This is a genomic window from Bacillus sp. (in: firmicutes) (assembly GCF_031983925.1).
GTDB classification, from domain to species: domain Bacteria; phylum Bacillota; class Bacilli; order Bacillales; family Bacillaceae_G; genus Bacillus_A; species Bacillus_A pacificus.
In genome coordinates, this window is the sequence record NZ_DALYZR010000016.1 from 1 (window position 1) to 57,671 (window position 57,671).

Sequence of the window (57,671 nt, forward strand, 5' to 3'; positions counted from 1 at the left end):
AATCTAGTAGCAGAAGCTACCCTGTGGGAATGCGACTTCTTGTCGCACCATAATTATCGTTATTGGAAGTTGGATAACTTTGCTGATTCCCTAATACAATGGAAATCGACTATTTTTATCTTTTTTATTAACTTTAAATTTATTTAAATAAATCTTTTTAAATATTCGCCAAATATTTTATTCATAACTTTGGGGGTGTTTTCTAAATAAACATTAATTTGTTCAATGTTCGATTCAAATTTATCAGAGTTACTTTCATCTGTTGGAAAATCAGATATTCCTTTTATAATAATGCACTCAACATCATTCTTCTTACAGATATAAGCAATTGCACCCGCTTCTGTATCAGCTATTATTATTTCGTTTTCTTTAAGTTCTAAATAGTCCTTCCACATAACTACTGCTTTATCAGCGGTGCCAATTGTTCCGGTGTAAAAATCATTTCCATATCTTGATAGATCGATATCGACTATGAAGGATTGTTTAATAAAAGGCTCAATTTCTTTTACTGTGCAATCATATTGAACGGCTTTATCTGGTACAAAAATATCCAAATTACTGAACCTATCATCTATTCCTGCACATGTTCCAGCAACGATTACTTTAGTTAAATTAAATTTAGAAATCATATACTGATTACCACCAACACCATTTACTTTTCTTACACCGGTACTATAAAAAACAAGTTCAGTATCATTAATTGTTCTCATGAAATACTCGCCATAAGGATAACCGAAACGTTCGTTATCTTTTATGCTAAAGTATTCCAATGTCGCTTCATATTCCCACTTAGTTGCTATACTTATTCCTATCATCGACTTACCACCCTACAATATTCTAAATTAAGCTCAATACTTTCTATAATTTACTCCCTTTTTTTCGAGGGAAAGGAAAAAGAAACCCATATAGCATCATTCTCTTTTTGATTTATAAAGTCCTTTTTTTATTGAACTATCTTGTCAGTTAGCCGAACAAGAACTATCTCATTTTCGGGTGAATATTATATACATATATAGTTCATATAACATCTCATTATCAGTAGCAAGGAAAAAGGAGAACCCTACTCTCACAAGGGAACCTTCTTTTTTATTTCTATGAATCTATACATGTTTTATACATTCCTATCCTAACGCAGTTTTAGTGTTCTTGTTTGTTACTGGATTAGCAAAAAAACTGTATAAAATCTTGCATGCTCTTAGCATAGTTTTTTTCAAACATACTGGCATTCCCGAATATTCGCTTTCTGATGGCATTTCTTAAACTTTCATTAAAACACTCTCCCCTCCTTTGTCTATCTTTGTGAGTAACTCTTCTTGTTTATTTAAAGTCCTCCCCCTCAAAGCCAAACAAATGATTCAATTTATCCAGTATGTAAATAAAAAGGAGAATCAGCCCCATAATGGACTAACTATCCTATAACTTCTTATCTAAACTTAATAAAACTAGAACTTCTTTCCCTATGTATCATTATTTCGTTATTTCACCAAACTGCGCTCTCGTTACTTTCGCCAAGTCATCCACTTTCAGCTCAATTTGTATACCAATTTTCCCGCCACTTACAATCATCGTTTCAAGTGATTGGGCACTCGCATCAATACATGTAGAAAATAACTTCTTCATTCCGACTGGTGAACAACCACCGCGAATGTATCCTGACACTTTCGTAATATCTTTTACAGGAATCATTTCAATTTTCTTTTCACTTACTGCTTTTGCGGCAGCTTTTAAATTTAGTTCCTCATCTACTGGAATAATAAACACATGATAATTTTTACTATTTCCTTGAGCGATTAACGTTTTATATACTTCTTTCACTTCTCGTCCAATTTTCTCTGCCACTGATACGCCGTCAATTTTCCCATCATCTGGATCATATGATATCATCGAATATTCAATTTTTTCTTTATCTAATATTCGCATCGCATTTGTTTTATCTTTTTTCATAACGTTCTCCTTAAAAGGTTATTTCATATTATTAAGTTTTATTATACACCCTTTTCCATTTCTCCTACATAACTTCACGTATATTTCAAAACTAAAAATATTGATAATTCAAAAATCATCTGCTATACTTTGAAAAAACCTTATGTTAAGGAGAGATTTATAATGCGAAATGTTAATACTTCTTTCCAACTTCATCATCATACGTAACGCCGTGTATCCGAAGAAAAATTTTTCTTCGTGGGTACAGGGCTTTTCCTGTTGACCCACGAAGCGTTCATAAAGCTATGTGGGTATTTTTATACCTGCATAGCTTTTTTTAATTTAAAAAGGAGTGATTATGATGGAAATGAAAAATGTAAAAGGAACGAAAGACTATTTACCAGAGGAACAAGTGCTGCGAAATAAAATTAAAAGAGCTTGTGAAGATACGTTTGAACGTTATGGCTGTAAACCGTTAGAGACACCAACGTTAAATATGTATGAGCTTATGTCATACAAGTACGGCGGTGGTGATGAAATTTTAAAAGAAATATATACGCTTCAGGATCAAGGAAAACGTAACCTTGCCTTACGCTATGATTTAACAATTCCATTCGCAAAAGTCGTTGCAATGAATCCGAACATCCGCCTCCCTTTTAAACGGTATGAAATTGGAAAAGTATTTCGAGATGGGCCAATTAAACAAGGAAGATTTCGTGAGTTTATACAATGTGACGTTGATATAGTCGGTGTAGAGTCTGTCATGGCAGAAGCGGAACTTATGAGCATGGCATTTGAACTGTTCCGAACGTTAAACTTAGAAGTAACGATCCAATATAATAACCGAAAATTGTTAAACGGTATTCTCGAATCTATTAACATCCCTACTGAACGAACGAGTGACGTCATTTTATCATTAGACAAAATCGAAAAGATTGGGATAGATGGTGTACGAAAAGATGTATTAGAGCGCGGAATTTCTGAAGAAATGGCTGATACGATATGTAATACTGTTTTATCTTGTCTAAAGCTTACAATTGCTGACTTTAAAGAAGCTTTCAATAATCCCCTCGTTGCCGATGGAGTAAACGAATTACAACAATTACAACAATATTTAATCGCTCTTGGAATAAATGAAAATGCTATATTTAATCCGTTTTTAGCGCGAGGACTGACAATGTATACAGGTACCGTGTATGAAATCTTTTTAAAAGATGGCTCAATTACATCCAGCATCGGTAGCGGAGGACGATACGATAATATTATTGGGGCATTCCGTGGTGATAATATGAATTATCCAACAGTCGGTATTTCATTCGGTTTAGACGTTATTTATACAGCACTATCACAGAAAGAAACGATATCATCTACAGCGGATGTATTTATCATCCCGCTCGGAACAGAATTACAATGCTTACAAATCGCCCAGCAATTACGTTCTACCACTTCCTTAAAAGTCGAACTCGAACTAGCAGGACGTAAATTAAAACGTGCCCTTAATTATGCCAATAAAGAGAATATCCCTTATGTGCTTATTATTGGGGAAGACGAACTTAGTACAGAAACTGTTGTGCTCCGAAATATGAAGGAAGGTAGTGAGGTGAAGGTTCCGCTTTCTTCTTTGAAAGATAATACATTTAATAATTATTGTAATATACCCATTAAGTTATAGCTGTGAATCCTTCCTAAAGCATAATCTATGTAAGCTAAAAACTCCATTTAATAATGGAGTTTTTACTGTTATTTATTAATGTTTAAATGTAAATGTCTGTTTATATTTTCTTTCCGACTCACAATCTTTTTGTCCATCTTTTAGCAACCTAGAAGGCTTTTCTTGCCAAGTTATAATAACTTCAAGTTCATCAGACTGAACCGATATAGGAAAATTCGCATGATTAAAAGCAACTTCTTTACTTAACACATGATCTTTTTTAGAAGTGAAAAGTTCATACTTCGTCTGGGAATCTGGTTCATTTCGAAATACTTCAACGATTACATGATAAGCGTCCTTCCCGATATCTTGAACCTCGAAACCATACGTATCAAAAACATCCTTTTTAGATGTAACTAAACCAGTTTTTTTCTCAGGTTGCTTAATTTCTATTTTCCATCGATCTGACGTTTGAGAAATCGGTAAATGCTTTGGAGAAAAGGCATGAACAGTGAAAGTACTTCCAATTACAAAACAAAATATGCATAAGAACGAAAAAAGCATTTTTTGCATTATGATAACCTCCATTGTTTTAAGTTTTGAATTACTGTTCCCTAAAAGCAATGGATATATTATCCCTTAAACGAAAAGCACCTTCATCCCTTTATAGAATCTCGTATACAAGTTTTTAAACAACTGAGATTAACTTAATAATCTAGTCAAATATTTTCCACCTACTGTCTGATCAATGTGGATAACGTCCCTTCCCCTTATTGAGTTGGTTTTTCTATTTTATAGATAACCAATAATTAGTTAACATAAAAAAATTATATTCTACTAAAATCTACAAATAATCAATATCCAATTACCCCCTAAAATAAGTAATATATAGATATTGATTATTTTAGGAGGATTCACTTTGAAAACCTACATCCAAGCACTAAAGTGGACTACAGGGATCTATCATCTTTTATTGATTCCTTTTTGTTTTTTATTTCTAAGTCGTGTTAACCTTTATGGGATACCTTTACTACTATTGATTGCTTTACATATCACTACTATTTTATTATTTAAAAAAGAAGGCATGAATACATACCCTCATTTGATTAATCAGGTAGTTACTATGAGATATAACACGTAAAAAATAATCCTCCTTATAAGCTGTATACGCATACTAAAGAAGTAGAATTTCATTTCTCTTATGTATGAAATTCATTTTTCATGGAAAACTATATTAGTATGTATGCAGTTTAAACGCTCTATTTATTAGAGTTGGACAGGAGGAGAATGAATATGTCTGATATTGAAGTTGGCGAAGTGTTTACTCTTAGTGATGAGAATAACGAAGAGCAAGAAGTAGAAGTACTTGGAGCGATGGATGTCGAAGGCGCAGAATATATTGCCGTTGCCTTTGTGGAGGATATCCAAACCGAAACTGAGGAAGACATTGATATTTTCTTTTTAAAAGTAGAAGAAGATAATGAATTCTCATACATTGAGAATGATGAAGAGTTTGAAAAAGTATCTGCTGCGTTTGAAAAGATTTTGGATGAGCAAGAGCAAGAAGAATAGGAATGAAACAGACGAGGGCGGATGCATATCCGCCCTCGTCTGTTTCATCACGCATTCAAAGACTTATGCAGCAATTCCAGTACATCTTTCATCACAAAAGGACCGTCTTTTTTCACATGCTCAGCGAATTCTGAAACTAGACGTAATGTTTTTACACTTTCAATCGGATGCTCGCCTGATGCACTTTCGGCAGAAAGCATAACAGCGTTCGTTCCGTCCAGTACAGCTTGAAACACATCAGTTACCTCAGCCCTCGTTGGAATAGAATGCTCTACCATAGATTGAAGCATTTGTGTCGCTGTAATAACATATGTATTCGTTCGATTACATTCCTGAATCATCATTTTCTGCAAGAGCGGAACAAATTGGAACGGCAACTCAACTCCTAAATCGCCCCTTGCAATCATAATTCCATCTGCTTCTTTACATATATCTTGAAAATTCTTGATCGCTTCCATCGTTTCTATTTTTGCAATTAAATTAGGTGAGGTTTCTTTATACTGTTGTATAAAATCTCGTATTTCTTTTATATGGCTAGGTTTTCTTACGAAAGAACATGCGATAAAATCAACACCCTCTTCTAAAAGAAACTGAATATCTTGTTTATCTTTCTCTGTAATAGCCGGTAAACGAACGATTGCGCCTGGTAAGTTCACCCCTTTATGAGATGAGATATTACCACCTGCTTTGACCTTTGTTTCTATTTTATCCTTACCTACCTTCCCTACGATTAACTCAACTTCACCATCATTCATTAAAATTCTACTTCCGACTTTCACATCATTCGCGATCCCTTCATAATCAACACTTGCTTCCGTACTACTCCCTGTAACTGGTTGTGTATGTAAAATAAAAGAATCTCCCGCCTGAAGTGTAATTTGTTCTCCTTTTACTTCACCTAACCTTATTTTAGGACCTTGTACATCGCCTAAAATTTTAATAGAATCGTCTAACGATTTCACTAAACGAATAATATCTTTATGACTTTCATGTGTGCCATGTGATAAATTTAGCCGAACAATTTTCATACCATTGCTTATTAACTGCGCTAACGTTTCTTTATTATTACTTGCTGGCCCAATTGTACAAATTCGATCGATTGTCACTCTTATCACCATCCTTTTTCATTATGATTCCCATAAACTTCCATTACACTCTCAACATAAAAAAAGCCTACTCCCACAAGTAGGCTTTTGAAACTACGAAAGTTTCGTTAATAACTGATTTAAATCTTTTTTCGTTTTCGTCGTCAATGACTTCATTTTAGTAATATCTATCTTTTCTTTCTCCGCTCCTACAATTAACGGATACATACTTTGTCCAATTGTTTTAGATTCAGCTGGGTGTGATGTTTCTAACTCTTTCTCAATTACATCCCACTTTGCATTAATTTGTTTTCCAAGTTTATTTACTGTTTCTAATTTCGGATTAGCAGCTAATTGCTTGTCTAAACTATCAATTAATGCCGCAACTTCTTTTACATTTGTTTTCACCGCTACGTTTTTCTTCGGATCTTTCGTTGTTTTTCCGTCTGAGTTTGTACTTGTACTTTGATCTGTTGTTTTCCCGCTAGTCGTTTGATCATTCGTCTTTCCTGTCGTCTCTTTTTCTTTTGTTTTTACATTCTCATTTTGAGTTGATGTTTTACCGTTACTTTCTGTTCCTGATGATTCTTTCGTATTTTTTGCATCTTTATCTGTTTTTTCATTTGAAGAAGTATTTGTTTCTTTTTCAGTATCTTTCGTTGTTTTTGACGCTTCGTCTGCACTTGTCGTTTTTGCCTCTCCTTCATTTTGCGCTGTTACTTGCTCTTTCTTTTCTGTTTCTTTATCTGCTGACGGACTACAAGCTGCCATAGTAAGCATTGTACCAATTGTTATCGATGCGATAGCGACCTTTTTCATTTTCATATAAATCCCCCTATGTTTACGTAATTTATCCTCCCCTTTACGATTCGATTTCCCCTTAAAAAATCCCTTTTCATACGAATTATCATTTTTCCGACAGTAATCTTCATAATAATACGTACAAAAACCGATAAAACAATTTAAATATTCGAGTTTCTTCTACTTCATTTTTCTTCTCCTTACTAAAAGAAAAAGAGTATATTGTCATATAAAGAATTACGATCCTCATATGAAGATATACTCTTCTATCAAATTTTTCTCTTTCTTGACATTTTATTTATACAAAAAAATAAAATTTTCTTTCGTTTTTTTGTTTCTCAACAATTGTTAACATAATATATTTATGAGTAACCACCATTCGAATGAATAATTTGCCCTGTAATCCATTTTGCTTCTTCACTGACTAAAAAAGAAATTAAGCGTGCTGCATCCACTGTTTCTCCTACTTTACCTTGTGGAAACTTCCATACTAAATGATGCTTCAACTCCTCTGTAATCCATCCTGTATTCGTTGGTCCTGGATCAACAGCATTCACTGTAATCCCCTTCTCCATCGCAACTGGTGCTACTGATTTTGTAAATGCTTCAATTGCTCCTTTCGTCGCTACGTATGCTAGTTCATCAGGCATTGGCCCGAGTGACTGCCCTGAAGTAAGATTAATAATACGGCCACTCGCCTTGCTTGCATAATGTTTTATAAATAATGAACTTAATAACATAGTAGCGCGAACATTTACTGTATAATGTTTATCTAACTGCTCTACATTTAATTCTTCGATTCTCGTATGAGTAGCATACGCTGCATTATTAATTAAAATAGATGGATCACCTAACCGTTCTGAGACCATATAAAACAAACGGTTTGGCGAATATGACTGCGATAAATTGATTTCTGCCATTTCACATCGAACACCTAAACTTTCAATCTCCTCTTTCAACAAAAAGGGCTCTTTTTCATGCATTCCCCACGGCATCGCTTTATCATACTGAGACCAGTACGTGAAAAAAATGTCTATTCCTTTTTGAGCAAGCACCTTGCATACAGCTGCACCAATTCCATTCAGACGAGTTGCCCCTGTTACAATTGCTATTTTCTTCACCTTTTCTCCTCCACCTATGGATAAATCCTCTGCACGAATACAGAGGATCTATCTTTTTATTCAATATTTGACAATATACGTTCTGCACCTAATTTTAAAATTTTAATAAAGATATAATTTACAATCGTAAACATTACAAATAAAACGATAAACATAACCCACAGTCCGACATGAAGGAAGAAGTATAATAGACTTACTCCCGCTACAATAACTAAAGCTATTAAAATATTAGCTAAAAAATTCCACAAAGTTGTATAGCGGCTCTTAAATAATTTCTGCTCTGTATCCCAATGTATATCTGCAGTTTGTGCATCCCAGCGTGTGCCGATTAAATTAATTAGTAATAAACCGTTCGCACTTAATAAGAACCAAAGAACCATAAATACTGGAGAAATTCCCGCTACAACTGCCATCGTAATACCGAACACTGCTAAAATAATTACATTAATTAACCAAGCCGTGATTGCTTTTGCAAAAAAGATATCCGAAGCTTTTACAGGTAAATATCGATTTACAAACCAAGAGCTTCCATCACGTGAGAATGAAGTTGTTGCAATAACGTTACTTCCCATTAAAAATAGCGATGCACAAAGACCAACGCCAATTGCAAGACCTGCTGATTTTGGATTATCAATATATCCCGTGATCCATTTTAAATTCCCATCTTGCACGAATAAAATGAAGAACAACATAATCGGCATAACGAAAGTTTGTACGATACAATTTAAGAAAAATTGTGGTGTACGGAATAACGTTTTAAATTCTTTTTTCACATATGCTTTCAAATGTGAACTTTGTACCGTAGATTTCTGTAAGCCTTCTGCTGAAATGACCTCTTTTTTTGCTGTACTCGTTGAAAGTCCAATAACCCCTTTTAAATATGTACGCTCTGCAATGTAATAAAACAACACAAAAAATACAAATGAAATAAGTGCAAAGATTATTACATATAAAGGACCCTTCCAATTTGCATTTTCTACTAATGCTACTGCTCCAAAATATGTAGTTGGAAAATAGTTTGTCATTTGTACTAAAAGAGAAGACTGGTTATTTGCAAGGTAATCCGCAATTGCATCTTCAGAAAACGAACTTTTATTTTTCCACTGTAAAAACACATTAATTCCTACAATAAATAGTATACTTACGATTCCAATAAATATATTTCCTCGGTCTTTATTTTTCCCTATATTTGTATACCTCATAATAACTGTCATGAGTAATGAAGCTAATACTAACGGCACAATCGGGAAGAGTATATAAATAAAAATCATGTATATGTAATATGTAATAAATGCGCCACTTTTTAAACCGTACGTAATGAAGATTGGTAGTAAAATGAATGAACTCATTACGTATTGTGTAATTAATACTGTTAAAAATTTTGCCGAAATAATTTGCGCTGGTTTTAATGGTAATGGTAATAACATTTCAATGTCATTGCTGTAGTAAAATACAGTTAAAATGTTCGTAATACTCATTAAAAATACCCATATACTCGCAATCGCAAGTCCCATTGCGATAATCATTCCTGGATCTTGCCCTAAATGTATCATTCCCTCATACATTGCATGCGTAATAGAACCAAACAGTAAAAAGCCGACAAATAAAATAGCTGCAAATGAAAATACGTACGCCGCTCGTTTCTTCTTATCTGTTAAAAAATCTGCATAATTTAATTTCAATAATACTTTCGTTAACGTCCAAATTTTACTCATTGCCCGTCATCTCCAAGAACATTTTTTCAAGTGATTCGTTGGATTTAAAATGATCTCTCATTTCATCTAAATTCCCTTTGAACTGCAAATTCCCCTTATTAATAATCGCGACGCGGTCACATAATTTTTCTGCCACTTCTAATACGTGTGTAGAGAAGAATACAATCTTTCCTTTATCTGCATGTTCTCTCATCATTTCTTTTAAAATATATGCAGATTTCGGATCGAGCCCAGTTAACGGTTCATCTAAAATCCATACATCTGGCTCATGCACGAGCACACCAATAATAACGATTTTTTGTCTCATACCGTGCGAGTAACTTTGAATTTGATCCGATAAAGCATTGTAAAGATCAAATTTCTTCGCTAAAGTCTCGATTCGTTCTTGGCGTACTTCTTTCGGCACTTCATACATATCTGCCATAAAGTTCAAATATTCAATTCCCTTTAATCGTAAAAACATATCTGGACTATCTGGAACATAACCAAACGTCCTTTTCGCCTCCATCGGATTTTTCATAATATCTATACCATTAATCGTAATCGTCCCTTTGTCCACCCCGTGAATACCAGTAATCATCTTAATTGTCGTTGATTTACCCGCACCATTCGGTCCTAAAAATCCAAAGATTTCTCCGCTAGGCACAGATAAACTTAAATCTTTTACTGCATAGGTAGACCCATTATAACTTTTTGACACATTCGTAATCTCAATCATTCCATCCAATCCTTTCCTTAATTACCAAATAACTATATTAACATTATAGCATACTTCTATTTTTAGATTTTTATATTTTTTCAGTTTTTTAACCTTTAAAATAAATATACAAACCTAATCCAACGATTAAAGCGACAGCTAGTATAATATAAATCATCGTAAGCCTTCTAATATTCCCCTTTGTCGCTTTACTATAATTTGCATCACCATTTCGCCCAATTAACACCGTTGCCACTACAGTAATGACTACAAGTAATACAACGATCATGATCCAAGTTAACATGCCTTCCTCCCCCTCCTTACAACCATTTTACAATATTATCCTCTTTGTTTCGCAGTATATTTCCTCTTTTTACTATTATTATGAAAAGAATTGGAAAACTATTATTACTATACATTTTCGTATGTGATATATTTATAACATAATATGAATTATTTCTAACATTGAAAGGAGAATCTATCGTGAAAACAACTTGGATTAAATATTTAGGGTTTCTCGGTTTCTTCGGTTTCCTCGGCTTTTTTTATGAAAAAGGATTGTTTACTATGTTTTGTTTCTTCTCCTTTTTCACAACGTATAGAACGGTTCAACACGATGAACTGTTTGAACAAATCGTCAATAAATCGTGCCGTAATGCTTTTATCGTTACATTACTAACTACTGCTATCATTTTGTTTATTGAAATGTTATTTCCAAACCCAGTACTACAAGAGATTGATATCGCCCTTATTTTCGGCACACTCATTCTTACGTTCGGGTTCTCTATGTTCTTTTACGATAAACCTGTTGATGAAATGGAAGATGCACCATGGCGTTCGTAACGAAAATAAAAGAATATCGCGCTAAATTGAACATGACACAAGAAGATTTAGCAAAGAGCGTTGGTGTACGTCGTGAAACAATTAGCCACCTTGAAAAAGGAAAATACAACCCTTCCTTGCAGCTTGCTCACGATATAGCGAAGGCACTTCAAAGTACGATTGATGAAGTTTTTATTTTTGAGGATGAATAAGAAATACCGGCATTCTTTGTGAAAAGAATGCCGGTATTTTTCATTTATACAACTATCACCCATACAAAACCGCATGAAATACGCCCAACAGTAAATATTGGTCTTCTATATAATCTTCATCGTATACATTCATCTCGATGTGATACATATCTTCCTCAAGACGAATATTCCAATCTGCAATTACATAGCCCTTTTTTAATAACTTTCCCATCCCAAAAGTAGTTTTATGAACAACATATTCTTCTCTCTTATACGTAAAGGTAAATAAGAAATTTGCATCCAATAACTTTCCGTCACATACAAGTATTTCATGCTCTGCATCATGATTATCATTGTACGTTACTAAAATCCTTCTTTGGCGCTGCCTACTTACATCCTTTGCAATAACGCGAACATTGTCCTTACTATCCTTTATTTCATAAATGATATTACTACCGACTTTCGGAATAAAGTCTAGCACTTTCATCAACATATTTTTATAATAGCCCCGTACTGCGCCTACTCTTTCGCTTTCATTATAAACCTCTATTGACGTCGTATCTGCTTTACTATCACACAGTCGTTTGTAAGAAAGCTGCATCATTTGCTCTCCTCTTAAGTACTGATCAAACGTCACAGGATATTCTATTGCGCGCAGTTCTTTATTTAACTCATATAAATAGCGTTGAACACTCTCCACTAATGTTGTAGTAGAGATACTCTCCTGAAGCTCAAATTGTTGCCAACTGGAAGAAACTCTCCACTGATTGTCCTCTTCATAAGAGAAACTAAGAATGATCTCTTCACGGTCAGGCGTTTCATAATTCATATGTACATTCTGCCCATGTTGCACTTGCTCCATCCACTGTCCTAAATAAATGCCGAGCTCTGCGACCTTCACACATGACTTTTGAAAAAATACGCTGTTACTCGCGTGAATCGTTACATCCCCTTCGATAAAGCCCTTTGAATAAGCATCATACCGCGGCTCATCTTTCTGTGGGATATTCTTGTCTAACTCAAATAAAAACTTTAACATTCTTTATTCACCTCTAGTTGTTACACAGCTCTTTCCTAAATTGACCGCAGCAATTCAAAATATATCAACGATTTTTTCGATATATCGACTTATCAACAAATATCGACACGATTAAAATGAAGCTACTTTTTCTTCCGCCACTTCTACAAGTTCTAAAATTTGCAGCAGGCTCTCCACTTCATAAGTTGGCTTAACACTTGCCTTATTCTCTTTCAAACTCGGATTATACCAACACGTATCAATGCCGTAATCTTCTCCGCCTTTCATATCAGAAGTGAGCGAATCTCCAACCATTAGTACACTTGATTTATCCGTAATCCCAAACTTTTCAAATGCATAATCAAAAATCTCACGTGCTGGTTTTTGATGACCAACCTCTTCTGAAATAATAATATGATCAAAGAAATTACATAAAGGCGAATTTCCGATTCTAGATTGTTGCACTTTCGTATATCCATTCGTAATGATACCTAACTTGCAATCTTGTAGATTCTCACATAATTGCACTACACCTTCTATAAGATGTACTTCTTTCCCTAAGTTTTCAAGGTATACATCGCTAAATTGCTGCGCATCTACTTCTATATTATGAAGGGCAAATAATTGTCTAAATCGATCTACCGCTAATTCACTTAACGTAATCATTTTATTTTCTAAATCTCTCCATAACCCATTACTAATCTCTTTATAACTCGAAAGATAATCAGTATACCCTGTAGGCATACCGAACTGTACAAACGCATTATGTAATGCGTGTCTTTCCGTTTCAGGAAAATCTAATAATGTATCGTCTACGTCGAATAATATAACTTTGTATTTCATGATGTTCTTTCTCCTCAATTCTATTTCAAAAATTTATTCTCATAGCTTATAAACTTTTATATATTTCGTGATGGATTGCTTTAACCCGCTCTTTATAGAATACACCTTTATCTTCTATTTTCAAATGTGCTATAAATAAGTTTGCAAGCATGACCGCTGTATCTAACCTATAAAATAAACTAACAATATGAGAAGTAGCGTTAAAGATACTATCATTCTTATATCCATCTTTAAATTCCTCCCAACTAACCTCATTTGTTTCAGCTATTCTCATAAGCTCCAGTAATGGATGACCAATTAAAGCGTTATCCCAATCAACTATTGCTTTAACTTCTCCATTATACCCGATTAAATTGGCTGGTCGAATGTCCATATGTAGTAAACTCTTTTCATGATCCGCTGTACTAAGAATATGTTCAATTGTTTTTGTATCTGGAAGTTTCATTCCACAGTTCGTAATTGTATTAAACCCTTCTATCCGTTTCACAATTCGTTCTGCTATATACTTACTAATGGGCTCTCTAATATTTTGTTCGTAATGCAAATCATCAATTGGCATGCTATGAAGCTTGCTCACTAACTCTCCTATTTTGTGCGCAGAAATTGGCATATGATCAGTATACACACAATCCGAAATTAAAAAATCAAGTTCGGCAGAAAGATGCAATCCATGTATCCTTGGCACCGAAATACCTTTTGAATGACAATACTTAGAAAGCTCTGCTTCCTTTTGCAATGAAATCCGACTATTAAATAAATCTTCATTTATATTTTCTACTTCTCTTTCCCATGGCACTCGAAATGCTAAAGCTCCCTTTTCTGAATCTCCTCGAAAAACAATATTTTGCACTCCCGTTCCAATCACCTTTAAATCCTGAACAGCTAATTCCTTATAATCTTGACTTAGTATTGTTGCTAGCTTTTCTCTTAACCCCTCTGCTTTTCCACGTGTATGAATCATTTTATCCCCCGATTCGTAAGTTCTTTTCATCCATTCTCTCTTCGTTGCACAACATCCTCATTAGCAAAATTATAACAACAATAGTAAAAGGAGGCTAATCCAATCAGCCTCCCAAATTCTTATTTATCCTCTAACAATAACTCTTTCATTTCCTCTAACGACTCTTTCGTAAAGCCAAGTGCTTTTTCAGCATACGCTTCAACTGAACCGTATTGCTTTTTTAATTCATCAATCGCAGCTTGTAAATACTCAGTGCGTGCTTCAAACATCGCACCCAATATCGCTCTACTCTCATCGTTTTGTAGTTTTGCACCTAAAAAGGCCATCATTTTCTCGTTTAACTTTTCACGGAAACCGTTACTTAGTAAATAATCTTCCATTACTGTTTTCTCTGGTACACCTAGTAAAAGTAATAATAATGCTGATCCAAATCCAGTACGGTCTTTCCCAGCTGTACAATGGTTTACTAACGGTAAGTTTTCCGGGTTTTGCGCTAAGTTTAAGAAGCTCACAAATGCTTCATTACCACTTACGAAGTCTTGATTCATTTTCACAAGGTATTCACCTGGTTTCCCTAACATAGAAAGGTCACCAACTTGGAAAAACTCATTTATATTTAAGTCTTTTGCTAAATCTTGCATAACTGGTAAGCACACTTGACGAGCTCCTGTAATCTCAGGGTTTGGCTTATGCTTCACTTCAAAGTCTGTACGGTAATCGCAAATTAACTTTAAGCCAGACTTTTGTAAATAGTCGATATCCCACTCTGTTAATCCTGCTAATTCTTCAGAGCGGTACAATTTGCCCCATTTTACTTTACGGCCTTCAAGCGTTTCATATCCTCCCATATCACGGAAGTTAAACGCGCCTTGTAATGGCAATCTACGCTCAGCTACTGTTACTGCTTGTCCATTACTACCTACTAGTCTAAAATATGGACGCTCATTTTCGCTCGGGTTTTCAATTGTATATGATGATTCTCCATTTACCGTTGCAAGTAATTCTCCATTTTCTTCAATATGATCTGGCGAAGTACTCCAATAAATACGAACTTCTTCTATATGATTTTCCCACTTTATTTGTAACGTATTATCTTCATTTCTTTCTACAGTTGCTTGTAACCAATTTCTTTGCTGCCCCATTCTTTCACCAACGCTTTCTCTTATAATCGAATCTTACTCTATTGTATTATAGGAATATCTACTTTGTCGTTCTCATTTTTCTTTTTATCTTACAAAGAGGCAAAAAGTTCTTTTACTTGTTCAAAATTTGTACATGGATTACCGCGAAATACGTATGCGATTTGTTCATCACCTGAACCTTCATATACAACTGTTCCGCGATTAGGGTGTGAATAAAACTCTAACCCGTTTATAATTTGTTTTGGGCCATAGTTCATTGTCCATGAAGAAATAGGATAATACGCTTTGTTTTTATGTCTACAAACCCAAAGTGCGTATAGTTTATTATCTTCGTCCCAATATACATACTGCGTTTCGTCATTTCCGAAACCGACCGATTCAAGTTTCCAATTTAGTTTTTCATGAATTAACAAATTTACATAGGATACGTCATCTGGAGCATTCCACTCTCTACATCTTCCTATCTCACCCATTTCACTTCTCTTCGCTTGAAAGCTTAATAAGTGAAATGGTGTATGTAATATCGTTTTCCCAAGCTCCATATTTACTGGTTGTAATTCAAATAGAAATCGTTCCATTTCGTCTTGGTTTACATATCCATGATCAACAGAAATTTCAACTTGTGTTTTCCATATAGATGTAACATAACTTTCTTTTCCTTTATAATTTACACCTTTCCAATACACAAGCCCTTTATATTGAAAACAATCTCCTTTTGCTTGAGAAATACAGCTATCCGGAAATACTGGTTCCATTATATCGAGAAAAAATTCCTTTACTCGAAACATTCCAGTTGGAGTAACAACCTGAAACCAAAAAGTTCCCCACTTTTCACCTTCATAACGTTCTGAAACTTTTTCAATATTCCAGCCTTCTAACAATACATTTGGATACAATAACACGAATGAATACATGGATTTCTTTAACATATATAGTCCCCTCCCGCTATACGAGTTCGAGAGTATACATCATTCATCCTCCTAAAACTTTCTCACATATCTCTCAGTTGAACTAAGCAGCTGACATCCATTCTCTTCAAAAACATCCTTCATCCACTCATTTTGTACATTTGTCTCACCGATATAATAAGATGCACCTATTTCTTTTAAAACAAACATTGCCCCTGTAAAGAATGCTGCTTCATACCCTTTATTTCTCATATTTGGAGCAACTGCGAAATACATGAGCTTTCCTTCTTCTAACGTCCCCTTTTCAATATGTGGGATTACAATTCCTATCGGCTCTTCACCTACACTCGCTGTTAAACAATGTTCTTTCCATTGCTCACCAATTTCTTGTAGCATCATATTTACAAATTGATCATAAGTGACTTGTTCTTCCGTCATCTCACTCCAAAGAGAATAAAAAGCATCTTCTCCTACTTCTTCAATCAACTTAAAATCAATTTCACTTTCTACATCTTCTACTTTATATAGATCCTTAAACACAATGATGTTTTCAGTAACATATTCAAACGAGTACGTTTCAAAACATTTTTTATACATATTATAATTGGGGCTTTTCGAAGAAATCTCAAAATGTAAGTTTTCTATTCCCTCTTCTTCAGCCTCAGCAACGCAATATTGCATGATTTCCTTTAATTGCTCTTCTGTAAAAATCTCTGCATTATTTTCTTTTATCATGATAGAAGAAGCATTTCTTCTTATTTTAAAATGTTTTTCTAACTGTTCTATAGTCGTCATATACTTCCCTCATCTATGTCATACTTGAATTTCTACTTGTTCTCCTTGCATGAGCAGGATTGTCCTTGAATATATAGAATACTAGAAAACATCGCATCTTTAAAGTGCGGAGGAGGTTCTCCATTGGATATTACAGCGCTGCAACAACAGTTAGAGCTTATACAACAAAATGACTATACGCAACTGCGACATATAGATATAAATGAATTAACGCTCCATATGCTTCAGTATATCGGAACGACTGATAGTTACGTTCGTTACCAGCTTATATATAAATGTTTTGTGCATTTTATTCATCATGAATTCCTTATGGATGATCAACTGAAATTACTGTTGCAAACTTGTTTAAGTGATGAATATTTATATTGTGACATTTACTCCCCGCATTCAGATGGGGTTTTCACACGTTCTTACACTGTTTCGTTAATTGCGTTAATACTCCAATTCGCTAATTCGCACTACTTTTGTACAGAGGAAGATATTGAAGAAATAAAAAACAAACTCATTACATACACAAACTTAGAAACAGATTTCCGAGGCTATATTGAAAATAAAGGATGGGCTCATTGTCTTGCTCACGTATCTGATGCCTTTACTGAAATTGTCCACAATTCTTATACGACCTTTGAATGGTATGAAGAATTAATTCATTGCTTATTAAATAAAATCTTCATTCCATCTGACCTTTTTCATAATAACGAAGATGAACGAATTGTTACGCCATTACTAGCAATGCTGTATCATGACTTCCCGCAAGATGAGTTAATTTCTATTATTCAAAAAAAAATAAAAAGGCTTCCCCAAATTAGAAAACGCCTTTCGTTAAATGAATATTGTATTTTATGCGCCAACATTAAAACCTTTTTACGCACATTATTTTTCAGAACGAAAGATGACCATAACTTAGCCTTTACAGCACGTAAAACAGAAAGAATGTTAAAAGAACTTCCTAATTATTATTAGCTATAAGGAGAACAACTATGGGGTATATCGAAGACATGAGAAATTTAGTAGGAAATCATCCACTAATTTTAATAGGTTCACACGCTATTATAGTAAATGAGAAAAATGAAATATTATTGCAGCTCCGTACAGACTTCAACCGCTGGGGCATCATTGGCGGCGCCTTAGAATATAACGAAACGTTAGAAGACGCTTTAAAACGAGAAGTATATGAAGAAACTGGACTTATTATTAAAAATCCAGAACTATTCCGTACATATTCAGGACCAGATTTCTTTCAAATCTACCCAAACGGCGATCAAGTACACGGTGTACTCGTTGTTTATATTTGCCGAGAATTCCATGGTGAGCTTGTATGCGACCATACGGAATCGAAAGAACTACGCTTCTTTTCACTGAATGAGTTACCAAGTAATCTTCCTCCTGTTATTGAAAGAATTATTAAGGAGTTTCAGCACTCCAATTAAAGATAAAAATAAAACAACCTCATTTCCCGTCATGATAATGCGAAATGAGGTTGTTATTGTTCACCGTAAATTCCTATTTCCCCAAAATGATATTAACGTTCTCTTTCTACAACTTTATAAAGGATAGTGATATAAGAAACAATAAATGAAAGAATCGTATACATGCCAACCCAAAAGAAAAATGCTGGATCGTGCACTGTAACATTTAACATAAGAAAAATAAGAAATGTTACTATTGGCATCACGTAAAATATACCTATTTTATATGTCACAGCTATTGAAAAAATACAAATAAGCAATGGATATATACAGAAAATCAAAATTGACTCACTCAATGTTATGTCCCCCTTTCTGCAGAAATAATAGGTTTCTTGTAAACAATTTGGGGAACAACAAAGTTTTATATTTTTATTCGTTTTTAGTAAATAAAACGTTAGATCGTTATTTCAATCTGATTTCCTTCAGGATCACTTACTACACTTTCGTAGTAACCATCCCCTGTAGTACGCGGGCCATTTAACACAGCGTATCATGCTTCTCTTAATGTATTCGTTAATTCGTTCACCTTTTCTTTACTACCTACAGAAAAAGCAATATGCGCATATCCTATTGTTTCTGTTTGTAATGCATCCTCTATCCCTACCCGCTTCATAAGTTCTAGACGCGCACCACCTTCAAAAGTTATAAAATAAGATTTAAATTGCTTTTTTGGATTATGATATAAGCTATTTTCTTCACCATTAAAATATTGTTTATAAAAATCACGCATTCCTACTAAATCATTCACCCAAATTGCTACATGTTCAATTTTCATAATCGACACCTTTTCTTTTATGTTATTCAACTGACAATTGGATGCTTCATTGCCAGGACATTTAATTTTCTTTATTTGTTCTCGTAATCATAAGATCAAGTCCTAGACTTTTTAATCCATATAAATAATCTTCTTTCCAATTGCTCACTGTTATTTTCGGAATATGTTCCGCCGGAATGTACTGCGGACAAGTTTTTACAATTTGATCTATAACAAATTGATTCACTTCATCATCACAGAAGATAAAGGCATGAGGGTTAATAATAGCTATACATGTAGCTATTAGACGAGTAATAGCATCTATATTATATTCCTCTGGATTATTCGAATCTTCACTTCTCAAAGCTTGTAAGAAATTTTTATTATCATACTGCGGTACGAAAGATATCTCTCCTGAGAAAAACGTACTCCCTCGTACGACGTCTCCATTTACCATAATCCCCGCACCTGGTCCATTTTGACCTGAATATAAATATACAAGAGAGGAATTTTCATTATTTCCAGTATTTTTATGATAACCGAGTACTGCGGCATTCATATCGTTTTCTATTACTACTGGTATAGAAAACTGTTCCTCCAAATGACTTTTCAAATTAAAATTTTGGAACTTTTCATATCCAGGAATATAAAAAATACGACCATCATCAACCGAACCAGGCACACCAATTGATATAGAGCTTATTTTCGGGAATGTAGCGATAAGACCTTCAATATGTTTAGATAATACATTTACGCCCGTATCAATTAGCATACTTGAAGTACTTCCTTGTTCTTTTACTTCCCCTAAACAGTTAAAAATTGTATAGTTCGTCTCATTTTTTTCTAAAAATATCGCTAAACCTAACATATATTCTGGATTATATTCATATCGTTTCGCTCTTCTTCCACCACTTGAATCATCTAAACCGACTAAAGTGACTTCACCATCTTGTTTCATTTTTTCTATAAATTTACTTATCGTTGGAAAACTAATTTCTAATGTATTACTAAGCTCAACTTTCGTTGCACTACCTCGCTCTAGAAGAGCTGTACGAATGCCGCGAAGGATCGTTTCTTTAATCGATTTTTGAGTAACAAATTGTTCACTCAAATCGCTCACCACCTTAATCAACATACTTATTAAACACTTTTAATAAGTTGCGTTGACAATATATCATACATCATTTTCTAAAGCAATAGAGGTGATATATTTCTACTAGCCGTATTCCGAATGCTTCCCCTAGTATACTTAAAAGTTGTGTATAACCTATGATAGAAACTTACAGCAAACGAAAAAAACGGCAAAACAAATAAGAAAAAGAGCGTTTCAAGAAGCAAGCAATGTCTTTGTACAATTGTCCGCACTCTTTTTCTTCATATGAAACACCTTTCACATTGTCTATACGATACGACACCCGTTTATTCATATACCCATGAAAAACGATTTCTATAAGTCTATCGTTTTAATAACCTTGGCTGGGTTACCACCAACAACTACATTATTAGGTACATCTTTTGTCACAACTGCTCCTGAAGCAATTACAGCGTTGTCTCCAATTGAAACACCAGGGTTAATAATAGCGCCCCCGCCGACCCAAACATTGTTACCAATCTTTACAGGCTTCCCATATTCTTTGCCAGAATTCCGCTCTATCGGGTGTAAAGGATGCGTAGCAGTGTAAATGTGAACCCCAGGTGCAAACATACAATGATCACCGATTCGCACTTCACAAACATCCAAAATCACACAATTGAAATTTGCGAAAAAGCTCTTTCCAACATGAATATTGTAGCCGTAATCACAACGAAAATCAGGATTAATTTGAGCTTTCCCATCAGCTGAAGAACCTAAAAGCTGATTTAATAATGTAAAACGTTGTTCATCCCCTGTCTCCATCGCCTCGTTATAAAGACGTGTTAAACGTTTTGCCTCCACCCTATCAGCTACTAATTCTTCGTCATCTGCAATATACATTTCTCCCGCTAACATCTTTTCTTTTTCTGTTTTCATAGAATCATCTCCTTCGCAATCAAATGAACCCTACTTATTAAAGATGTTTAATAAGTAACCCTATAGTAGCATACTTTTTAACATATGCAACTAAGAAGTTTCAAAAGAATATGCGAACTCTTTGCTTTACTGATCGATATGACGAATAAGTTATAGAGAAAAAAGAGGGAACGCTCAGCGCTCCCTCTCAAATCCAATCCGTTTCTTAATTTCTGTTAAATTTACCTTCGCAATAGCCCGCGCCCGCTCAGCACCTTTTTCCAACGCTTCATATAATAAATTCGGTTCATTCATATACATAGCATATTTCTCACGTGGCCCAGCTAATTCACGGTCTACAACGCGGAATAACTCTTTTTTCACATCGCCCCATCCGATTCCAGTCTCATATTTTTCACGTAACGACTGCATTTCACCCTCTGTCGCAAATTCTTTATAAATTGTAAATAACGTTTCTAGTTCTTTCGGTTCATTTGGAAGTGAAGAATCTGTTTTGATTTTAAATATTAACTTTCGTAGTTTTTCTTGCTCCGCAAATAATGGGATTACATTCCCATAACTTTTACTCATCTTTCTTCCATCAAGACCAGGTAAGATTGCACCTTCTTCTTGTATAACATACTCTGGAAGTTTAAATGTCGTGCCGAATGTATGATTAAAATACGTCGCAATATCGCGCGCGATTTCAATATGCTGAATTTGATCTTTTCCGACAGGTACATGCGTAGCTTGAAATAGTAATATGTCAGCCGCCATTAATATTGGATACGTATATAACCCCATATTCACTCCGGCATCGACCTCTAAACCCGCTTCTTTATTTTGCTCTACCTTCGCTTTATACGCATGAGCACGGTTCATAAGCCCTTTCGGAGTTAGGCAAGCTAATATCCAAGCTAATTCTAGAATCTCTGGTACTTCTGTTTGCCGATAAAAAATAACATCTTCCCCAAGTCCAAGTGATAACCAAGTAGCTGCTACCTCTTTCGTGTAACTACTGAACTGACTCGGATTATGCACAGCATTTAACGCATGATAATCCGCTATAAAATACAATGCTTTTCCTTCATTCTTCTTTGACATTTGCAACGCAGGTTTAATTGCACCAATATAATTTCCTAAATGCGGATAACCCGTCGGCTTAATTCCTGTTAACATTATTTTGTCACTCACCCTAACTCCTCCTTTCTCAAAATAAAAAGAGTCCCTCATCCTTAAAAAAGGACGAGAGACTCCCGCGGTACCACCTTAATTAGCTATCTTTATAGCTCACTTCACACTTCAATAACGGGAAGTAACCGTCTTTACCTACTCATTTCAGTTAGAAGCTCCAGAGCCCATTCCATATTCATTCCTTGCTGATTCCCACCACACATCAGCTCTCTGAAAAGTTTCGAATATGTACTCTTCTCTTTCATTGCTTTTCGTTATTTTTTTACAGTCTATCACATTTTCCTTTCGCACAAAACTAAATATTCAAACTTTTTAACATTTTAATAATAAACATTACCAATTTATTCCGCACAATATATAATCGATATGTACAGAAGTAATTTGTAATACAAAAAAAGAGGTGATGTCATGAGTTGGTTTACTAAAAAGAACGATGAAAAGATTGATGAGTTTAAAAACGATGATACAACGCAAGGTGATACTTTAGGAGTAATTATACATTTTACACCTGTCGCTATATATTTATACACTTGCGATGAGTACATAGAAACGTTTGAAGGTGCGCTCACTTTTGAAAATGAGAACGGAAATCAAGTAGAAATCGGAGGTACTTTTATTTCTCTTGAAGTGGATGCTAATTTTCGCATGGACGATTTAATCTTTGATTATAAACTAAAGGAAAGCAATCTACCTATTGTTGAATTAAAAGCTTACGCATAAGATTAATTTGTCTACTATAGAAAGAGCAAAAAAGCTAGAACAGTAATATCTGTTCTAGCTTTTTTCACGTATTCAACTTAACAAATCGATAACCATGCGTTACTAACACCTTTAATATCGCATACCCTGGAATTGCTAAAATAATCCCCATAATTCCAAATAAATTTCCTGCAGTTAAAATAATAAAGATGATAGTAATCGGATGAATATCTAACTTTTTCCCCATGACTTGCGGAGAAATAAATTTGCCTTCTGCTAATTGTACGACCATCATTACGATAATTACCTTTAAAACCATTGCTGGCGAGTCAATAAATGCGATAATTAACGCTGGTGTAATTGCAATGATTGGTCCTACGTACGGGACGATATTTACAATCATCGCTAAAATAGCGAGTAGTACCGCATATTTAATACCGATAATAAGGTAACCAATTAATAGCATAATACCGATAAATAAGCTAACGATAATTTGCCCTCTAATATACGAGCTAATCGCATAATGCATATCATCTAGTATTCTCATTGCTGCTGGTCGTCTTTGTTCTGAAATAAACTTTAAAAAATGATTCGGTAATTGCTCACCATCTTTTAAAAGATAGAACAATATAAATGGAACCATTACAAACGTTAAAACGACCTCTGTAACAGTACTTAAAAATCCAGTTACATTTCCTGTTACTGATGATAAAGATTTCGTAAAATCAACTGTATAGTCTTTTACCATATTCGCAACATTAATATTTAAATTCTCCTGAATTTTACCGAGTAAATTACTTTCCCCAAATCTACGTGCTGCTCGTTCAATTTCATGACCGAAATACGGTAAATTATCTATTAATGCGTCAATTTGATCTTTAATAATAGGAATAACGGTTAAAACTAAAAACACAAATAATCCAATTACTATTAAGTATATCGAGGCTATCGATACAATTCTTGAAACACCTTTCTTTTCTAAAAGCGAAACGAATGGATGCAAAATGTAAAATAGTACGCCCGCTAATAATACTGGGAAGAAAATTGTTTTTAAAAAGACGATAAACGGTGTAAAAACAAATGATATCTTTGTTAGTAATAATATGTTAATGAACAATAATGCAAACCCAAGTAATACTGCTAAATAATTGTGTTCTCTAAAAAACTTTTTCAACTTATCTCGTTTTCTTAAACTTACTTTCTCCAATAAAACCACCTCTTCGAATGATGAAAAGCCCTTATATAGGGCTTTTCATCATAATATAACTCTTTATTTCCTTGCAGCTTTCACTACAAATGATACAATAAGAACGAGCACAATTGATCCTAATAAAGCTGGTATAATATGAATACCACCTAGTGATGGACCCCAATCTCCAAATAATTTACCGCCTAACCAGGCTCCTAATAAACCAGCAATTATATTTCCAAACATGCCAGCAGGAAAGTCTTTACCTGTAATAGAACCTGCAATTGCACCTATAATAGCACCAACTATTAATGTGATAATCCACCCCATCTTTAGTCCTCCATTTCTATTATAGTGTAATTCAATTTAGCTACTAACTTATTGTGTAACTATGTAATTATTATATCCAAAAAAGAAAAATCTTGTCAAATCTATGAAAATAAAGTATATAAGGAGGTTTTACCATATGATTCAAAAATTAATCACAACTTCTCACAAAACTGCAACTTCTATTTTAAGCATTCAAATACCCGCTTATGAAATTGAGGCAAAATATATAAATAGTACAGCTATCCCTCGCCTTTATGATACTGTACCCGATATTCAATCATGTGATGAAATTTTCTATGGCTATTTTTATGAAGATACACTTGCCGGGTTCATCTCTTTTAAAATTGAAAAAGACGAAGTTGATATTCATCGTTTAGTAGTATCCCCTGATTATTTTCATAAAGGGATTGCAACAAAACTACTACTTTATGTATTTGACATGTTCTCCCCCTCCAAAACATATATTGTACAAACAGGGAAAGAAAATACACCTGCTCTTTCTTTATATAAAAAACATGGCTTTATTGAAGTAAAGGAGATCATATTACCCGATGGAGTGGTGTTAACCTCACTTAAAAAACCAGAAAACAACAAATAGTTTGACTCATCATTTTATTTATGTTATCTTTTACTTTATAAAACCTTTTGCTGAGTCCAAAATTTGGAGCGGGGGAACCATTTTTGTAGCTTTGCTACTTGGGGCGAATCTTATTTAAGTAGGGAAACTCTCACTTCCCGAGTCCGACAGCTAACCTCGTAAGCGTAATGGGAGAGGAAGGTGCTTTTTGCCTATGTTACACATTTTGCCTCCTTAATAATAAATATGGGATCGATACCAAATAGTCACCTATATTTATAGAAAAGGAGAAATGTATAATGTTACGTTTATCTGATCACGCAATAAAAATGATGGAGCAAAGACTTCGAATAGAAAAACAACGCACATATCAAGCAAATAAAGTTGTCGATAATTTACATCACAAATACTTCTTTCAACATATTTTTCAGCCGAAAAGATAAAGAAACCATACGTATAGTATAATGTAATACAAAAAGCTTTGCGATTCTAAATCGCGAAGCTTTTTGTATTACTATTAAAAATAATTTTCCATTAACTTATTCATCCAATCTGGCACACGAGCATTTTCTCTTGTATCAAAAGCAGCAATATATGGTTTTATATCTAAAATTGCCGTTCGATCATTAGCGTCTAATCCTTGCACAGTCATAACGTTATTATCAATTGATAATATTTCAACAGTAGTAATTCCAATAGGGTTTGGGCGATGCTTTGTCCGCTGAGCAAAACATCCCTTTTCATCAAAATCACTTAATCCCCTTGGCTTTCTAGCCCACAAATGTTTGTTTTCTTCTTGAAAATCATTCATATAAAAAATAACAATTGCATGAGAATAATCCTCAAGACCTGCTAAGCCTCCAATATACTCTGGATATATTTTGATGTTTGAAATAATACTTCCCCAATTACAATACACTTTCTCATCTATAGAAGATTGTACTTCACCAATCTTCACCATACTCACATGAACCATTTTCCTCCCCCTTCATATAACACTACCTACTTTCTCGCCTTCACAATAAAAGTAGTTGGCACCATCCTAGCTTTATATAAAGAATAATACTTCGGAGAAGGTTCAGCTATTTCTTCAGCAAATGTGCTAGCTGGTTCAGGCTCTTCAATCCTCTCAATTGTAAATCCCGCTCTATTTAACTCATTTATGTATGTACTTATTTTTCTCTTATATAATGTCGCTTGTACATCCTCTCCTTTAAATGTTTCAAACGTAATAGGAGTTTCCTCATGGTAAGAAGACTTGAAAACAATTTCTTCTGTACCATACTGTAAATTTGAATATACGGGATGCTCCCAGCTAAAAACAAAGCTTCCTCCTGGCTTTACATATGAATATATCAGTTCCAACGTTTTTCTTAAATCCGAAGTCCATCCTAATGCATAAATGGAGTATACAATATCAAAATAATCTTTCGGTATATCCCCTTCTTCTTCCATTGCTCCACATATTAACTTTGAATCCCAACTCTTTAACGTTTCATTCGCTGTTTTAATTTGCTCACTTGAAAGATCAAGCCCCCATACTTCCTCAGCGCCATGTTCAGCCATATATCGCAACGAATGCCCACTCCCACATCCAATATCAAGTACCTTTTTACCTTTAATTGAATCGAACAAATGAATTTCATCTTCAGACGCCGTATAAGGACCATATTTCGGTAAACAATCCACTTGAAAGAAATATGGTGCAACTGTATCCCAACACTTTTTATTTAAAGCTAACATTTGTGTACCCTTCATATGCTACATTCCCCCATCCAATTTTCTTCTCCATAATATAAATTAGACATTATAACCCGATCTCCCTTTTCTCTTCGCCCTGTAATTTTTTACTTTCGCGATTGTTCCACATGCTCTTCCTCCTTCTTCTCCAGCATACATACCGCACCATCTTTTACTTCCATTTCGTGAATTGTCATAAAATACCCAGCGGCAATCTGGACATGCTTTTAACCTCCCCCATAAATTTTCTTGAACTGCTATTAAAACAATGCTTAATACTTTTGTATATACAGTTTCTTCATGTATTGGTTCATATGTAATACCTTTCATATCTTCCTTTATATATACATGAAATGGATATTTCTCTAACCACTTTTCCAACGATCCTTCTCCTTCAATTGTCATCCGAATATCTTCTCGAAAACTTTTTAATTCCTCTATCGTATGAAATGGAAACTCTTCATGAAAATATTCTTTCATAAAGAGCTTTATATCCTCTTCTGTTTGCAGCAAATCAATTGCTTCTCTCGTATCGTTTGGTATTCTCCATGTATTTAAAAATTCTCGAATATACTCTAATTCGTTTGGTGCGTTTTGGCTCAATTCCATTCACCTTCTTCTTAAAATTTACTTTTTTCTGACTTTGTGTATAATTATAATATAAAATAGTTAACCATCAAATGATTTTACTGGTTACATAATTAGGAGGGGTTTTATGAAAAGTTTCTCAATACCGATACGTTTCATGCTTATTTCTTCATTTTTTATGTCTTTTGGGTATTTTGCAGTATACGCATTTTTAGCTATTTATCTATTAAGCTTTCTTCATTTTTCAACTTTTCAAGTCGGAACAGTGTTGACAGTTATAATAATTACATCACGGGTTATCCCTTTATTCTCAGGTTTAATTGCTGACAAAATAGGCTATATCATTATGATGATAGCCGGATTATTTTTAAGAGGAATCGGATTTATCGCTTTAGGAATATGCTCTGATTTCTATACAGTTTCTATTTCTTCTGCACTTATTGGCTTCGGAACTGCATTTTACGAACCTGCTGCGCGCGCTATATTTGGCTCACAGCCAGCTCATTTGCGAAAAAATTTATTTACATATTTAAACCTTAGCTTTAATTGCGGTGCAATAATCGGACCAATTGCAGGAGGGTTCTTACTCTTACTCGATCCAATCTATGCTTTCTCTCTAACAGGATCTCTTATGCTGTTATTTGCTTTAATCTTTTACTTACTTAAAAACCACTTCCAAGTCACTACTGAAAGTACGTCTATTGCATTAGGAATACAGACTATCTTACAAAACAAGTCTTTCCTTCTGTTTTCATTTATCATGATCTTCTTCTATATTATGTTTACTCAGCTTACTGTCGCGCTTCCACTTCATATGAAAAACATTAGTAATAGCAATCAGCTTGCTACATTAGTCATTACGATAAATGCAATAACAGGCGTCATATTTATGGTGTTATTTCGAAAACTCTTTCACAAATACAACACGCTTTCATTTATTAAATACGGTATTTTATTAATGAGTATTTCCTTTTTACTCATCCCTTTATTTCAACACCCATATTGGCTATTTATTTGTGTAATTTTCTTTACAATTGGTGAAACACTCGTATTACCTAACGCTGATATCGCTATTGCAAATTACAGTAATGAATCATATACAGCTACTTTCTTCGGATTTTATCAATTATCACTCGCATTTGGTTTTATCATCGGTAATTATACCGGTACATGGTTTAAATCCAAATTAAACGGAATGTATACACCATGGCTTATTTTCGGGGGAATAGGACTTATTGGTTTTATTTCACTTCATATTTTAAATATAAAAAAAGAGCGCTCTAAAGAAGATATATACCTACTAGAAAAATATTGATACTCAACAATAAGTAAACTTTTCAATCTCCCTTAAATTTGATTTACACCCTGCCCTGATTTACATATTATGGTACAATCAAAAGAGTACTAGCTAAACATTTACGCTCCACACTAGCAGTCTAACAATGCCAAAATCAAAAATTACATAGAATCGGGGGGATGTTATGAAAAAGAAATTAATTGTTCTTCTATTCACCGGAATCATATTATCCGGATGTTCAGCTATTGCAGAAAATTCTTTAGAAACCGGAAACGGCAGTATGGCATTATTAACACCAACGATTACAACAAAAGATAATGAATTAGAAATTAAGACTGAAGGTATTGATGAAAATAAAGTAACTTTTATTTATGTCGCTAATAAAAAAGTGTTAGAGCAAAAGCTAAAAAATGGCGAATCCTACAAGCTTAACATTAAAGATATCGAACACGCTCATAGGACAGACTACAAACCTAAAGTTCAACTTTTGCAAACGAAAGATGATCATAATGATGGAGAAATAGTTACCTTTAAACAAGTTAGATATACGGTTAAAAACTAATTTTAAAGTTGTTTCATTATAAATAACAGTGGATAAATGTAAGGGGTGCTAACATGAAAAAACGATGGATTTCTTGGTGGATCGGTAACATATTTTGGATTATCGTTTTTGGAATATGGGCCGCTATTATTTGGCTACGAGATGTTGATGGTGCTGGTGTTATTCAAACACCCGAAATTAAATCCATATCACTTATCGTTTTATTAATCGCGTTTATCATACCGGTATTTTTTCAAGTTATATGGCTAATTATTAATTTGAGGATGAGCAGAAAAAATAATTATACGATTTAGTTTTTCAATTAACAATAGAAAAGAGAGGAATCTACATCAAAATAGATTCCTCCCTTTTACATTTGGACTTATACTGCGCTTTTCATGCAGCACTACTCCTCTTTTTTTAAGATGCATGTTCATCTTTCTTCTTCATTAACGCTCTTTTCTTCATCGCCTTCGTTAAATATCCGCCTTTAAATGAACGAATTTCATAAGAAGACATAAACGCTTTCGGTGCAATTTCATTAATAATTTCTAACAGTTCTTTTTCTCTAGAACGCTTTGCAACGATATCTAAGCGATAACGGATAGAATTAATACCTTCGCCTTCAAATACTGTAACGCCAAATCCAGAGTGACGTAATTCATCTACTAATTCATTACAACGGTCTAGTAAACTAACTTGATACGTAATATAACCAATTGCTAATTTATTCTCTATATAACCGCCTAATAACAGTCCCGCACTAAAGCCAATGACATAGGCAACGATGTTCATCCAATTTGATAAATCTTGAAACACAATACCTAAACTGACAATGTAAATAGCTCCTTCTAACAATCCTACGCCAGCAGCGGATCTTGTTTGATTCTTTACAAGCAAAATCGTACGGATTGTTAAAATGGGAACGTAAATAATTTGAAGCACAAAAATAAGTAGCGCTTGTAACATTGGTATCCACCTCTTTCAAAAAGTCTTTTGTCATGATAACATACATAACCTTTAGAAATCGATGGGTTTTTAAATTTTTTTTTATTATTTTTCATACTATTGAAAAACGTAAAAAAGAAGCGTATTATATTTGTCGTTAATTTGGTTATTTGTATCATATCAATAAAATAAAAAGGAACCCATTAGGTCCCTCTCATCATAGCTCTATGTTTTTCGAAGCATGTTCCCTTTTCTTCTCTTCTTCTTTCACTACCTGCATATTTGCATAAGCTAAATTCGCAATCATTAAAAAGTGACCACCTAAAATACCTGTACCGAATGCCCACATTTCCATTTCATGTTCAATTTCGTACATGATGATAGCTCCTAAAATGGCAGCTGCAAATCGGTTTAAAACTCCTAATCCAGGAGCCTTTTCCTTCATTACGATACTTTTCCCGAGTTTCTCTACTCTGCGAGCTAATAACCAAAGGCAATATGCACTTACAGCTAATCCGATACCAAACCCTGTTACTTGTTTTCCAAACGGAGTAATCGTCCACATAAGTAGTAAACCACTAAAGATCACATACAATTGTAATCGATATACGCGTAAGGCTTCTTGAATCAAAATATCCGCTCCTAAGTTCTCATTTTTTTGTACTTTAGAAGAAAAGCAGCAACCTACACAGTTGCTGCTTTCTCTTCTTCTTGTTCCTCTTCCATCTTACGAATTTCAACACGTTTAATTTGGTAAGCGTCTTTTTCTAACACTTTAAACTCATAACCTTCCGCCTCAACGTGTTGTCCTTCTTCGATTTCATGATTTTGCATCATAATCCATCCACCGATTGTATCCACATCATCTTCTTCAATGTGTAATCCAAATAAATCTTTCACTTCTGAGATAAGCACTTTTCCATCAACAATGATATGTTGCTCGTTCACATGTTGAATTGGTGGTGCTTCATCCTCATCATATTCATCACGAATTTCGCCGACGATTTCCTCCAAGATATCTTCAAGCGTTACAATTCCAGCTGTCCCTCCGTACTCATCATATAAAACAGCCATCGGAATTCGCTTCTTCTGCATTTGAAGTAATAAATCGTGAATTGGAGTCGTTTCCATCACTTCAATAATCGGACGCATATACGAGCGAATTGATGATAAATCTTTTTGATCCTCGGTCATATATCGAATAAAGAAATCTTTTACGTTGACCATACCGATAATATCATCTTTATCTTCTCCAAAAATCGGATAACGTGTGTATCGCTCATTTTGGATTACTTTCATGTGTTCTTCTACTGAATCTTCCAGATAGAAACCAATGATTTCTGTTCGCGGTACCATAATCTCTTTTGCAATACGATTATCAAATTCAAAAATGTTATTTACATACTTGTATTCAGCCTGATTAATTTCGCCACTTTCATAGCTATCTGAAAGGATAAGGCGTAATTCTTCCTCTGTATGAGCTACTTCGTGTTCTGAAGCTGGTTTTAAACCGAATAAGCCAGTTACAACACGCGCTGAACCGTTCAATACCCAAATAAATGGATACATCACTTTATAGAACATCATTAATGGACCCGCCAATAATAACGTTACCCTTTCAGCCTTTTGAATTGCCATCGTTTTTGGAGCTAATTCTCCTACTACAACGTGTAAATACGTCATAATCATAAAAGCAAGACCAAATGTTAATACTGATGAAATAGAAGGATTTAAGTTCCATTTCTCAAATAACGGGTGTAATAACTTTTCAATTGTCGGTTCACCTAACCAACCTAATCCCATAGCTGTAACTGTAATACCTAATTGACAAGCAGATAAATATTCATCTAAATTTGTTGTTACTTTTTTCGCTGCTAAAGCACCGCGTTTTCCTTCTGCAACAAGCTGATCAATACGACTTGAACGTACTTTTACAATCGCAAACTCAGCTGCTACGAAAAATCCAGTAAATGCGATTAAAATCGCAACCATGACTAAATTAAATATTTCCAATGAATCCCCTTAGTAAAAAAACTAAGGTGTCCACCTCCTGTATACTATAATGTTTTCTTATTTCTTTCTTAGAAAACATAGCCCGATACAAAAATTAAAGAGGTCGGATTTCACTTTTTCTATAATAATAGAGCAAGTGTCTGTATTAAAGCTGTCGTTTGACCAGATAAAGATTTCGATATTTTTTCACGTTGTGAATCAGTCAATCCATCTAAAAGCGGCTTTAACTCTGTTAACTCTGCTTCTAATCGATGAATATGGTCTGTCACTTCATTCACTTGTTTCGAAACGTGTTCATTGATACCGAGCAGCTTCTTCTTCTCCTCGATTTTCTCTTTAATCTCACAAAGCGGCATATGCATTTCTTTGCACTTCTCAATAAATTGTAATGTCTCAACTGCTGTTTCGTCGTAATAGCGATAATTAGATTGAGATCGCTCCGCTTTTAAGATACCTAGATTCGTATAATAATCAATCGTTCGTTTCGACACGTGAGCCATGAGAGCCAACTGTCCGATTCGATACACCTTCCCAACGATCTTCCCCCCTTGTTTATATTACTAACATCATACAATACATAAACTGTACAGTCAAACGTGACGGTTTACTATTCATAATTTATACACAATTTCACACACATCTAAGTATGTAGTATATTCACAATCTATAACTCTATCTATATAGTTAGATTGCTGTTTTTTCGATATACTGATACTAAAATAGGAAAATGGAATTCCCCGTTCCTTTCAACCTTTCTTACTGTAAAACATATGATAATAATAGTGAAATACAATCATTATTTATGCAATTGGAGGAGATTAAAATCACTAGGACAGTTATCTCTCACTTTTATAACGAGGAGTATTTATTACCATGGTGGCTTATGCATCACACAAAAATATTCGATCACGGTATTTTAATTAATAGAGGTTCTACAGATCGTTCCGTAGAGATTTGCAAATTATTTGCTCCCCACTGGGAAGTACGAGATTCAAGATTTCTTGAATTCGATCCCACTAATACTGACATTGAAGTAATGGAAATTGAAAGAGAAGTTTCAGGTTGGAAGATGGTATTAAATACTACAGAATTTCTTTGTTGTAATAATGTAGAAGAATTTTTCTCATCACTTCATACGTTAGGCCAAAATATGTATGCGATTAGAATGATTGTCATGATTGACAAGCATGATTACAATTATTCAAAACTAAGATACTCCATTCCTTTAGTAGAACAACGATATCACGGGCTCTTTCCTTATAAACCAGAAATCGGCTGTGCCTGGAGATTTATACACAACCATCTTGATGGTGCATATTTACCAGGCAGACATTTTTCTCGGCACCAACCTATCGTTTATAACTCTCCTTCATTCATTTTCAAATTTTATTTTAGCCCTTGGAACGAACATACAAAGGCAAGAAAACTACAAATTACACCTACCCTTTCAAAAAAAGGTATTCGAATGGGACTCCAAAAACATTATGGTCAGTCCTCTGAGGAACTTGAAACCCTATTTTTATACCTTAGCAACTCAACACAAGACCTACGTAACCACCCTGAATACCAACAATTATTCCCTAAATTCAAACCTTAATATTTCTCACCCTATTATATTCCACACATTTTTACACACTTAGCTAAAAACCATACCATTTGTATTTCATATGAATACTGTATATATTATAAATTTTTATTTTAGGAGGAAAAAATGAAAGCTGTTATTCTTGCTGGTGGATACGGGACAAGGATTGGGGAGGAAACACATTTAAAGCCGAAACCTATGATTGAAATTGGAACAAAACCTATTCTATGGCACATTATGAGTTTGTATAGCCATTACGGTATTACTGAATTTATTATTTGCTTAGGCTATAAAGGATATGCGATTAAAGAATTCTTTCTAAACTACAACTTACACATGTCAGATTTCACGATACATTTAAGAGATAATACAATTACTAGCCATTCTCATCGTGTAGAACCGTGGAAAGTTACACTAATCGATACTGGTGTAAATACCGAAACGGGAGGACGAGTGAAAAGAATTCAAAATTTTGTTGGAGACGAACCTTTCTGCCTCACTTATGGTGATGGATTAAGTAACGTAAATATAAAAGAACTTATTGCATTTCATAAAAAACATGGAAAAATGGCAACTGTTACCGCCGTACAACCTCCTGGTAGATTCGGTTCTCTCATATTAGATAAACAGTCTGTAACATCTTTTCAAGAGAAGCCACTCGGGGATGGCGGATGGGTTAACGGTGGATTTTTCGTTTTAAACCCTGAAGTTTTCAATTACATTAGTGGAGATAAGTCTGTTTTTGAAACAGACACTTTAGTTCAGTTAGTAAACAAAAACGAACTATCAGCATATCAACATACTGGTTTTTGGCATCCGATGGATACATTGCGCGATAAAAATAAATTAGTCGAGCTATGGGAAAGTAATAACGCTCCGTGGAAGGTTTGGTAATATGGCTTCTTCATCTTTTTGGAATAAGAAAAAAGTATTTATTACGGGACATACTGGATTTAAAGGCTCTTGGCTCACCCTTTTCTTAACTTCTTTAGGTGCAGAAGTAGTTGGCTTTTCTTCTCACCCCCCATCGATTCCTAATCTTTTTGAACAATGTAACGTAGCAAAAGAGTGCATAACAATTCATGGCGACATTACAGATTACGATTCTTTATTACACGCCCTAAAACATCATAACCCTGACATACTATTTCATTTAGCTGCCCAGCCAATCGTCACCAAATCATATAAAAATCCTATCGAAACATTTAAAACGAATGTTTTAGGCACTGTTCACGTATTAGAAGCTGCAAAACATATAGAAAGTATACGTGGCATCATTAATGTTACAAGTGATAAATGTTATGAAAATGATGGGAGCGGTAACCGGGCATTCGTGGAAATTGACCGACTAGGAGGTTTCGACCCTTATAGTGCTAGTAAAGCTTGCGCTGAAATAGTGGCAACATCCTATCAAAAATCATTCTTCCGTACTAATACTCAGAAACTCGCCTCAGTAAGAGCAGGTAACGTCATCGGTGGTGGGGATTGGGCAGAAGACCGATTATTCCCAGACGTCATTCGTGCATATTTACAAGATGCTACGTTAACTATTAGAAACAAAAACGCTATTCGCCCGTGGCAACACGTATTAGATCCTTTACACGGCTATATCCTTTTAGCTGAAAAACTTTGGACAGACGCTGAATATGCAGAAGCATGGAATTTCGGCCCGTTGAACGAACCTAACAGAACCGTTCACGATGTCATTCAATCTGTAATAAAATTATGGAATAAACAACTAACAATCACTTCCCCCTCTACAAACACTCCTTATGAATCGCCTGTTTTAACACTCGATAGTACAAAAGCAGTAACTAAACTCGGCTGGACTCCTAAGTTATCAACAGATAAGGCTATCACTTGGACTGTTGATTGGTACAAAAAATATGCATCTGGTGAAAATATCGAATCTTTCACGCGACAACAAATCGATGCATTCAAAAATTTATAAGGGGGCTATAAAATGGAACAGAAAAAATGCCGTTTTTGCCACTCATTACTCAGCAACACTTTTTTAGATTTAGGTGTTTCTCCTCTCGCTAACTCATTTGTTTCTCCAGAAAACTCATATAAAATGGAACCATTTTATCCATTGCACACATTTGTTTGTCACTCTTGTTTACTCGTACAATTAGATGAATTTGAATCTCCGCACAATATTTTTCATGACTATTTATACTTTAGCTCTTACTCATCAAGCTGGCTACTGCATGCTAAACAATATGTAGAAATGGCGATTAAGCGCTTCCGCTTAAAGAAACATTCAAAGGTGGTTGAAATCGCGAGTAACGACGGGTACTTATTACAATACTTTCAAAAAGAACATATCGAAACGTTAGGAATTGAACCAGCAAAAAATGTAGCAGAAATCGCTATCCAAAAAGGAATCCCTACTGAAGTGAATTTTTTCAGCAACGACTTAGCAAAAAAATTACCGCAAGCAGATTTAATCATCGCTAATAACGTATTAGCACACGTTCCGAACTTACATGATTTTGTGGCAGGTTTAAAAACGTTATTAAAACAAGACGGAACAATAACAATTGAATTCCCGCACTTATTAAATCTCATATCCTTTAAACAGTTTGATACGATATACCATGAGCACTTCTCCTATTTCTCACTTATAAGCCTGCAAAAAGTTTTAGCTCACCATCATTTACAAATTGTCGATGTAGAAGAACTTGCAACGCACGGTGGTTCCTTACGTATTTTTGTAAAACATCATAGTGACGAATCAACTATCCATTCTAGTGTTACAAAATTAATCCAAAAAGAAGTAGATCACGGGCTAAATACATTAGATTGTTATCTCCTTTTTTCTAAACGCATCGAACAATTGAAAATAAATATTTTACAGTTTTTTATAGAAGCGAAAGCTTTAAACAAACAAATTATCGGTTACGGTGCCCCAGCTAAAGGAAACACCCTTTTAAATTATTGCGGGATAGGAAAAGAATTTCTAGCTTATACAGTAGATAAAAACCCTCATAAACAAAATCTCCTTCTACCAGGAACCCGCATTCCAATAAAATCTCCAGAAGAAATAAAACGTACAAAACCTGATTACATTCTTATACTTCCTTGGAATTTAAAAGACGAGATTATGAAAGAATGCTCTTTCATTCGTGAGTGGGGCGGCAAATTTTTAGTAACAATACCAGAAGTTGAGGTAATTGAGCCATGAAAAAAATCCTTGTAACAGGCGGTAGCGGATGGATTGGTAAATATGTTGTACATTCTCTTATTCAAAAGGGCTATGAAGTGCACGCCACTTACAATACAAATAAGCCTTCCCATCTTTCTTGCCATTGGCATAAAGTCAACTTACTTTGCGATGAAGAAGTAAAAAAACTCATTTACGACATGAAGCCTAGTCATCTCATTCATTTAGCTTGGGAAGCAGTGCCGCCAGCGTGTTATGTATCTATCAATAATTACTATTGGCTTACATCCAGTATCTCATTGATTCAACACTTCACAACATGCGGCGGAAAGCGAATCGTCGTTGCAGGCACTGGTGCAGAGTATGAATGGTTTAACGGCGTACTATTTGAAGATTCACCGCTTCTTTCCTATAAAACACCATATTCATTATGTAAAAACGCACTACACTCCTGGCTACAAACGTACGCTGAGCAATCAGGCCTCAGCATGTGTTGGGGCCGTATTTTTCATATGTATGGCCCTCACGAACAGGGGAATCGGCTCGTTTCTAACATTATCACTTCTTTATTAAAAAATGAGGAAGCACTATGTACACATGGAAAACAATCAAGAGATTTCCTCCATGTGAGCGACGTCGCTCATGCTCTCGTAACGATATTAGAACACGACGTTACAGGCACAATCAATATCGCTTCTGGTCAATCTGTACAAATTAAAGAATTAGCATCTATCATTGGGACAAAGATAGGAAAAGAGCATTTAATTAAACTGGGTGCAATCCCTTTCTCTAAAGATGAACCTTTATTTGTCGGCGTTCATGTAGAGCGTTTAAAAACTGAAGTAAACTGGAAACCGACATACGATCTAAATACAGGAATCGAAGAAACAATTTCATGGTGGGAATCATTTATACAAAAGCATAACGGTACGCATCACTAAAACGTAAATCCTTCGTCCCTCTTGCTAATTCCTTATACCATTCTTCTAATCTTTCCGGCGTAATAATATGGTGTGTACCCATCCCCCGATCCTTACTAGCTTCAGAAAGGGTCGGACCAATTTGTAATTTCCTCTTTCTCATCTCATCGTTCCACGGGCTAAACCCAAACCATAATATACAAGCAAGAGGCGGATAAATCATAGATTCATGCGCAGATAAATGTCTTCCAACCGTATAACTTCCGTGTTCATGATTATGAATAAATCTACCTCTTCTCCATAACGGCCATTCTTCTGGTAAATAACCGTGAAATCGCTGCTTCATTAAAGGTATACCAAAGTTAAGGGCCGGATAATTGTAGTTAGGATCATCAACCATAATAAGCCCTTCCAGCCAATACATCCTTCCTCCCAATTCATTTAGTGATTTCCAAAACTGATTTTTATCTTGCACACAAAGAAACTCAGTCGTATTTAAAATCATTTTCCATCCCTTTACTTCTTGTTCCACCCTCATTACTTCATGATCTGTCGCTAATGCATCAAATTCTGGATTTGCAGAATCTCGTACTTCCCAGTGCGGCGCGAACTTTTTACAAATTTCAACGGAACGATCTGTTGAACCTTTATTAATTAAAATGCCATGATCAAATAACTTCGTATGATGAGCAAGCCACCACGGTAATAAATACTCTTCGTTATAAAAATGAGAAATAACGGTTGTAGTTATAATAATCTCCTCTTTCTCTATTAATCTATTTTTCATCCTACAACCAATATACTCATAAACTAAAAATATGTTTCCTATATTAATAACCAAATAGTATTACTAATATTTTTGTAAGTTTTCCTTCGGTACCCAGCCATCCTCACCACCTGTTTTTTCACACCAAACCCATCCATTCAATTCTTCTAATCCAATCAATCTTTCTCCAATACTTACATTTAATTCTTTGGCAGTATATTGTTTTATAATGATTCCTGTTCCATTCATATCTTTTCTTATAATTTGCTCCGGAACCCACCCTTTCCGGTCATATTTCTCTTCGTGACAAAACATCCAGTTTTCCCAATTTTCAGGACCATCGTAACTCTCTATCATTTTCACTACATCTCCCTCTTCTAAGCGAATTGGATCAGGATAATTGCTAACATGTGATTTTATCACGATATATTTCATAACAACCTCCAATAATCAGAAAATTAAGTTATAATGTCATTATAACTTAAGAAGGAGGAATACACATGTACTACAACACTTCATTCGAAAACGATCAACCAGCAGGCCGTCTATAAACTAAGGCGGGCATTCATATAACACATACACTATGCCTCGTCTTAGGGAACTCATCATACCCTAAAAATAGACGGAGGTACTTTACATGAAACAAACAATTTTAGGAGCTATATGTTTATCACTAGCAGCAAGTATATGGGGCGGTATGTACGTTGTTAGCAAATATGTACTCGACTTTATCCCTCCACTAACACTCGTTTGGCTACGCTTTATCATTGCTTTTATTGTTTTGTATATGATTTTAAAAATAGCTGAGAAAAAACAAAAGAAAACAGTAACCATTCACAAAAAAGATTGGCTCCTATTCGCTTGGATTGGATTTATCGGATATTTCATTTCGATCACTTGTCAATTTATCGGAACAAAATTATCCGACGCTCATACAGGATCGTTAGTAACATCAGCTACACCTGCATTTATGGTTATATTTGCAGCGATCATTTTAAAAGAAAAACTAACCGCTCGTAGATTACTATCTACCATCATAGCGACAATCGGTGTCATTATCGTAATCGGATGGGATATTGAAATTGGCTCCTATTTTATCGGTACAATCATATTAGTTGGGGCAGCTATTACGTGGGCTCTACTATCTATTTATGTAAAAATTGCTTCAGCTCGATTTTCATCTTTAGTGATTACAACGTACGCTATATTCTTTTCACTCTTTTTTATTACACCTTTTATGGTATGGGAATTTCAATCAAACCCAATTGAACATATGAACCTATATGTAGTATTAGGCGTACTTTATTTAGGAATCGTCTCAACTGCAGGTGCCTTTTTCCTTTGGAATAAAGGATTAGAATTAATGGATGCAAGCATCGGCTCGTTATTTTTCTTCTTCCAGCCTATTGTTGGATCATTGCTTGGTTGGCTCTTATTAAATGAGACATTAAATAGTAACTTTTTTATTGGTGGTATTCTTATTGTATGTAGTGTTTTTATTACTACTTTTGAAAAGAAATGAAAAACAGGCAGAGATTAATTTATAGAGATAATAATGTCATAAAAAAACGCTAATCATGTTCTGGAATAACGAAGGCAATAGAAAAACACGCATTAATTTTTTACAATATTGCAGAAAACAGAGGAGTTATGGAATCAGTAATTATAGGGAGGCTAAGCGATGAGAGTAGGAATCATAGGAGGTGGCTTTGGTTTAGCAGTTCAAGCACCTATAATAAATACTCATCCTAAGATGAATGTTTCTGCTATTAGTACAATGATACGTCATCAAGTGCCAAAAAATTTATCAACTGCAGACGATTCTCCAGTTCATTATACAGACTGGACCAAAATGTTAGATTTAGAAGAGTTGGACCTTGTATTTGTTAGTTCTCTTCCGATTTATCATTTTGAAATGGTTAAATACGCATTAAACAAAGGTATACATGTAGTGTGTGAGAAACCTTTTACAATGAATAGTGTGGAATCAGAAGAGTTGCTAAGGTTATCTAGTGATACTAATACAAAGGTATTTATTGATTTTGAATGGCGATATCATCCTGCTCGCCAAAAGGTCAAAGAACTTATAAGCGAAGTTGGTGACATCCTTCATTTTGAATATCATATTTCTGCCTCTCAATACCAAAAACTTCAAACTAACAAAAGAGGGTGGATGGGAGAAAAGCAAAAGTTTGGTGGAATGTTAGGAGCTCTAGGAACACATATGGTCGATTGTCTTAGATGGCTTATTCAGGACGAAATTATAACTATCAATGGTTTCATACACACCCACGTCCCAGAAGGTCCAGAAGAACTTAGAGACTCTGATGATGCCTTTTTTATTCATGGTAAAATAGAAGGAAATTGTACCTTTTCAATTCAACTTATCTCAGGAATTCATCACGGATTTGGTTCAAACTTAAAAGTATTTGGAAGTCTTGGAACCATTAACTTAATTGATGATAAAACACTGTTTTTTGGCAAAGCAAGTGAAAGCCTAGAAGAAATAAAAATTGAAACATATACCCAAACCATCCCACCTTTATCGTCAGAGGCAAAAGCTTATTATCCAGCATTTTATCCTTTTTTAGATAAAGTTTACGAGAATATTATTTTTAATAAATCAGACAAGGATTTACCAACCATTGTAGATGGGCATGAAAATCAAATAATTATAGATAACGTACTGTCAAATTAAATTTATTATTCAATAAAATGAAAGTATCTTAGATCACAATTCAATAACTTTATTTTACCCCCGTTCTAAATATAGGACGGGGGTATTCTTGTTTTAGGGTTTAAAATTTCCGGAGTCTTTTTACCATTAAGTATCTTTGCCAATTCGTATAATTGGGTCCTGATCGTGAAAACCAATACAAATCGGTATATTCCTTTGCACTTCACTACACGCACTCATAAAACTACATACCGTTCTAGCAATTAAATACAAATTTATACCAATTGCCTTTTCGTTTATATCAAAGCCATTCTCAGCATACACATCTGCTAATTCTATAGACTTCGGTCCTTCAACATCATATGTCCATTCAGAAGCCCAATCATCATTCTCTTCTTCCAGCGAAAAATACTCTTCACAAATATAAAACTGACTATCCCATTCATTATCAAGATCATATTCAAAATAAATTGCTTTTGCCTCTTCACTAGTAGCGATTTGTATAGCTTCATACAATGCTAGTCGAATACTTTCCTCATATGCTCCTAAATGAATTGCTTTAATTCTCTCTGCATAACCCTTAGACGCTAACATGCAGCAAATATCATAATACTTCCCTTCTATTTGCTCTACTGCTAACGAAAAAACATCTTCTTGCATCTCTTCTAAATACTGAAATATATCCACACTAATTACTCCTCATTCTTTACGCACCCCAATGCGATGGACGGGACAACATTTTCGGTAATTTCGTATGTTTGTCCCCTCTCGCCGCATTAACTTGAACTTGCGTCAGAAAAATACTATTTGTAAAATCGGCCCCACGAATATCTGCATCTCGCAAATCTGCCCCGATGAGATCTGCTCCTCTTAAATTTGCTCCATTTAAGTTAGCTGCAATTAAGTAAGCACCCCTTAAATTCGCTCCTTGCAAATCTTTCTTTTTCAAATTTGCTCCCATAAGGTCTGCGCCTCGGTGAATGATTCTTTTCTTACGCGCAGTATTCATTTCCTTCCAAACTAGTTCGCTCGTTTCTAAAAGTAAAATATTCACTTCTGCACGATGTAATGGAATATTTACTTTCATTAACTCGTCCGCATTTAAATTTGAAAGACGCTCCGTCTCTTCAATCGCTATACTTAGCTCTTTATGAATTGGCTGCGTCGCCTGTAAAAGAATCGCCTCATTCAAATACCAAAGCATTTCATGTAGCTGATGCATAACTGGAAAAGCATCATACATTTTTCTCGCATGCTTCGCATCTTTCCGCCAATCTATCCCGTTAAATGTAACTTGAGAAATTTTCTGCCCAGCGCCGAAACATTCAAATACTGTACAACCTTTGTAACCTTTTCCACGAAGATTTTTATGTATACTACATTTAAAATCTGATTGTAAATTGGAACATGGTTTCCCGCCATCTTTATTCACTGCAAAATCTACTGACGCTGCGAACGGTAATGCAACGCAACATAGACCGAAGCATTTTTCGCAGTTTGCTTTTAAATGATCGTTATGATTAGTCAAAATGTATACCCCCTGTTGTCTTTTGACTATTTCATAATATTCCAACCTTATTAAATAATCAATTTAAAAATAAACGAGCTTCTTTCATTTCAAATCATAACTTTATCATTCGATTTCCTTTCAATTGAAAAAGACAACTTCTATCCGATGAATTATAATTAAATTATAAATATTCTAACTAAAGGGAGACCTACTATGACACTAAAAATGAAAACAAACTGTCAAATTTGCGATCAATCATTGGAACAAGATTCTGAAGCATACATTTGCGTATATGAATGTACATTTTGCGCACCATGTACAGAAGAAAGGCACAACGTTTGCCCAAACTGTGGCGGCGAGTTAGTACGTAGACCGAAAAAGAAACAATAAAAGCAAAGCGATATCGCTTTGCTTTTATTGTTTTCTGGGTATATGAAATTATATCAACGATTTTTTCAATATATCGACGTTTCGACAAAGAATATCGACTTACCGACAAATAACGACATCCCAGCATGCATTTAGCTTCAACACAACTTAAACATTCAAAAACTTCACACAAACAGGCTCCGGCACAACAACATCAGATTGTAAAAGAGTTAGCTTCCCTGTCGTTTCATCTCTTGAAAATAGCACAAGATTATGCGACTTTTCATTTGAAGCAACAAGAAACTTTTCAGTAGGATCTAATACAAAGTCCCTTGGCCAATTTCCTTCTGTAGATGTATGTGCAATAAATGTAAGCTGGCCTGAGTTTTCATCTACACTGAAAACAGCAATACTATTATGACCGCGATTACCTGCATATACAAAGCGGCCATCAGAAGAAATATGAATCGCACTTCCTTGACTATTTTCATCAAATGCTTCAGGAATGGTAGAAATATACTGTAATTCTGTAAAGGCCCCTTCTGATGGGTTATATGTTAACACAATAACCTCCGAACTAAGCTCCGTCATCACATACGCATACTTTCCATTTGGATGAAATGTAATATGTCTCGGACCACTTCCTGGATTTACAGACAAGCTATTCACTTCTTGTAATGCACTATTTTTTATTTCATACGTAATTATTTTATCTATCCCTAAATCAACACACACCACATATTTTTCATCAGGCGTATATCCCGCGTAATGTGCATGCGGTTTCTCTTGTCTTTCTTTGTTCGGACCTGAACCTTCATGTGCCATAATAGATGTGGCAGGATTTACAGTTCCATCTTCTTCATTAACTACAAAAGACTCGATCGTTCCTTTATGGTAATTCGCTGTAACTACCGTACGATTTCTACTATCAACACTCACATGACAAGGAGAAGCCCCTTCCACTACTTGTCTATTTTCTTCCGTTAACTCTCCCGTTTTACTATCAATCGAATAAGCAGCCACACCACCAGATTCGCCTTCCTTAACAACAGAGTAGAGATATTCATTATTTCGATTAATCGTTACATATGTAGGGTTATCCAACTTGGCCGCAAGTGTTACATTACTAATTTTCTTTGCTTCTGTGTCTAACGTAAACTTATATATTCCTTCACTATTTTCTTTCGTGTATGTTCCAACATATCCAATAAACTCTTTGTTATCCTTCATTTTCATAACCCTCTCTCCCTATATTTTTCATTCATCTTACTTCTTATAATGTTTTATGATGAAAGAGTATCCTAAAAAATCGGAGTACCTCTTTATACGTTATCATATTTTCTTGTTAAATAGCTTTTAAACCCACTTTTTTTGGTACGCTGCTATACTTTCATATTCTTCTTCCAATTGACGGGACAGACGAATATAAATTGGTGTTAAATCTTTATATTTTTCCACACTTTCCATGTTTGGTTCATGGTGGAAATTCGCACCTACCATTTCAGAAACTACATGTAACGTATCTACTTCACCTAAACTATATAAACCAAGGATTGCAGCTCCTAAGCAAGAGCTTTCGAAACTTTCCGGAACATATACATCTTGATGAAAAATATCCGCCATCATCTGTCTCCAAAGTTCCGATCTTGCAAAACCACCTGTCGCTTGAATTTTTTTCGGTTCACCAATTAGCTCTTTTAAAGCAAGAAGAACGGTGTATAAATTATAAATTACTCCTTCTAACACAGCACGGATAAGATGTTCTTTCTTATGATGCAATCCAAGTCCAAAGAAAGATCCTCGCGCATTTGCATTCCATAAAGGAGCTCTTTCTCCTGCTAAATACGGGTGAAATAATAAACCGTCGGACCCCGGACTCACTTTTGCTGCTATTTCAGTAAGCACTTCATATGGATCTTTTCCTAAACGTTTCGCAAGCTCAATCTCTGAAGTGCCTAATTGATCACGAGCCCACCTGAAAATCATACCACCGTTATTAACTGGTCCACCAATTACCCAATGGTCTTCAGTTAAGGCGTAACAAAAAATTCTACCTTTTGGATCTGTTACAGGACGATTTGTTACAGCACGTATCGCACCGCTTGTACCAATTGTAACAGCCACAACGCCAGGATCTATTGCATTTACACCTAAATTGGATAGGACTCCATCACTCGCTCCTACTACAAAAGGCGTAGAAACAAGTACATTCATCTCTTTGGCAAGCTCTTCATCTAATCCTGTTAAACTGTGCGTTGTTGGAACAAGCTTTGAAAGCTTTTTATCTGTAATTCCCGCTACATGTAAAGCCTCTTCATCCCATTTTAAAGATTTTAAATTGAACATTCCTGTCGCTGATGCTATAGAATAATCAATTACATATTCTTTATATAACTTGTAAAAAACATATTCTTTAATAGAAATGAATTTATAACTTTTTGCGAATAACTCTGCCTGCTCATTCTGTAGCCAAACTAATTTCGAAAGTGGTGACATCGGATGAATTGGTGTCCCAGTCCGTAAATAAATTTCATGACCATTCATATCATTCTTTATTTTCTCTGCCCAGCTTGCACTTCTATTATCTGCCCAAGTGATACATCTCGTTAACGGTTTTCCCTTCTCATCTACAGCAATGATACTATGCATTGCCGAACTAAAAGAAACACAAAGAATATCATTTGGCTGTACATTACTCGATTGTACAGTTTCTTTAATTGTATTTATTACTGCATGAAAAATTTCTTCTGGATCTTGTTCTGCTATTTCAGGTGTAGGAGAATATAAAGGATATTCAATTCCATGACTTGCAATAACAGACCCAGCAGTAGAAAATAGAACTGATTTTGTACTAGTTGTCCCAATGTCTACACCAATCATATATTTTGTGCTCACCATTTCTTCCTCCTAACAAAAAATTACTACCGTATCCTACCATAAAAATACATTCCTTTTATCTATTGATAACGTTGTATGTTGCATTTATCTAAATAGAAACATCCCTATTTTAAATAAACATATCGAGTAGTAAAACGCCTCCAAAAGCGATAAATGAAAGTAATGTTTCTAATACCGTCCATGTTTTAAATGTTTCTTTTACTGTTAAACCTAAGTATTCTTTTACCATCCAGAACCCAGCATCGTTTACGTGTGAAAACATTAATGCTCCTGCACCTGTTGCAATGACGAGCAATTCTAAATTCACACCTGTCGCATTTTCGACGATTGGTGAAACGATACCCGCTGCTGTTGTTAAAGCGACTGTCGCTGATCCTGTCGCAATTCGAATTAATCCAGCTACCATAAATGCTAATACAATTGGAGATAGAGCTAAATGCTCAGACATTTGAGCAATAGCATTCCCTACACCACTATCGATAAGAATTTGCTTAAATCCGCCGCCAGCACCAATAATCGCAACAATTGAACCAATTGGTAATAAGCTATCTTCTGTTACCTTCTTAATCGCCTTTTTATCGATACCTTGACGAAATCCAAGAAAATAAAACGCTGCAAAACATGCAATCAATAATGCAATGATAGGACTACCAATTAATGTGACAATTTTCATCAAAGTAGTAGAAAGTGGAACATAAGGAGCTGCTGCAGCTAAAACCATTAACAGAACAGGTAACAATATAACTAAAAATGAAACTCCTATTCCTGGTAATTTCGTTGATTTTGTATTTACACGAATCAATTCTGGCTCATTTTCAGGAATTACACGTTTGTGAATCCATTTAGCGAATATAGGACCTGCAATAATCGCTGCAAAAAATGTAATAATGAGTGAATACAATAGTACCTTCCCAAGGTTTGCTTTATAAATACCAATTGCCACGATTGCCCCTGGATGCGGAGGAACAAGGCCGTGTACGACAGATAACCCAGCAATTGCTGGTAATGCTATCAATAAAATATTTTGTTTCGTTGTTTTATGAATTGAAATTACTAATGGTAGTAATATTAAGATGCCTACTTCAAAAAACACCGGAATTCCAATAATAAAACCTGCAATTAACATTGCCCATGGTAAGTTTTTTATCCCAAAGGATTTAATAAAAAACTCTGCCACTTGCATTCCAGCACCTGACTCTGCCATCATTTTCCCTAATATTGTACCTAATACTAAAATACCTACTAAATGCCCAAGAACACTTCCGACTCCCGTTTCATAAGCACTCACTATTTTATCCATTGGCATTCCAGACATAATTGCTAAAAACAAACTTGCAATCGTCAAACTAATAAACGCATGCCATCTCCACCACGATACCCCTAAAATAACAATTACAATTGATAATAATGTAATCATTAAAAGGTACATATTCATACGCAATTCCACCCCTTTATGTAAACCCTTTCAAAAATGCTATACAATGAAAAGAACCTATATAGTTCTTTCTTGAGTAAAAATTTATATATCGATATACAACTCATCTTCACAATATAATAATTTATATAAAAAGAATCTCCCTTACCAGAGATACATGTTACCTACTCTCTCTGATAAGGGGATTTCTCTTTCATCATTATAATGTTATTGTGATAAACGCTTCGCGTAAGCAAATTTTCCTTTTTTAAAAGTGAATGACGCTTTCTTCTCTTGCTGTTTTCACATAGTAAGACTCCAAACTCGGGATCCAAGTTAAACGATGAAGTTACCTAGGAATCTCCCCTCTCATGAAAAGAAATTTTCGGAAAGTCTCCTCACTTCATATATTATAATTTAGGAGCTTTCGCCCAATCCGCAGCAAATTTCTCAATACCTTGATCTGTTAATGGGTGCATAGCAAGTTGTTCAATTACTTTATAAGGAATTGTTGCAATGTGAGCACCTGCCATCGCTACACGAGTTACATGGTCTGGATGTCTAACAGAAGCGGCAATAATTTGTGTATCTAATTGATGAACATCGAATAATTCAGCAATTTTAGCAACTAATAATACGCCATCTTCAGAAATATCATCTAAGCGTCCTAAAAACGGAGAAACATACGTTGCACCTGCTCGAGCAGCTAAAAGTGCTTGGTTCACCGTGAAAATAAGGGTAACGTTCGTTTTTACACCTTTTTCAGTAAGATAGCGACAAGCTTCTAATCCTGCTAGCGTCATCGGAAGTTTGATTGTAACTTTTTCATCGCCACCGTTAATTTTAATCAGTTCTTCTGCTTGAGCAATCATTTCTTCAGCTGTCACAGCATCTGGCGTTACTTCTGCCGAAACAGATTCAACTTTCGGCACTGCCTGACAAATTTCTGCAATACGGTCTTCAAACTTAATGCCCTCTTTTGCTACTAAAGAAGGATTCGTTGTAACACCAGCTAAAACTCCAAGTTTATATGCTTTTTTTATGTCCTCAAGATTTGCAGTATCAATAAAAAACTTCATAATCTATTCCCTCCATTTTTTAAACGTTAACGAGTTATAATTTTAAGATGTTTATTTCTTTTCTACTGCATGTCCGCCAAATTCATTGCGCAGAGCTGCTACTACTTTTCCTGTAAATGTATCATTATCTAATGAGCGGTAGCGCATTAATAGAGACATTGCGATAACAGGAGTTGCTGTTTGAAGGTCTAATGCTGTTTCTACTGTCCATTTTCCTTCACCAGAAGAATGCATAACACCCTTAATTTCATCTAATTTTGCATCTTTAGAAAATGCATTTTCTGTTAATTCCATTAACCAAGAGCGAATGACTGAACCGTTGTTCCATACTCTTGATACTTTTTCATAATCGTAGTCAAATTCACTTTTCTCTAGAATCTCAAATCCTTCACCAATAGCAGCCATCATACCGTATTCAATTCCGTTGTGAACCATTTTTAAGAAGTGACCACTACCAGCTTTTCCAGCATATAAGTATCCATTTTCTACAGCAGTATCACGGAAGATAGGTTCAACGATATCCCAAGCTTCTTGATCTCCTCCGATCATATAACAAGCACCATTACGAGCGCCTTCCATTCCGCCAGAAGTTCCTGCATCCATAAAGTGAATGCCATCTTTCTTTAGTTGCTCATATCGGCGAATGGACTCTTTATAGTGTGAATTACCCGCTTCAATTAAAATATCTCCTTTTGATAAAAGTGGTGTAACCTCATCAATAACAGAATCAACAACAGCGTGTGGTACCATAACCCAAAGAACTCTTGGTGATTGTAATGACTGAACAAGTTCATTTAAGCTAGATGTACCTGTAGCCCCGTACTCTTTCATTTCTTCCACTGCACTTGCATTTAAATCAAATGCTACTACTTCATGTTTATGATCCATTAAATTTTTCCCTAAATTTAATCCCATTTTACCTAACCCAATTAATCCTACTTGCATAATATAATTCCTCCTCAAATCATCTTTTATTAAAAATCCATATCACTACAATCTGGAATACCTTTCAGCACTGAAATGTTAGTACGTACAGAAAGGTATTCACAGTCATAGCTTAAGAATTCAACACATTTTTTGTAATTTGAACAACATTTTCTGTCGTAAATCCAAATAGATTCATGACTTCAGCTCCAGTTCCTGAAGCTCCAAATGTTTCAATTGATAGCACTTTTCCTTCTTGTCCTACATAACGCTCCCAGCCGAGAGATACACCCATCTCAAGAGATACTCGTTTCGTTACAGAAGACGGAAGAACGGATTCTTTATATTCTTTCGATTGACGATCGAATAACTCCCAGCTCGGCATTGCAACGATGCGAACAGAAACTTGATCTTCTTCTAATTTTGCTTTCGCACTAGCAGCTAAGGATACTTCAGAACCTGTCGCAATTAAAATTACATCCGGATTTTCATTCGTTTGTGTTAATACGTAAGCTCCTTTAGAAAGATTCTCTATGTTCGCTTTCGTTTCATGAAACACCGGTAAATTTTGACGGCTCAGTACTAAAACGACTGGACCTTCCGTTTGCTGTAAAGCATAAGCCCACGCACTTGCTGTTTCATTTGCATCTGACGGGCGGATAACTGTTAAACCAGGAATTGCCCGAAGAGCTGCCAAATGTTCGATTGGTTCATGCGTTGGACCATCTTCTCCTACAGCAATCGAATCATGTGTAAATACGTACGTAACAGGTAACTTTTGCAATGCAGCCAGTCGAATCGATGGACGAAGATAATCGTTAAATACAAAGAATGTACTTACGAACGGCTTTACTCCTCCATGAAGTGCCAGTCCATTCGCTGCCGCGCCCATTGCATGTTCACGTACACCGAAGTATATATTTCGGCCAGCATACGATTCTACTGCGTACACCGCTTCCCCTTTTATATCTGTCATCGTAGAATGAGAAAGATCCGCACTTCCACCGAAAATAGAAGGAATCGATTTCACGTAATGATTAATAGCTTCCCCACTTGCAACACGAGTAGAAATCGTTTTTTCAGTATCAAAGGATAGAATGTCTTTCGCTTCGATTAAAACCTCACCTGTAATCGCTTTTTCTAATTCATCTGCTAGTGCTGGATTCGACTCTCTATATACGTTGAACTGCTCATTCCATTTGTTCTCTTTTTCAATACCTTTTTGTTTCAGTTCATTAAAATGAGCTGTTACTTCTTCAGGTACAAAGAAATCTTCCTCATAATGCCAACCATACGCTTGTTTTGTCGCTGTCGCTTCTTCTACTCCAAGCGGGTTACCATGTGCTTTGTTCGTTCCAGCAACTTTTGGACTTCCGTAACCTATAATCGTTCTAATTTCTATAAGAGTAGGTTGGTCCGTATTGTCTTTCGCTAATTGAATCGCTTTTGTAATCGCATCAACATCGTTTCCATCCTCAACTCTTACATATTGCCAATGTGCAGATTCTACCCTTTTCTGCATATCTTCAGAGAAAGCAATGTTTAATTCTCCATCAAGTGAAATTTCATTTGAATCATACAGTACAATTAACTTACCAAGTTTCATATGACCTGCCATTGACATCGCTTCATAAGCGACACCCTCCATTAAGTCACCGTCTCCAACTAAAGCGTACGTATTGTGATCTATAATAGAGTGACCATCCTTATTGAACTTCGCTGCTAAATGAGCTTCCGCCATTGCCATCCCAACAGCATTTGCAATGCCTTGTCCTAACGGGCCTGTAGTCGCTTCAACTCCAGAAGTGTGACCAAACTCAGGATGTCCTGGTGTTTTACTATTTAACTTTCTAAAACTTTTCAAATCATCAATTGAAACGTCATATCCAGCTAAATGAAGTAGGCTATATAATAAGCTAGATCCATGTCCAGCCGATAAAACGAATCGATCACGGTTAAACCATTTTGGATGATTCGGATTATGATTTAAATGATTCGCCCATAATGCATAAGCCATCGGTGCTGCGCCCATCGGAAGACCTGGATGACCTGAATTTGCCGCATTAATAGCATCAATCGATAACGTACGAAGTGTATTCACTGCTAATTGATTTATGTTTTGTGTCATAATAATCGTCCCCCTAAATGCTTTCATGAAAGAAAGTACTTATTTTTCCGTTTCTTGATCTAACCACCATTTAAATCCACTTTCTTGCAATAATTCATGAGACGCATCTGGACCATATGAACCAGACTCATATTCATGAAGTGGTAATAAGTTTTCCTCGAATGCTTCAAGAATTGGTTGTACCCATTCCCATGACAATTCAACTTCTCTCCAATGTGCAAAGAATGTAGCGTCTCCACTTACAGCATCATGAATAAGTCTTTCATACGCTTCAGGCACTCCCACATCTGCTTGCTCGCAAGTAAAGTTAATACGCATCGGTTCAATTTCTCCATTTTTCAATGGATTTTTACTATTTAACTGTAATGAAACATTCTCACCTGGGCTAATTTCAATTATTAATAAGTTAGGTGCTGCATTTGGATTATTATCTTGATATTGCTGTTTTAGCGTATTTTTAAATTCGATTACAATACGAGTAGATTTTTCTTTCATTCGTTTGCCTGTTCGTATATAGAAGGGAACGTCAGTCCAAAACGGATTATCGATCCATAAACGAGCAGCAACAAATGTGTCTATATTAGAAGAAGGATTTACTCCTGGCTCCTCTTTATATGCTACAACTTGCTCGCCTTTTATCTCTCCTGAAGCGTATTGTCCGCGAATGATATGGTTTTGAACGTCTTCTTTTTTCACTTTACGAAGCGTCTCCATTACCTTTCGCTTTTCCTCTCGAATTTCACATGCATTAACCTTTTCCGGCAGATTCATAGCAGTCATCATTAATATTTGTAACATATGATTTTGAACCATATCTCGAATGGCTCCTGCCTGATCATAATATCCTGCTCTTTCTTCAACCCCAACTGTTTCACTCGCTGTAATTTGTACATTCGCTATATGTTCTTTATTCCAAATCGATTGGAGAACAGGATTTGCAAACTCTAGTGCTTCAAGGTTTTGAATCATCGGCTTACCTAAATAATGATCAATACGGTATATCTCATCTTCTTCAAACGTGCGACTAAGCTTATCATTCAACTCACGAGCAGATTGAAGATCGTGCCCAAACGGTTTCTCAATCATTAGGCGTTTCCATCCATCCGTTTTATCAAGTCCGCTTTCCTTAATATTTAAAGCAATGGTCTCGAAAAATTCAGGAGCAACGGAAAGATAGAACATTCTATTCCCTTTTATATGTAGTTCTTCTTCCCTTTCACGAACGACTTGCAATAATCTCTCATAGTCTTCCGGCTTACTCACATCTAATGGACAATAGCGAAAATTATCTAAAAAACCTTCAAGTTCTAGAGTACCTTCTTCTCTATGACGGGAAAATGTCTCTATTGATTCTTTTATTCTTCCTTGAAAATCTACATGAGATACTTGGCGTCTTCCAAGCCCGATAACGGATATTTGCTTTGGAAGCTTTTGATCTCTATATAAGTTATATAGTGCGGGGTAAATTTTTCGTTTCGCTAAGTCCCCTGTCGCTCCAAATAAAACAAAGGTCATTGATTCCAATTTCAGTCCCCCTCTTGTTGTATAATCCTTGTCAATATTTTAAAAATGAATTGTACAGAAGCCCCTGTTTTTATAAAAAACAAAGAATTCGCAAATTCCAATTCTTTTTATACCTTTCGCTTTCTAATTGTCCCCAATATTAATAGTGGCAATTCAAAGCATTTCCATCACATCTTACTTACCTACTATCACTTAAATAAAATAACTTAATTATTAAAAGTAATTAGGTTATTTTATATCTATCATATTAACCACATAGATTATCATCGTCAAGTAAAGTGTCTCGAATTAAAGATTTCCCATTCCGTACTATCTTTTCGTACTTGTTTATTTATTAGAATTATCTTCATCACATAAAATGAATAATAAAAAGGCAAAAACGAACAAGAATATGTTCGTTTTTGCCTTTTTATTATTGCTTCAATTGATTTTTAACCGCTCTTATAACCAATTCATGATCTTCTTCTGGTGGTAATCCTGAAACGGTTATCATTCCAATAACCCCTACGTTTTTTATTCTGATAGGAAAACATCCACCAAACGCAGCGTATTCCGAAGTATCTAAAAGATATTTTTCATTATAGGAGACTCCAGTTATTTCACTTTGTATTTGCATATAATACGAGCTACGATCATGCAGGGAAACGACTCGTTTTTTACGCTCAATCCATTTCGTATTTTCCTCATTTGTCCCCGTCATCTTAAAATGAAATAATTGCACACCATTTTTCGTTATATCAACAGCAATCAATTTTCCCTCTTGCTTCGCTGTTTCAACGATAAATAAACCTAGTTGCAAGGCATCTTCATTTGTAAAAGAGGAAAATTGAAGTATTTCCTCCTCTTTTAAAATTTGTTTACTTATTTCATTCAAATTTGAAGTACTCATATCTTTATCCCCCTTACTCACTTTATGCCACATGGATATTTTTCAATTTATGTGACTCTATCGTATGACCTTTCAATATTACTAGTACTCTCTTCCTCTTGGTGCTAATAAGAATTATATTTAACGCATTCAAAATGTATGTCCCTTAAAATGCTGCTATACGTACTAAACATTTCGTATAGAGACATCAACAACATTACAAGCTAAAAAAACCAATTGCTTACGCAACTGGTTCGCTAAAATTTCATATGGGATATTCATTCAACCAAAGGAATGCTTGTCTATAATCATCAAAAAACTTTACGGATTCTTTCGTATTGGATTGTTGTAAATAATTCATGATCTCACCTTCTTCAAGGAGAAAAGCAATTGCCTTACTGTGATTCAAAATCGTTTCATTAAAAAACTTCTCTTTCCATACTTTTTGAACAGAAAAATGATCTGGTATATAGCCTTTTCTATCTACCAACAATTTGTATTTCCGTCCCTCGGAAATAAATTGCTGACAAACTTGCTCGAAACCATTAAACCATTCATACACATCATCTGTTTTAATCTTGCCGATAAGACGGGTAACAATTATATCTCCCGAAACCGTTGTGCTAACATTCAGTTTACTCAACCTAAAATCATCTCCCTTAGCTACAATTATGCGGAATTATCTCCTAAAAGCAACAAAATAAAACTGTAACGCATTAAAAAGGGACAGACCCTCCAAACGGAGAAGCCTGTCCCAAAATCGTTCTATTTTTCATTCGAACTAATAATCGTGAATTAGAATAATGATTTAATACTTGCTAAAACAGTAAGTACACCTACAATAATAACAAATACGTTACTCATTTTCCCTTTGTATTTAGCTAGTACTGGTACTTTTTGAATCGCATACATCGGTAATAGACATAAGATAGCAGCAACTAATGGACCACTTAAAGAATCAATAAGTCCAAGAATACTTGGATTTGTGTAAGCAACAAACCAGCATGATAATACAACAAAAGTAAGAACGATTGTCTTAATTGTTTTTTCTTCAATTACTTTTCCACGTGATTGACCGAACTTAATAATCATGTCACGCATTACTTCAAATGCTCCGATATAATGGCCAAGGAAAGATTTTGTAATAGCCACAAAAGCAATGATTGGGGCGGCAATCGTAATTACAGGTGAATTAAGTTCATTCGCTAGATATGAAAGGATTGATAAGTTTTGCTCTTTTGCCATTTTTAAATCCTCTGGAGTTAAGCTCAGTGCACTACTCCAAACGAAGAACATAACTACGACGAATGTCATGATGTAACAAACTTTTTGTATTTGTGCACATTTCGCATCAGTAGCTTCGATTCCATACGTAGCTCTCTGTTTCACAACAAATGATGAAATCATAGGTGAATGATTAAATGAGAATACGATGATTGGTAAAATCATCAATATCGTTCCAAAATATCCTGTTCCTGTTGAAGCAGTAGAAACAGCTGAAAAGCTAAGCATTGACGTATTCCACTGTGGAATTAAAGATATTGCGATAAATAATAGAGAAGCTATGAAAGGATACACTAGCATACTCATGACTTTTACAGTAATATCTTGACCAAAATTCAGTATAGCGATAAGACCAAGAACTAATACAAGTGATAAAATAGCCCTTGGAGGTTCTGGCATGTGCAATTGATGCACGATAAAACTACTTGCAGTGTTTGTAAGCGCAACCGAATACATTAGTACGATTGTATAAATTGAACCGAAATATACGATGTTAAAAATGATACTCGCTTTATTTCCGAAATACTCTCTAATTGTACCTGTGATCCCCTCATCAGCAGAATTAGAAGCGTATATCATTTTAGCAAGTGCCCTATGTGAGTAATACATAACTGGATATGCAAGCAATGTAATTAGTAGTAACGATAATAATCCACCTGAACCTGCATTAATCGGTAAAAAGAGCACCCCTGCTCCAATTGCAGTTCCAAATAGACTGAGTGCCCATGTAGTATCCTGCTTATGCCACTTTTTCGGATCTGCATATTGCTCATTTTTTCGTGCGGTATTTTCAGCTTGAACTTCTATTTTCTTTGCAGTATTCCCGTTCATATAATAACTCCCCCTTTTATCTATTCCTGCGGCTCTCTTTATAGCTAACGAATATTTTTCTTTTTCGGAAAATGAATGCCTTACAAGTTGCCCCACATTGTATGTCCTTCATCAAAATGAATCCAAATTAAAACATTCGCTAGATAGCGTCCTAATATAATTGTTAGCGTTAACAAAAAAGTTTACTCGTACTATCCACTCCTTATATAAAGACCGCTCAAGAGAACAATATAGAATAGATTTCATAAATACGTTGCAACATTTTTAATAACAATGTATTACTTTAATGGTTTCTCTAAATTACTTGTAACAAGTAATTTTAGTTAAACCGGCCTCTCTTCATTTATGAGGCATTTCTTTCTCAATTCTATACATCACTTTCATAGCTTCGGCAGCATTTATGGTATTGATTACACAAGCCACTGAAGCATTTTACATACATTTCGCCTCTAACCACACACCTTTCTTACTTATAATCGCATTTTTTATATTTTCTCCAGAGATAATAAAATTTCTCTCGACGCCCTCATTATAACGTGTATATTTATAAAATTAATATTTTTATATTTTCAGAAATATTTAGTGAACAAAATTTTATATGGATAATATTTTACAGTTCGTACACAACCCTTGTTCCTAGCGCTTAAAACTGAATGAATTAAAATAAAATACAGTCATACAATACTTATCAAAGTTACTCATTTTAAAGATACTTATATTTTTTTCTGTCAAAAAATTATTTTAATCAAAAAAAGATATTCCGATAAATGATTAACGTAGTTAAAAAGAAATATCTTTTTGAATGTACAAACAAATTTTAAGGATATATATTATCACTATTGCATTCATATACATTTTTAGGAAAAATACTTTTTTAATTCATAGCAATAAGAGGACCGCTAACATTTTACAAAAACCTACGCTACACGAAAAAATAAAATGAGCTGCCCATATCAGGCAGCTCATTGACATAATTATCACTATCAGGAGTGGGCAAACAAATCATTTCAAAGTCATCTTAATTCGAGTTTTTTCAACTCTTCTTCAGGAATATCTCTATGTTTATACCGAATCGTTTTTACATCGTTTCCTTTTATACGAAAAGTAATTGTGTCCTCTCCATAAGGCGGATTATGCGCACCCTCAAAAGTTTG

General features: G+C 34.9%; 63 protein-coding genes, 2 pseudogenes, 1 riboswitch and 1 other annotated feature (1 of these 67 running past the window's edge). Of the genes and pseudogenes, 21 read left to right on the forward strand and 44 right to left on the reverse strand.

Annotation, left to right across the window (positions count from 1 at the left end; all coding sequences use genetic code 11):
- Window positions 1-143 precede the first annotated feature (143 nt).
- Window positions 144-815 (reverse strand): 5'-methylthioadenosine/S-adenosylhomocysteine nucleosidase family protein, encoded by a 672-nt coding sequence (locus tag RTP99_RS25180; protein WP_000579418.1) that lies wholly within the window; start codon window positions 813-815, stop codon window positions 144-146.
- A 652-nt stretch (window positions 816-1,467) separates the two neighbouring features.
- Window positions 1,468-1,944: a Cys-tRNA(Pro) deacylase gene (gene ybaK, locus RTP99_RS25185; protein WP_000710846.1), complete on the reverse strand. Its 477-nt coding sequence runs from the start codon at window positions 1,942-1,944 to the stop codon at window positions 1,468-1,470.
- 337 nt (window positions 1,945-2,281) lie between these two features.
- Here ybaK and RTP99_RS25190 point away from each other — a divergent pair, with 337 nt between their 5' ends.
- The gene (locus RTP99_RS25190; protein WP_116733385.1) at window positions 2,282-3,595 is read left to right on the forward strand and encodes a histidine--tRNA ligase; all 1,314 of its coding nucleotides are present in this window, start codon (window positions 2,282-2,284) and stop codon (window positions 3,593-3,595) included.
- Between the two features lie 75 nt (window positions 3,596-3,670).
- Here RTP99_RS25190 and RTP99_RS25195 read toward each other — a convergent pair whose 3' ends face one another.
- Window positions 3,671-4,147 (reverse strand): hypothetical protein, encoded by a 477-nt coding sequence (locus RTP99_RS25195; protein ID WP_001171094.1) that lies wholly within the window; start codon window positions 4,145-4,147, stop codon window positions 3,671-3,673.
- 346 nt (window positions 4,148-4,493) lie between these two features.
- On the opposite strand from RTP99_RS25195, the pseudogene RTP99_RS25200 reads away from it, so the two are divergent.
- A pseudogene (locus RTP99_RS25200) lies at window positions 4,494-4,700 on the forward strand (hypothetical protein); the annotation flags it as partial.
- 161 nt (window positions 4,701-4,861) lie between these two features.
- Window positions 4,862-5,146, forward strand: coding sequence for a DUF1292 domain-containing protein (locus tag RTP99_RS25205; RefSeq protein WP_073569360.1), 285 nt, complete (start codon window positions 4,862-4,864; stop codon window positions 5,144-5,146).
- Window positions 5,147-5,193: 47 nt separating this feature from the next.
- Here RTP99_RS25205 and RTP99_RS25210 read toward each other — a convergent pair whose 3' ends face one another.
- From RTP99_RS25210 to RTP99_RS25235, 6 genes are all read right to left on the reverse strand, one after another.
- A complete protein-coding gene (locus RTP99_RS25210; protein WP_073569359.1) occupies window positions 5,194-6,264 on the reverse strand; it encodes a pyruvate kinase in 1,071 nt (356 codons plus the stop codon).
- 81 nt (window positions 6,265-6,345) lie between these two features.
- Window positions 6,346-7,056, reverse strand: coding sequence for a hypothetical protein (locus tag RTP99_RS25215; RefSeq protein ID WP_000782547.1), 711 nt, complete (start codon window positions 7,054-7,056; stop codon window positions 6,346-6,348).
- A gap of 338 nt (window positions 7,057-7,394) precedes the next feature.
- Entirely contained in the window at window positions 7,395-8,153 is a 759-nt protein-coding gene (locus RTP99_RS25220; protein ID WP_000716975.1) for an SDR family oxidoreductase, read from the reverse strand.
- 56 nt (window positions 8,154-8,209) lie between these two features.
- On the reverse strand, window positions 8,210-9,868 hold the full coding sequence (locus RTP99_RS25225) for a putative ABC transporter permease subunit (RefSeq protein WP_000036895.1): 1,659 nt from the start codon (window positions 9,866-9,868) through the stop codon (window positions 8,210-8,212).
- A complete protein-coding gene (locus RTP99_RS25230; protein ID WP_000570196.1) occupies window positions 9,861-10,586 on the reverse strand; it encodes an ABC transporter ATP-binding protein in 726 nt (241 codons plus the stop codon). Before RTP99_RS25230 ends, RTP99_RS25225 begins: the two co-directional genes overlap by 8 nt.
- An 88-nt stretch (window positions 10,587-10,674) precedes the next feature.
- A complete protein-coding gene (locus RTP99_RS25235; RefSeq protein ID WP_000958868.1) occupies window positions 10,675-10,869 on the reverse strand; it encodes a hypothetical protein in 195 nt (64 codons plus the stop codon).
- Window positions 10,870-11,048: 179 nt separating this feature from the next.
- Between RTP99_RS25235 and RTP99_RS25240 the strand changes: the two genes are divergently transcribed.
- Both RTP99_RS25240 and RTP99_RS25245 read left to right on the forward strand, forming a co-directional pair.
- Window positions 11,049-11,408, forward strand: coding sequence for a DUF3796 domain-containing protein (locus tag RTP99_RS25240; protein WP_000859231.1), 360 nt, complete (start codon window positions 11,049-11,051; stop codon window positions 11,406-11,408).
- A complete protein-coding gene (locus RTP99_RS25245; protein WP_000896303.1) occupies window positions 11,396-11,599 on the forward strand; it encodes a helix-turn-helix transcriptional regulator in 204 nt (67 codons plus the stop codon). The genes RTP99_RS25240 and RTP99_RS25245 overlap by 13 nt, the downstream gene beginning before the upstream one ends.
- A gap of 55 nt (window positions 11,600-11,654) precedes the next feature.
- Here the strand turns inward: RTP99_RS25245 and RTP99_RS25250 are convergent, their stop codons facing one another.
- From RTP99_RS25250 to RTP99_RS25275, 6 genes are all read right to left on the reverse strand, one after another.
- Window positions 11,655-12,617: a tubby C-terminal domain-like protein gene (locus tag RTP99_RS25250; RefSeq protein ID WP_000911283.1), complete on the reverse strand. Its 963-nt coding sequence runs from the start codon at window positions 12,615-12,617 to the stop codon at window positions 11,655-11,657.
- Between the two features lie 111 nt (window positions 12,618-12,728).
- The gene (locus RTP99_RS25255) at window positions 12,729-13,439 is read right to left on the reverse strand and encodes a YjjG family noncanonical pyrimidine nucleotidase (RefSeq protein WP_000875921.1); all 711 of its coding nucleotides are present in this window, start codon (window positions 13,437-13,439) and stop codon (window positions 12,729-12,731) included.
- Between the two features lie 46 nt (window positions 13,440-13,485).
- Window positions 13,486-14,430, reverse strand: coding sequence for a phosphotransferase family protein (locus tag RTP99_RS25260; RefSeq protein WP_011040525.1), 945 nt, complete (start codon window positions 14,428-14,430; stop codon window positions 13,486-13,488).
- A gap of 89 nt (window positions 14,431-14,519) precedes the next feature.
- Window positions 14,520-15,542 (reverse strand): tyrosine-protein phosphatase, encoded by a 1,023-nt coding sequence (locus RTP99_RS25265; RefSeq protein WP_000531490.1) that lies wholly within the window; start codon window positions 15,540-15,542, stop codon window positions 14,520-14,522.
- 89 nt (window positions 15,543-15,631) lie between these two features.
- Entirely contained in the window at window positions 15,632-16,471 is an 840-nt protein-coding gene (locus RTP99_RS25270; RefSeq protein WP_011040528.1) for a hypothetical protein, read from the reverse strand.
- 51 nt (window positions 16,472-16,522) lie between these two features.
- A complete protein-coding gene (locus RTP99_RS25275) occupies window positions 16,523-17,245 on the reverse strand; it encodes a GNAT family N-acetyltransferase (RefSeq protein WP_000207374.1) in 723 nt (240 codons plus the stop codon).
- A gap of 123 nt (window positions 17,246-17,368) precedes the next feature.
- On the opposite strand from RTP99_RS25275, the gene RTP99_RS25280 reads away from it, so the two are divergent.
- The gene (locus RTP99_RS25280) at window positions 17,369-18,208 is read left to right on the forward strand and encodes a DUF2785 domain-containing protein (RefSeq protein ID WP_000355458.1); all 840 of its coding nucleotides are present in this window, start codon (window positions 17,369-17,371) and stop codon (window positions 18,206-18,208) included.
- A 17-nt stretch (window positions 18,209-18,225) separates the two neighbouring features.
- Window positions 18,226-18,675: an NUDIX hydrolase gene (locus tag RTP99_RS25285; protein ID WP_000540478.1), complete on the forward strand. Its 450-nt coding sequence runs from the start codon at window positions 18,226-18,228 to the stop codon at window positions 18,673-18,675.
- 92 nt (window positions 18,676-18,767) lie between these two features.
- Here RTP99_RS25285 and RTP99_RS25290 read toward each other — a convergent pair whose 3' ends face one another.
- The 5 genes and pseudogenes from RTP99_RS25290 to RTP99_RS25310 all read right to left on the reverse strand — a co-directional run bounded on the left by RTP99_RS25290 (window position 18,768) and on the right by RTP99_RS25310 (window position 22,691).
- On the reverse strand, window positions 18,768-19,010 hold the full coding sequence (locus tag RTP99_RS25290; protein WP_000004306.1) for a YbeF family protein: 243 nt from the start codon (window positions 19,008-19,010) through the stop codon (window positions 18,768-18,770).
- Between the two features lie 98 nt (window positions 19,011-19,108).
- Window positions 19,109-19,489, reverse strand: a pseudogene (locus RTP99_RS25295) (VOC family protein).
- A 61-nt stretch (window positions 19,490-19,550) separates the two neighbouring features.
- Window positions 19,551-20,579: an ROK family transcriptional regulator gene (locus RTP99_RS25300; protein ID WP_000003040.1), complete on the reverse strand. Its 1,029-nt coding sequence runs from the start codon at window positions 20,577-20,579 to the stop codon at window positions 19,551-19,553.
- A gap of 336 nt (window positions 20,580-20,915) precedes the next feature.
- A complete protein-coding gene (locus RTP99_RS25305) occupies window positions 20,916-21,479 on the reverse strand; it encodes a maltose O-acetyltransferase (protein WP_000845605.1) in 564 nt (187 codons plus the stop codon).
- A 174-nt stretch (window positions 21,480-21,653) separates the two neighbouring features.
- Window positions 21,654-22,691 (reverse strand): tryptophan--tRNA ligase, encoded by a 1,038-nt coding sequence (locus tag RTP99_RS25310; RefSeq protein WP_116733384.1) that lies wholly within the window; start codon window positions 22,689-22,691, stop codon window positions 21,654-21,656.
- Between the two features lie 5 nt (window positions 22,692-22,696).
- Window positions 22,697-22,906 (reverse strand) — a binding site (T-box leader).
- 154 nt (window positions 22,907-23,060) lie between these two features.
- Here RTP99_RS25310 and RTP99_RS25315 point away from each other — a divergent pair.
- Complete coding sequence (locus RTP99_RS25315) at window positions 23,061-23,372, forward strand: hypothetical protein (RefSeq protein WP_000118346.1); 312 nt, start codon at window positions 23,061-23,063, stop codon at window positions 23,370-23,372.
- 64 nt (window positions 23,373-23,436) lie between these two features.
- Here RTP99_RS25315 and RTP99_RS25320 read toward each other — a convergent pair whose 3' ends face one another.
- Entirely contained in the window at window positions 23,437-24,558 is a 1,122-nt protein-coding gene (locus RTP99_RS25320) for an AI-2E family transporter (protein ID WP_000416971.1), read from the reverse strand.
- Window positions 24,559-24,621: 63 nt separating this feature from the next.
- Window positions 24,622-24,870: a GlsB/YeaQ/YmgE family stress response membrane protein gene (locus RTP99_RS25325; protein WP_000539716.1), complete on the reverse strand. Its 249-nt coding sequence runs from the start codon at window positions 24,868-24,870 to the stop codon at window positions 24,622-24,624.
- Between the two features lie 136 nt (window positions 24,871-25,006).
- Here RTP99_RS25325 and RTP99_RS25330 point away from each other — a divergent pair, with 136 nt between their 5' ends.
- Together RTP99_RS25330 and RTP99_RS25335 are read left to right on the forward strand one after the other, a co-directional pair.
- Window positions 25,007-25,468, forward strand: coding sequence for a GNAT family N-acetyltransferase (locus RTP99_RS25330; RefSeq protein WP_000615113.1), 462 nt, complete (start codon window positions 25,007-25,009; stop codon window positions 25,466-25,468).
- A 38-nt stretch (window positions 25,469-25,506) separates the two neighbouring features.
- Window positions 25,507-25,649, forward strand: a riboswitch (cyclic di-AMP (ydaO/yuaA leader).
- A gap of 97 nt (window positions 25,650-25,746) precedes the next feature.
- Window positions 25,747-25,890, forward strand: a complete 144-nt coding sequence (locus RTP99_RS25335) for a hypothetical protein (protein ID WP_000945243.1) — start codon at window positions 25,747-25,749, stop codon at window positions 25,888-25,890.
- A 74-nt stretch (window positions 25,891-25,964) separates the two neighbouring features.
- On the opposite strand, the gene tsaA is transcribed toward RTP99_RS25335, so the two are convergent.
- The 3 genes from tsaA to RTP99_RS25350 are packed head-to-tail and all read right to left on the reverse strand — an operon-like array spanning window position 25,965 to window position 27,790.
- Window positions 25,965-26,423, reverse strand: a complete 459-nt coding sequence (gene tsaA / locus RTP99_RS25340; protein ID WP_000233801.1) for a tRNA (N6-threonylcarbamoyladenosine(37)-N6)-methyltransferase TrmO — start codon at window positions 26,421-26,423, stop codon at window positions 25,965-25,967.
- A 26-nt stretch (window positions 26,424-26,449) separates the two neighbouring features.
- Entirely contained in the window at window positions 26,450-27,205 is a 756-nt protein-coding gene (locus RTP99_RS25345) for a class I SAM-dependent methyltransferase (RefSeq protein WP_000679191.1), read from the reverse strand.
- Between the two features lie 42 nt (window positions 27,206-27,247).
- Window positions 27,248-27,790: a CGNR zinc finger domain-containing protein gene (locus RTP99_RS25350; protein ID WP_041184774.1), complete on the reverse strand. Its 543-nt coding sequence runs from the start codon at window positions 27,788-27,790 to the stop codon at window positions 27,248-27,250.
- Window positions 27,791-27,902: 112 nt separating this feature from the next.
- Between RTP99_RS25350 and RTP99_RS25355 the strand changes: the two genes are divergently transcribed.
- The 3 genes from RTP99_RS25355 to RTP99_RS25365 all read left to right on the forward strand — a co-directional run bounded on the left by RTP99_RS25355 (window position 27,903) and on the right by RTP99_RS25365 (window position 29,927).
- Window positions 27,903-29,090 (forward strand): MDR family MFS transporter, encoded by a 1,188-nt coding sequence (locus RTP99_RS25355; protein ID WP_000834832.1) that lies wholly within the window; start codon window positions 27,903-27,905, stop codon window positions 29,088-29,090.
- Window positions 29,091-29,256: 166 nt separating this feature from the next.
- On the forward strand, window positions 29,257-29,634 hold the full coding sequence (locus tag RTP99_RS25360) for a hypothetical protein (RefSeq protein WP_016718092.1): 378 nt from the start codon (window positions 29,257-29,259) through the stop codon (window positions 29,632-29,634).
- 53 nt (window positions 29,635-29,687) lie between these two features.
- Window positions 29,688-29,927: a DUF3923 family protein gene (locus tag RTP99_RS25365; RefSeq protein ID WP_000747680.1), complete on the forward strand. Its 240-nt coding sequence runs from the start codon at window positions 29,688-29,690 to the stop codon at window positions 29,925-29,927.
- A gap of 106 nt (window positions 29,928-30,033) precedes the next feature.
- Here RTP99_RS25365 and RTP99_RS25370 read toward each other — a convergent pair whose 3' ends face one another.
- The 4 genes from RTP99_RS25370 to RTP99_RS25385 all read right to left on the reverse strand — a co-directional run bounded on the left by RTP99_RS25370 (window position 30,034) and on the right by RTP99_RS25385 (window position 33,101).
- Complete coding sequence (locus tag RTP99_RS25370; RefSeq protein ID WP_000938438.1) at window positions 30,034-30,582, reverse strand: DUF2179 domain-containing protein; 549 nt, start codon at window positions 30,580-30,582, stop codon at window positions 30,034-30,036.
- Window positions 30,583-30,778: 196 nt separating this feature from the next.
- The gene (locus tag RTP99_RS25375) at window positions 30,779-31,192 is read right to left on the reverse strand and encodes an ATP synthase subunit I (RefSeq protein WP_000613878.1); all 414 of its coding nucleotides are present in this window, start codon (window positions 31,190-31,192) and stop codon (window positions 30,779-30,781) included.
- A 53-nt stretch (window positions 31,193-31,245) separates the two neighbouring features.
- Window positions 31,246-32,574: a hemolysin family protein gene (locus RTP99_RS25380; protein WP_000402269.1), complete on the reverse strand. Its 1,329-nt coding sequence runs from the start codon at window positions 32,572-32,574 to the stop codon at window positions 31,246-31,248.
- Between the two features lie 119 nt (window positions 32,575-32,693).
- On the reverse strand, window positions 32,694-33,101 hold the full coding sequence (locus tag RTP99_RS25385; protein ID WP_000285644.1) for a MerR family transcriptional regulator: 408 nt from the start codon (window positions 33,099-33,101) through the stop codon (window positions 32,694-32,696).
- A 275-nt stretch (window positions 33,102-33,376) separates the two neighbouring features.
- Here RTP99_RS25385 and RTP99_RS25390 point away from each other — a divergent pair, with 275 nt between their 5' ends.
- The 5 genes from RTP99_RS25390 to RTP99_RS25410 all read left to right on the forward strand — a co-directional run bounded on the left by RTP99_RS25390 (window position 33,377) and on the right by RTP99_RS25410 (window position 38,266).
- Window positions 33,377-34,171: a glycosyltransferase family 2 protein gene (locus tag RTP99_RS25390; RefSeq protein WP_041184775.1), complete on the forward strand. Its 795-nt coding sequence runs from the start codon at window positions 33,377-33,379 to the stop codon at window positions 34,169-34,171.
- A 114-nt stretch (window positions 34,172-34,285) separates the two neighbouring features.
- On the forward strand, window positions 34,286-35,053 hold the full coding sequence (gene rfbF / locus RTP99_RS25395) for a glucose-1-phosphate cytidylyltransferase (RefSeq protein WP_000648792.1): 768 nt from the start codon (window positions 34,286-34,288) through the stop codon (window positions 35,051-35,053).
- Window position 35,054: 1 nt separating this feature from the next.
- Window positions 35,055-36,110: a CDP-glucose 4,6-dehydratase gene (rfbG, locus tag RTP99_RS25400; protein WP_046647617.1), complete on the forward strand. Its 1,056-nt coding sequence runs from the start codon at window positions 35,055-35,057 to the stop codon at window positions 36,108-36,110.
- Between the two features lie 12 nt (window positions 36,111-36,122).
- Window positions 36,123-37,346, forward strand: a complete 1,224-nt coding sequence (locus RTP99_RS25405) for a class I SAM-dependent methyltransferase (RefSeq protein WP_000435751.1) — start codon at window positions 36,123-36,125, stop codon at window positions 37,344-37,346.
- Window positions 37,343-38,266 (forward strand): NAD-dependent epimerase/dehydratase family protein, encoded by a 924-nt coding sequence (locus RTP99_RS25410; RefSeq protein ID WP_000723100.1) that lies wholly within the window; start codon window positions 37,343-37,345, stop codon window positions 38,264-38,266. The genes RTP99_RS25405 and RTP99_RS25410 overlap by 4 nt, the downstream gene beginning before the upstream one ends.
- Here RTP99_RS25410 and RTP99_RS25415 read toward each other — a convergent pair.
- Together RTP99_RS25415 and RTP99_RS25420 are read right to left on the reverse strand one after the other, a co-directional pair.
- Window positions 38,235-39,032: a glycosyltransferase family 2 protein gene (locus tag RTP99_RS25415; protein ID WP_000797325.1), complete on the reverse strand. Its 798-nt coding sequence runs from the start codon at window positions 39,030-39,032 to the stop codon at window positions 38,235-38,237. The two genes, RTP99_RS25410 and RTP99_RS25415, sit on opposite strands and share 32 nt — an antisense overlap.
- Before the next feature lie 63 nt (window positions 39,033-39,095).
- Entirely contained in the window at window positions 39,096-39,446 is a 351-nt protein-coding gene (locus tag RTP99_RS25420) for an SH3 domain-containing protein (protein ID WP_000875279.1), read from the reverse strand.
- A 202-nt stretch (window positions 39,447-39,648) separates the two neighbouring features.
- Here RTP99_RS25420 and RTP99_RS25425 point away from each other — a divergent pair, with 202 nt between their 5' ends.
- Together RTP99_RS25425 and RTP99_RS25430 are read left to right on the forward strand one after the other, a co-directional pair.
- A complete protein-coding gene (locus tag RTP99_RS25425) occupies window positions 39,649-40,533 on the forward strand; it encodes a DMT family transporter (RefSeq protein ID WP_000814706.1) in 885 nt (294 codons plus the stop codon).
- Between the two features lie 159 nt (window positions 40,534-40,692).
- Entirely contained in the window at window positions 40,693-41,709 is a 1,017-nt protein-coding gene (locus RTP99_RS25430; protein WP_001263664.1) for a Gfo/Idh/MocA family protein, read from the forward strand.
- A 126-nt stretch (window positions 41,710-41,835) separates the two neighbouring features.
- Here the strand turns inward: RTP99_RS25430 and RTP99_RS25435 are convergent, their stop codons facing one another.
- On the reverse strand, window positions 41,836-42,375 hold the full coding sequence (locus tag RTP99_RS25435) for a hypothetical protein (RefSeq protein ID WP_000350944.1): 540 nt from the start codon (window positions 42,373-42,375) through the stop codon (window positions 41,836-41,838).
- Between the two features lie 19 nt (window positions 42,376-42,394).
- Complete coding sequence (locus RTP99_RS25440) at window positions 42,395-43,216, reverse strand: pentapeptide repeat-containing protein (protein ID WP_016718100.1); 822 nt, start codon at window positions 43,214-43,216, stop codon at window positions 42,395-42,397.
- A 195-nt stretch (window positions 43,217-43,411) separates the two neighbouring features.
- On the opposite strand from RTP99_RS25440, the gene RTP99_RS25445 reads away from it, so the two are divergent.
- Window positions 43,412-43,588: a DUF1272 domain-containing protein gene (locus RTP99_RS25445; RefSeq protein ID WP_000172891.1), complete on the forward strand. Its 177-nt coding sequence runs from the start codon at window positions 43,412-43,414 to the stop codon at window positions 43,586-43,588.
- Window positions 43,589-43,735: 147 nt separating this feature from the next.
- Here the strand turns inward: RTP99_RS25445 and RTP99_RS25450 are convergent, their stop codons facing one another.
- The 11 genes from RTP99_RS25450 to RTP99_RS25500 all read right to left on the reverse strand — a co-directional run.
- Window positions 43,736-44,797 carry a lactonase family protein gene (locus RTP99_RS25450; protein ID WP_046647633.1) on the reverse strand — a complete coding sequence of 354 codons (1,062 nt, stop codon included), beginning with the start codon at window positions 44,795-44,797 and terminating at the stop codon, window positions 43,736-43,738.
- A gap of 126 nt (window positions 44,798-44,923) precedes the next feature.
- Window positions 44,924-46,465 carry a gluconokinase gene (gene gntK, locus RTP99_RS25455; RefSeq protein WP_000255192.1) on the reverse strand — a complete coding sequence of 514 codons (1,542 nt, stop codon included), beginning with the start codon at window positions 46,463-46,465 and terminating at the stop codon, window positions 44,924-44,926.
- Window positions 46,466-46,574: 109 nt separating this feature from the next.
- Window positions 46,575-47,900: a gluconate permease GntP gene (gntP, locus tag RTP99_RS25460; RefSeq protein WP_001057609.1), complete on the reverse strand. Its 1,326-nt coding sequence runs from the start codon at window positions 47,898-47,900 to the stop codon at window positions 46,575-46,577.
- A 389-nt stretch (window positions 47,901-48,289) separates the two neighbouring features.
- Entirely contained in the window at window positions 48,290-48,958 is a 669-nt protein-coding gene (gene fsa, locus RTP99_RS25465; RefSeq protein ID WP_000667676.1) for a fructose-6-phosphate aldolase, read from the reverse strand.
- A 51-nt stretch (window positions 48,959-49,009) separates the two neighbouring features.
- Window positions 49,010-49,903, reverse strand: a complete 894-nt coding sequence (gnd, locus tag RTP99_RS25470) for a phosphogluconate dehydrogenase (NAD(+)-dependent, decarboxylating) (protein WP_001195921.1) — start codon at window positions 49,901-49,903, stop codon at window positions 49,010-49,012.
- 112 nt (window positions 49,904-50,015) lie between these two features.
- Window positions 50,016-52,010, reverse strand: a complete 1,995-nt coding sequence (gene tkt, locus RTP99_RS25475) for a transketolase (protein ID WP_000193043.1) — start codon at window positions 52,008-52,010, stop codon at window positions 50,016-50,018.
- Window positions 52,011-52,049: 39 nt separating this feature from the next.
- Window positions 52,050-53,534 carry a glucose-6-phosphate dehydrogenase gene (gene zwf / locus RTP99_RS25480; protein WP_000445367.1) on the reverse strand — a complete coding sequence of 495 codons (1,485 nt, stop codon included), beginning with the start codon at window positions 53,532-53,534 and terminating at the stop codon, window positions 52,050-52,052.
- Between the two features lie 412 nt (window positions 53,535-53,946).
- On the reverse strand, window positions 53,947-54,456 hold the full coding sequence (locus RTP99_RS25485; RefSeq protein WP_116733383.1) for a heme-degrading domain-containing protein: 510 nt from the start codon (window positions 54,454-54,456) through the stop codon (window positions 53,947-53,949).
- A 211-nt stretch (window positions 54,457-54,667) separates the two neighbouring features.
- Entirely contained in the window at window positions 54,668-55,075 is a 408-nt protein-coding gene (locus RTP99_RS25490) for an STAS/SEC14 domain-containing protein (RefSeq protein WP_116733382.1), read from the reverse strand.
- A 122-nt stretch (window positions 55,076-55,197) separates the two neighbouring features.
- Complete coding sequence (locus RTP99_RS25495) at window positions 55,198-56,517, reverse strand: aromatic amino acid transport family protein (RefSeq protein WP_001014187.1); 1,320 nt, start codon at window positions 56,515-56,517, stop codon at window positions 55,198-55,200.
- Between the two features lie 1,013 nt (window positions 56,518-57,530).
- Window positions 57,531-57,671, reverse strand: partial view of a DUF3888 domain-containing protein gene (locus tag RTP99_RS25500; protein WP_000694048.1) — the final stretch only. It continues 543 nt past the right edge of the window; the window shows 141 of its 684 coding nt (coding positions 544-684); its start codon lies off the right edge, out of view; its stop codon occupies window positions 57,531-57,533.

Excerpts from the sequence above, each read along its gene's own strand:
- RTP99_RS25180 (WP_000579418.1), bottom strand. The coding sequence starts at position 815 with ATGATAGGAATAAGTATAGCAACTAAGTGGGAATATGAAGCGACATTG.
- ybaK (WP_000710846.1), bottom strand. The coding sequence starts at position 1,944 with ATGAAAAAAGATAAAACAAATGCGATGCGAATATTAGATAAAGAAAAA.
- RTP99_RS25190 (WP_116733385.1), top strand. The coding sequence starts at position 2,282 with ATGATGGAAATGAAAAATGTAAAAGGAACGAAAGACTATTTACCAGAG.
- RTP99_RS25195 (WP_001171094.1), bottom strand. The coding sequence starts at position 4,147 with ATGCAAAAAATGCTTTTTTCGTTCTTATGCATATTTTGTTTTGTAATT.
- RTP99_RS25205 (WP_073569360.1), top strand. The coding sequence starts at position 4,862 with ATGAATATGTCTGATATTGAAGTTGGCGAAGTGTTTACTCTTAGTGAT.
- RTP99_RS25210 (WP_073569359.1), bottom strand. The coding sequence starts at position 6,264 with ATGGTGATAAGAGTGACAATCGATCGAATTTGTACAATTGGGCCAGCA.
- RTP99_RS25215 (WP_000782547.1), bottom strand. The coding sequence starts at position 7,056 with ATGAAAATGAAAAAGGTCGCTATCGCATCGATAACAATTGGTACAATG.
- RTP99_RS25225 (WP_000036895.1), bottom strand. The coding sequence starts at position 9,868 with ATGAGTAAAATTTGGACGTTAACGAAAGTATTATTGAAATTAAATTAT.
- RTP99_RS25230 (WP_000570196.1), bottom strand. The coding sequence starts at position 10,586 with ATGATTGAGATTACGAATGTGTCAAAAAGTTATAATGGGTCTACCTAT.
- RTP99_RS25235 (WP_000958868.1), bottom strand. The coding sequence starts at position 10,869 with ATGTTAACTTGGATCATGATCGTTGTATTACTTGTAGTCATTACTGTA.
- RTP99_RS25245 (WP_000896303.1), top strand. The coding sequence starts at position 11,396 with ATGGCGTTCGTAACGAAAATAAAAGAATATCGCGCTAAATTGAACATG.
- RTP99_RS25250 (WP_000911283.1), bottom strand. The coding sequence starts at position 12,617 with ATGTTAAAGTTTTTATTTGAGTTAGACAAGAATATCCCACAGAAAGAT.
- RTP99_RS25255 (WP_000875921.1), bottom strand. The coding sequence starts at position 13,439 with ATGAAATACAAAGTTATATTATTCGACGTAGACGATACATTATTAGAT.
- RTP99_RS25260 (WP_011040525.1), bottom strand. The coding sequence starts at position 14,430 with ATGAAAAGAACTTACGAATCGGGGGATAAAATGATTCATACACGTGGA.
- RTP99_RS25265 (WP_000531490.1), bottom strand. The coding sequence starts at position 15,542 with ATGGGGCAGCAAAGAAATTGGTTACAAGCAACTGTAGAAAGAAATGAA.
- RTP99_RS25270 (WP_011040528.1), bottom strand. The coding sequence starts at position 16,471 with ATGTTAAAGAAATCCATGTATTCATTCGTGTTATTGTATCCAAATGTA.
- RTP99_RS25275 (WP_000207374.1), bottom strand. The coding sequence starts at position 17,245 with ATGACGACTATAGAACAGTTAGAAAAACATTTTAAAATAAGAAGAAAT.
- RTP99_RS25285 (WP_000540478.1), top strand. The coding sequence starts at position 18,226 with ATGGGGTATATCGAAGACATGAGAAATTTAGTAGGAAATCATCCACTA.
- RTP99_RS25305 (WP_000845605.1), bottom strand. The coding sequence starts at position 21,479 with ATGAAAACAGAAAAAGAAAAGATGTTAGCGGGAGAAATGTATATTGCA.
- RTP99_RS25310 (WP_116733384.1), bottom strand. The coding sequence starts at position 22,691 with ATGAGGGACTCTTTTTATTTTGAGAAAGGAGGAGTTAGGGTGAGTGAC.
- RTP99_RS25315 (WP_000118346.1), top strand. The coding sequence starts at position 23,061 with ATGAGTTGGTTTACTAAAAAGAACGATGAAAAGATTGATGAGTTTAAA.
- RTP99_RS25325 (WP_000539716.1), bottom strand. The coding sequence starts at position 24,870 with ATGGGGTGGATTATCACATTAATAGTTGGTGCTATTATAGGTGCAATT.
- RTP99_RS25330 (WP_000615113.1), top strand. The coding sequence starts at position 25,007 with ATGATTCAAAAATTAATCACAACTTCTCACAAAACTGCAACTTCTATT.
- RTP99_RS25335 (WP_000945243.1), top strand. The coding sequence starts at position 25,747 with ATGTTACGTTTATCTGATCACGCAATAAAAATGATGGAGCAAAGACTT.
- tsaA (WP_000233801.1), bottom strand. The coding sequence starts at position 26,423 with ATGGTTCATGTGAGTATGGTGAAGATTGGTGAAGTACAATCTTCTATA.
- RTP99_RS25345 (WP_000679191.1), bottom strand. The coding sequence starts at position 27,205 with ATGAAGGGTACACAAATGTTAGCTTTAAATAAAAAGTGTTGGGATACA.
- RTP99_RS25355 (WP_000834832.1), top strand. The coding sequence starts at position 27,903 with ATGAAAAGTTTCTCAATACCGATACGTTTCATGCTTATTTCTTCATTT.
- RTP99_RS25360 (WP_016718092.1), top strand. The coding sequence starts at position 29,257 with ATGAAAAAGAAATTAATTGTTCTTCTATTCACCGGAATCATATTATCC.
- RTP99_RS25365 (WP_000747680.1), top strand. The coding sequence starts at position 29,688 with ATGAAAAAACGATGGATTTCTTGGTGGATCGGTAACATATTTTGGATT.
- RTP99_RS25370 (WP_000938438.1), bottom strand. The coding sequence starts at position 30,582 with ATGTTACAAGCGCTACTTATTTTTGTGCTTCAAATTATTTACGTTCCC.
- RTP99_RS25390 (WP_041184775.1), top strand. The coding sequence starts at position 33,377 with ATGCAATTGGAGGAGATTAAAATCACTAGGACAGTTATCTCTCACTTT.
- rfbF (WP_000648792.1), top strand. The coding sequence starts at position 34,286 with ATGAAAGCTGTTATTCTTGCTGGTGGATACGGGACAAGGATTGGGGAG.
- rfbG (WP_046647617.1), top strand. The coding sequence starts at position 35,055 with ATGGCTTCTTCATCTTTTTGGAATAAGAAAAAAGTATTTATTACGGGA.
- RTP99_RS25405 (WP_000435751.1), top strand. The coding sequence starts at position 36,123 with ATGGAACAGAAAAAATGCCGTTTTTGCCACTCATTACTCAGCAACACT.
- RTP99_RS25410 (WP_000723100.1), top strand. The coding sequence starts at position 37,343 with ATGAAAAAAATCCTTGTAACAGGCGGTAGCGGATGGATTGGTAAATAT.
- RTP99_RS25415 (WP_000797325.1), bottom strand. The coding sequence starts at position 39,032 with ATGAAAAATAGATTAATAGAGAAAGAGGAGATTATTATAACTACAACC.
- RTP99_RS25420 (WP_000875279.1), bottom strand. The coding sequence starts at position 39,446 with ATGAAATATATCGTGATAAAATCACATGTTAGCAATTATCCTGATCCA.
- RTP99_RS25425 (WP_000814706.1), top strand. The coding sequence starts at position 39,649 with ATGAAACAAACAATTTTAGGAGCTATATGTTTATCACTAGCAGCAAGT.
- RTP99_RS25430 (WP_001263664.1), top strand. The coding sequence starts at position 40,693 with ATGAGAGTAGGAATCATAGGAGGTGGCTTTGGTTTAGCAGTTCAAGCA.
- RTP99_RS25445 (WP_000172891.1), top strand. The coding sequence starts at position 43,412 with ATGACACTAAAAATGAAAACAAACTGTCAAATTTGCGATCAATCATTG.
- RTP99_RS25450 (WP_046647633.1), bottom strand. The coding sequence starts at position 44,797 with ATGAAGGATAACAAAGAGTTTATTGGATATGTTGGAACATACACGAAA.
- gntK (WP_000255192.1), bottom strand. The coding sequence starts at position 46,465 with ATGGTGAGCACAAAATATATGATTGGTGTAGACATTGGGACAACTAGT.
- gntP (WP_001057609.1), bottom strand. The coding sequence starts at position 47,900 with ATGAATATGTACCTTTTAATGATTACATTATTATCAATTGTAATTGTT.
- fsa (WP_000667676.1), bottom strand. The coding sequence starts at position 48,958 with ATGAAGTTTTTTATTGATACTGCAAATCTTGAGGACATAAAAAAAGCA.
- gnd (WP_001195921.1), bottom strand. The coding sequence starts at position 49,903 with ATGCAAGTAGGATTAATTGGGTTAGGTAAAATGGGATTAAATTTAGGG.
- tkt (WP_000193043.1), bottom strand. The coding sequence starts at position 52,010 with ATGACACAAAACATAAATCAATTAGCAGTGAATACACTTCGTACGTTA.
- RTP99_RS25485 (WP_116733383.1), bottom strand. The coding sequence starts at position 54,456 with ATGTGGCATAAAGTGAGTAAGGGGGATAAAGATATGAGTACTTCAAAT.
- RTP99_RS25495 (WP_001014187.1), bottom strand. The coding sequence starts at position 56,517 with ATGAACGGGAATACTGCAAAGAAAATAGAAGTTCAAGCTGAAAATACC.